The 57,671-nt window shown below is 57.0% G+C and carries 53 protein-coding genes and 1 tRNA gene (2 of these 54 only partly in view); 39 read left to right on the forward strand and 15 right to left on the reverse strand.

The genetic code is table 11. From position 1 onward, the window contains the following. On the forward strand, positions 1-1,113 hold the 3' portion of the coding sequence (locus BMZ67_RS07695; RefSeq protein WP_092021360.1) for a class I SAM-dependent methyltransferase. Its footprint begins 9 nt before the window's first position; 1,113 of the gene's 1,122 nt are visible here — the last part of the coding sequence; its start codon lies beyond the left edge, outside the window; the stop codon is at positions 1,111-1,113. Here BMZ67_RS07695 and BMZ67_RS07700 read toward each other — a convergent pair. Continuing rightward, entirely contained in the window at positions 1,107-1,721 is a 615-nt protein-coding gene (locus tag BMZ67_RS07700) for a riboflavin synthase subunit alpha (RefSeq protein WP_092021361.1), read from the reverse strand. The two genes, BMZ67_RS07695 and BMZ67_RS07700, sit on opposite strands and share 7 nt — an antisense overlap. Positions 1,722-1,999: 278 nt before the next feature. On the opposite strand from BMZ67_RS07700, the gene BMZ67_RS07705 reads away from it, so the two are divergent. The 5 genes from BMZ67_RS07705 (at position 2,000) to BMZ67_RS07725 (ending at position 6,118) form a co-directional block, all read left to right on the forward strand. Beyond that, entirely contained in the window at positions 2,000-2,863 is an 864-nt protein-coding gene (locus BMZ67_RS07705; protein WP_245749911.1) for a hypothetical protein, read from the forward strand. Positions 2,864-2,925: 62 nt separating this feature from the next. Beyond that, positions 2,926-3,597, forward strand: coding sequence for a TetR/AcrR family transcriptional regulator (locus BMZ67_RS07710; protein ID WP_092021362.1), 672 nt, complete (start codon positions 2,926-2,928; stop codon positions 3,595-3,597). A gap of 58 nt (positions 3,598-3,655) precedes the next feature. Next, a complete protein-coding gene (locus BMZ67_RS07715) occupies positions 3,656-4,156 on the forward strand; it encodes a L,D-transpeptidase (protein ID WP_092021363.1) in 501 nt (166 codons plus the stop codon). A gap of 43 nt (positions 4,157-4,199) precedes the next feature. After that, the gene (locus tag BMZ67_RS07720; protein WP_092021364.1) at positions 4,200-5,333 is read left to right on the forward strand and encodes a mechanosensitive ion channel family protein; all 1,134 of its coding nucleotides are present in this window, start codon (positions 4,200-4,202) and stop codon (positions 5,331-5,333) included. Continuing rightward, on the forward strand, positions 5,330-6,118 hold the full coding sequence (locus BMZ67_RS07725) for an S-methyl-5'-thioinosine phosphorylase (RefSeq protein WP_092021365.1): 789 nt from the start codon (positions 5,330-5,332) through the stop codon (positions 6,116-6,118). The genes BMZ67_RS07720 and BMZ67_RS07725 overlap by 4 nt, the downstream gene beginning before the upstream one ends. Here the strand turns inward: BMZ67_RS07725 and BMZ67_RS07730 are convergent. Together BMZ67_RS07730 and mfd are read right to left on the reverse strand one after the other, a co-directional pair. Continuing rightward, the gene (locus BMZ67_RS07730) at positions 6,099-6,956 is read right to left on the reverse strand and encodes a CsiV family protein (protein ID WP_092021366.1); all 858 of its coding nucleotides are present in this window, start codon (positions 6,954-6,956) and stop codon (positions 6,099-6,101) included. The two genes, BMZ67_RS07725 and BMZ67_RS07730, sit on opposite strands and share 20 nt — an antisense overlap. Next, on the reverse strand, positions 6,892-10,410 hold the full coding sequence (gene mfd, locus BMZ67_RS07735) for a transcription-repair coupling factor (RefSeq protein WP_092021367.1): 3,519 nt from the start codon (positions 10,408-10,410) through the stop codon (positions 6,892-6,894). Before mfd ends, BMZ67_RS07730 begins: the two co-directional genes overlap by 65 nt. Before the next feature lie 259 nt (positions 10,411-10,669). Between mfd and BMZ67_RS07740 the strand changes: the two genes are divergently transcribed. The 10 genes from BMZ67_RS07740 (at position 10,670) to sthA (ending at position 21,177) form a co-directional block, all read left to right on the forward strand. Beyond that, the gene (locus BMZ67_RS07740) at positions 10,670-12,142 is read left to right on the forward strand and encodes a glyceraldehyde-3-phosphate dehydrogenase (RefSeq protein WP_092021368.1); all 1,473 of its coding nucleotides are present in this window, start codon (positions 10,670-10,672) and stop codon (positions 12,140-12,142) included. A 359-nt stretch (positions 12,143-12,501) separates the two neighbouring features. Continuing rightward, complete coding sequence (locus tag BMZ67_RS07745) at positions 12,502-13,848, forward strand: Na(+)-translocating NADH-quinone reductase subunit A (RefSeq protein WP_092021369.1); 1,347 nt, start codon at positions 12,502-12,504, stop codon at positions 13,846-13,848. 6 nt (positions 13,849-13,854) lie between these two features. Beyond that, positions 13,855-15,060, forward strand: a complete 1,206-nt coding sequence (locus BMZ67_RS07750) for an NADH:ubiquinone reductase (Na(+)-transporting) subunit B (RefSeq protein ID WP_092021370.1) — start codon at positions 13,855-13,857, stop codon at positions 15,058-15,060. Next, a complete protein-coding gene (locus BMZ67_RS07755) occupies positions 15,053-15,853 on the forward strand; it encodes a Na(+)-translocating NADH-quinone reductase subunit C (RefSeq protein WP_092021371.1) in 801 nt (266 codons plus the stop codon). Before BMZ67_RS07750 ends, BMZ67_RS07755 begins: the two co-directional genes overlap by 8 nt. A 2-nt stretch (positions 15,854-15,855) precedes the next feature. Next, entirely contained in the window at positions 15,856-16,521 is a 666-nt protein-coding gene (locus tag BMZ67_RS07760) for an NADH:ubiquinone reductase (Na(+)-transporting) subunit D (protein ID WP_092021372.1), read from the forward strand. Further along, a complete protein-coding gene (gene nqrE, locus BMZ67_RS07765) occupies positions 16,521-17,129 on the forward strand; it encodes an NADH:ubiquinone reductase (Na(+)-transporting) subunit E (RefSeq protein ID WP_092021373.1) in 609 nt (202 codons plus the stop codon). The genes BMZ67_RS07760 and nqrE overlap by 1 nt, the downstream gene beginning before the upstream one ends. Before the next feature lie 37 nt (positions 17,130-17,166). Then, the gene (nqrF, locus tag BMZ67_RS07770; RefSeq protein ID WP_092021374.1) at positions 17,167-18,393 is read left to right on the forward strand and encodes an NADH:ubiquinone reductase (Na(+)-transporting) subunit F; all 1,227 of its coding nucleotides are present in this window, start codon (positions 17,167-17,169) and stop codon (positions 18,391-18,393) included. Between the two features lie 9 nt (positions 18,394-18,402). Further along, positions 18,403-19,452 (forward strand): FAD:protein FMN transferase, encoded by a 1,050-nt coding sequence (locus BMZ67_RS07775; RefSeq protein ID WP_092021375.1) that lies wholly within the window; start codon positions 18,403-18,405, stop codon positions 19,450-19,452. A 53-nt stretch (positions 19,453-19,505) separates the two neighbouring features. After that, positions 19,506-19,751: a (Na+)-NQR maturation NqrM gene (nqrM, locus tag BMZ67_RS07780; protein WP_092021376.1), complete on the forward strand. Its 246-nt coding sequence runs from the start codon at positions 19,506-19,508 to the stop codon at positions 19,749-19,751. A 34-nt stretch (positions 19,752-19,785) separates the two neighbouring features. Then, positions 19,786-21,177, forward strand: coding sequence for a Si-specific NAD(P)(+) transhydrogenase (gene sthA, locus BMZ67_RS07785; protein ID WP_092021377.1), 1,392 nt, complete (start codon positions 19,786-19,788; stop codon positions 21,175-21,177). 77 nt (positions 21,178-21,254) lie between these two features. On the opposite strand, the gene BMZ67_RS07790 is transcribed toward sthA, so the two are convergent. From BMZ67_RS07790 to BMZ67_RS07815, 6 genes are all read right to left on the reverse strand, one after another. Next, entirely contained in the window at positions 21,255-22,049 is a 795-nt protein-coding gene (locus BMZ67_RS07790) for a glycerophosphodiester phosphodiesterase (RefSeq protein ID WP_092021378.1), read from the reverse strand. 8 nt (positions 22,050-22,057) lie between these two features. Then, positions 22,058-23,188, reverse strand: a complete 1,131-nt coding sequence (locus BMZ67_RS07795; protein WP_092021379.1) for a 3-deoxy-7-phosphoheptulonate synthase — start codon at positions 23,186-23,188, stop codon at positions 22,058-22,060. 11 nt (positions 23,189-23,199) lie between these two features. After that, positions 23,200-23,667: a tellurite resistance TerB family protein gene (locus BMZ67_RS07800; RefSeq protein WP_092021380.1), complete on the reverse strand. Its 468-nt coding sequence runs from the start codon at positions 23,665-23,667 to the stop codon at positions 23,200-23,202. A 32-nt stretch (positions 23,668-23,699) separates the two neighbouring features. Beyond that, complete coding sequence (gene tal, locus BMZ67_RS07805; RefSeq protein WP_092021381.1) at positions 23,700-24,668, reverse strand: transaldolase; 969 nt, start codon at positions 24,666-24,668, stop codon at positions 23,700-23,702. Between the two features lie 104 nt (positions 24,669-24,772). After that, entirely contained in the window at positions 24,773-25,798 is a 1,026-nt protein-coding gene (dusA, locus tag BMZ67_RS07810; RefSeq protein WP_092021382.1) for a tRNA dihydrouridine(20/20a) synthase DusA, read from the reverse strand. A gap of 73 nt (positions 25,799-25,871) precedes the next feature. Then, the gene (locus BMZ67_RS07815) at positions 25,872-26,555 is read right to left on the reverse strand and encodes a GntR family transcriptional regulator (protein ID WP_092021383.1); all 684 of its coding nucleotides are present in this window, start codon (positions 26,553-26,555) and stop codon (positions 25,872-25,874) included. A gap of 359 nt (positions 26,556-26,914) precedes the next feature. On the opposite strand from BMZ67_RS07815, the gene BMZ67_RS07820 reads away from it, so the two are divergent. The 13 genes from BMZ67_RS07820 (at position 26,915) to BMZ67_RS07880 (ending at position 40,378) form a co-directional block, all read left to right on the forward strand. Beyond that, complete coding sequence (locus tag BMZ67_RS07820) at positions 26,915-27,913, forward strand: TRAP transporter substrate-binding protein (protein WP_092021384.1); 999 nt, start codon at positions 26,915-26,917, stop codon at positions 27,911-27,913. 9 nt (positions 27,914-27,922) lie between these two features. Further along, entirely contained in the window at positions 27,923-28,468 is a 546-nt protein-coding gene (locus BMZ67_RS07825; protein WP_092021385.1) for a TRAP transporter small permease, read from the forward strand. Continuing rightward, entirely contained in the window at positions 28,465-29,745 is a 1,281-nt protein-coding gene (locus BMZ67_RS07830; RefSeq protein WP_092021386.1) for a TRAP transporter large permease, read from the forward strand. The genes BMZ67_RS07825 and BMZ67_RS07830 overlap by 4 nt, the downstream gene beginning before the upstream one ends. Positions 29,746-29,763: 18 nt before the next feature. Next, positions 29,764-31,146: an amidohydrolase family protein gene (locus BMZ67_RS07835; RefSeq protein ID WP_092021387.1), complete on the forward strand. Its 1,383-nt coding sequence runs from the start codon at positions 29,764-29,766 to the stop codon at positions 31,144-31,146. Further along, positions 31,134-31,895: an aspartate/glutamate racemase family protein gene (locus BMZ67_RS07840; RefSeq protein WP_217642469.1), complete on the forward strand. Its 762-nt coding sequence runs from the start codon at positions 31,134-31,136 to the stop codon at positions 31,893-31,895. The genes BMZ67_RS07835 and BMZ67_RS07840 overlap by 13 nt, the downstream gene beginning before the upstream one ends. 49 nt (positions 31,896-31,944) lie before the next feature. Next, positions 31,945-32,679, forward strand: coding sequence for a maleate cis-trans isomerase family protein (locus BMZ67_RS07845; RefSeq protein ID WP_092021389.1), 735 nt, complete (start codon positions 31,945-31,947; stop codon positions 32,677-32,679). After that, on the forward strand, positions 32,672-34,114 hold the full coding sequence (gene hydA / locus BMZ67_RS07850) for a dihydropyrimidinase (RefSeq protein ID WP_092021391.1): 1,443 nt from the start codon (positions 32,672-32,674) through the stop codon (positions 34,112-34,114). The genes BMZ67_RS07845 and hydA overlap by 8 nt, the downstream gene beginning before the upstream one ends. Further along, positions 34,111-34,887, forward strand: coding sequence for a hypothetical protein (locus tag BMZ67_RS07855; RefSeq protein WP_092021393.1), 777 nt, complete (start codon positions 34,111-34,113; stop codon positions 34,885-34,887). Before hydA ends, BMZ67_RS07855 begins: the two co-directional genes overlap by 4 nt. Beyond that, positions 34,884-35,369, forward strand: a complete 486-nt coding sequence (locus BMZ67_RS07860) for a tripartite tricarboxylate transporter TctB family protein (RefSeq protein ID WP_092021395.1) — start codon at positions 34,884-34,886, stop codon at positions 35,367-35,369. Before BMZ67_RS07855 ends, BMZ67_RS07860 begins: the two co-directional genes overlap by 4 nt. Then, complete coding sequence (locus BMZ67_RS07865) at positions 35,366-36,895, forward strand: tripartite tricarboxylate transporter permease (protein ID WP_092021397.1); 1,530 nt, start codon at positions 35,366-35,368, stop codon at positions 36,893-36,895. The genes BMZ67_RS07860 and BMZ67_RS07865 overlap by 4 nt, the downstream gene beginning before the upstream one ends. Positions 36,896-36,915: 20 nt before the next feature. Continuing rightward, on the forward strand, positions 36,916-37,884 hold the full coding sequence (locus BMZ67_RS07870; RefSeq protein ID WP_175481868.1) for a tripartite tricarboxylate transporter substrate binding protein: 969 nt from the start codon (positions 36,916-36,918) through the stop codon (positions 37,882-37,884). A 55-nt stretch (positions 37,885-37,939) separates the two neighbouring features. Further along, positions 37,940-39,448 (forward strand): amidohydrolase family protein, encoded by a 1,509-nt coding sequence (locus tag BMZ67_RS07875; RefSeq protein ID WP_092021401.1) that lies wholly within the window; start codon positions 37,940-37,942, stop codon positions 39,446-39,448. A gap of 99 nt (positions 39,449-39,547) precedes the next feature. Further along, positions 39,548-40,378, forward strand: a complete 831-nt coding sequence (locus BMZ67_RS07880; RefSeq protein ID WP_092021403.1) for a methyltransferase, TIGR04325 family — start codon at positions 39,548-39,550, stop codon at positions 40,376-40,378. 77 nt (positions 40,379-40,455) lie between these two features. Here the strand turns inward: BMZ67_RS07880 and phaC are convergent, their stop codons facing one another. Both phaC and BMZ67_RS07890 read right to left on the reverse strand, forming a co-directional pair. Beyond that, the gene (gene phaC / locus BMZ67_RS07885; protein ID WP_092021405.1) at positions 40,456-42,231 is read right to left on the reverse strand and encodes a class I poly(R)-hydroxyalkanoic acid synthase; all 1,776 of its coding nucleotides are present in this window, start codon (positions 42,229-42,231) and stop codon (positions 40,456-40,458) included. Positions 42,232-42,313: 82 nt separating this feature from the next. Continuing rightward, positions 42,314-42,709, reverse strand: a complete 396-nt coding sequence (locus tag BMZ67_RS07890; RefSeq protein ID WP_092021407.1) for a phasin family protein — start codon at positions 42,707-42,709, stop codon at positions 42,314-42,316. 533 nt (positions 42,710-43,242) lie between these two features. On the opposite strand from BMZ67_RS07890, the gene BMZ67_RS07895 reads away from it, so the two are divergent. Further along, positions 43,243-44,208 carry an alpha/beta hydrolase gene (locus tag BMZ67_RS07895; protein ID WP_092021409.1) on the forward strand — a complete coding sequence of 322 codons (966 nt, stop codon included), beginning with the start codon at positions 43,243-43,245 and terminating at the stop codon, positions 44,206-44,208. 60 nt (positions 44,209-44,268) lie between these two features. After that, entirely contained in the window at positions 44,269-45,639 is a 1,371-nt protein-coding gene (locus BMZ67_RS07900) for an APC family permease (protein WP_217642470.1), read from the forward strand. A 35-nt stretch (positions 45,640-45,674) separates the two neighbouring features. Here the strand turns inward: BMZ67_RS07900 and BMZ67_RS07905 are convergent, their stop codons facing one another. Beyond that, positions 45,675-46,157 carry an HPP family protein gene (locus BMZ67_RS07905; RefSeq protein ID WP_175481869.1) on the reverse strand — a complete coding sequence of 161 codons (483 nt, stop codon included), beginning with the start codon at positions 46,155-46,157 and terminating at the stop codon, positions 45,675-45,677. A 92-nt stretch (positions 46,158-46,249) separates the two neighbouring features. Between BMZ67_RS07905 and BMZ67_RS07910 the strand changes: the two genes are divergently transcribed. The 4 genes from BMZ67_RS07910 (at position 46,250) to BMZ67_RS07925 (ending at position 50,220) form a co-directional block, all read left to right on the forward strand. Beyond that, a complete protein-coding gene (locus BMZ67_RS07910; protein ID WP_092022115.1) occupies positions 46,250-46,840 on the forward strand; it encodes a TetR/AcrR family transcriptional regulator in 591 nt (196 codons plus the stop codon). 350 nt (positions 46,841-47,190) lie between these two features. Further along, the gene (locus BMZ67_RS18765; protein WP_092021411.1) at positions 47,191-47,418 is read left to right on the forward strand and encodes a TM2 domain-containing protein; all 228 of its coding nucleotides are present in this window, start codon (positions 47,191-47,193) and stop codon (positions 47,416-47,418) included. A 138-nt stretch (positions 47,419-47,556) separates the two neighbouring features. Continuing rightward, a complete protein-coding gene (locus BMZ67_RS07920; RefSeq protein WP_175481870.1) occupies positions 47,557-49,056 on the forward strand; it encodes a YjgN family protein in 1,500 nt (499 codons plus the stop codon). A gap of 30 nt (positions 49,057-49,086) precedes the next feature. Then, a complete protein-coding gene (locus BMZ67_RS07925) occupies positions 49,087-50,220 on the forward strand; it encodes a M48 family metallopeptidase (protein ID WP_092021415.1) in 1,134 nt (377 codons plus the stop codon). A gap of 49 nt (positions 50,221-50,269) precedes the next feature. On the opposite strand, the gene rtcA is transcribed toward BMZ67_RS07925, so the two are convergent. The 3 genes from rtcA to rtcR all read right to left on the reverse strand — a co-directional run bounded on the left by rtcA (position 50,270) and on the right by rtcR (position 54,283). Beyond that, positions 50,270-51,304 (reverse strand): RNA 3'-terminal phosphate cyclase, encoded by a 1,035-nt coding sequence (gene rtcA, locus BMZ67_RS07930; protein WP_092021418.1) that lies wholly within the window; start codon positions 51,302-51,304, stop codon positions 50,270-50,272. A gap of 2 nt (positions 51,305-51,306) precedes the next feature. Next, positions 51,307-52,536 carry an RtcB family protein gene (locus BMZ67_RS07935; protein WP_342713324.1) on the reverse strand — a complete coding sequence of 410 codons (1,230 nt, stop codon included), beginning with the start codon at positions 52,534-52,536 and terminating at the stop codon, positions 51,307-51,309. Between the two features lie 145 nt (positions 52,537-52,681). After that, the gene (gene rtcR / locus BMZ67_RS07940) at positions 52,682-54,283 is read right to left on the reverse strand and encodes an RNA repair transcriptional activator RtcR (RefSeq protein ID WP_092021422.1); all 1,602 of its coding nucleotides are present in this window, start codon (positions 54,281-54,283) and stop codon (positions 52,682-52,684) included. A gap of 261 nt (positions 54,284-54,544) precedes the next feature. Here rtcR and BMZ67_RS07945 point away from each other — a divergent pair. The 4 genes from BMZ67_RS07945 to BMZ67_RS07960 form a co-directional block, all read left to right on the forward strand. Continuing rightward, positions 54,545-54,615 (forward strand) — tRNA-OTHER (locus BMZ67_RS07945). Between the two features lie 352 nt (positions 54,616-54,967). Beyond that, positions 54,968-56,122: a slipin family protein gene (locus BMZ67_RS07950; protein ID WP_092021424.1), complete on the forward strand. Its 1,155-nt coding sequence runs from the start codon at positions 54,968-54,970 to the stop codon at positions 56,120-56,122. A gap of 15 nt (positions 56,123-56,137) precedes the next feature. Continuing rightward, positions 56,138-56,899 (forward strand): nucleotidyltransferase domain-containing protein, encoded by a 762-nt coding sequence (locus BMZ67_RS07955; RefSeq protein WP_092021426.1) that lies wholly within the window; start codon positions 56,138-56,140, stop codon positions 56,897-56,899. A gap of 109 nt (positions 56,900-57,008) precedes the next feature. Beyond that, positions 57,009-57,671: the 5' portion of an AEC family transporter gene (locus tag BMZ67_RS07960; RefSeq protein WP_092021428.1), read on the forward strand. It continues 252 nt past the right edge of the window; only the first 663 of its 915 coding nucleotides appear in the window; its start codon is at positions 57,009-57,011; its stop codon lies beyond the right edge, outside the window.

Here is a 57,671-nt window from a genome sequence, read left to right on the forward strand (position 1 = left end):
AATGCGCTCACTCTGCAAGGAGTTTCGTTGGTACTGAACCGGCCTGGCAGCCGGGGGCTGCAGGCCTGGGATGCGGCTGATGAGCTGCTGATCGAAGCCGCACTGGATCGATTGCAGCCGGGACAGCGCGTGGCCGTAGTGGATGATGGCTTTGGGGCGTTGACGCTGGCGCTGAACGAGGCAACCCCGACGACGATTTCCGACAGCGCATCATTGGCTGCGGCCTTGGCCGACAATGCTCGGGCCAATGGGCTGGAGGTAAGTGCGCCGCTGAACTGGGGCCAGCCACCGTTGGGGCCGTTTGATGCGATTGTCATGAGGATACCCCGGCAGATCGATTATCTGGAGTACCTGTTACGCTGGGCCAATGAAGCCCTGGTTCCGGGAGGTTTACTGATTGCCGGGGGGATGATCAAGCATATTCCCGATCATGGGGTGGGGGTGTTCAACCGTCTGGTGAATACCGATCAAGTGTTGCCGGCCCGCAAGAAAGCCCGGGTAGTGGTTTGCAGTGCAGGGCAGGCCGGGTTGGCCGGGTGGGAGCGTCAGTGGCTGGGGTATAACTTGCCGGACATCGGGCTAGAGTTGAGGGCTCTACCAGCGGTGTTTGCCCGGGATCATCTGGATATCGGAGCGCGGATGCTCGTACCTCAGGTGCGTGACCTGGTCAGGAACCTGCCAGAAGGTGGTCGGGTGCTGGACCTGGCGTGTGGGAATGGGGTTCAGGGAATAACGGCTCTGGCCGAGAGGCCGGACCTGAAAGTGGTGTTCTCCGATGTGTCCAGTCAGGCTGTTGCCAGTGCAAAAGCCAATGTTCAGGCGGCCTTTCCTGAGGCCGATACCTGCTTTGAACATACCGATGGCATTTCGCCAAATGCTGGTGAGTTTGATCTGATCCTGTTGAACCCCCCCTTCCACGAAGGGGGCGTCGTTGGGGACCATATTGCCCTGAGGTTGTTCCGCCAGGCCAGCCAGCATCTCAAACGAAGCGGTTGCTTACTGGTTGTTGGCAACCGTCACCTGGGGTATCACAAGTCACTGCGAAGGGATTTTCCCCGTGTCAGCCAACTCGCCTCTGACCCCAAGTTTGTGGTGTTCGAAGCCGGCTATTGAGGCTGTTGGCGATAGCCGAGCCGATCCAGGGTTTCCACGATGGCCTGGGTCTGGCTATCGATTTCGATATTGACCTTCTCACTGACTGCCGTATCAGAGAAGGTCGTCGCGCGCAGTGTTTCTGGAATCAGGTGCACACTGAACCGGTTCTCTACCACCTCGCCCACAGTGAGGCTGGCACCGTTGATGGCAATAAACCCCTTGGGAAACACGTAGCGCATCCATTCTTCGGGCAATTCGAACTGTAGGGTGCGGTTATTCTCCGGTGCGTCGATGGCAACACAGGTCGCTGTGGTGTGGATATGACCAGAGAGCAGGTGGCCGCCAATTTCATCGCCAATCCGGGCGGCACGTTCAAAATTCACGCGGTCACCGGGCTTGAGCGCATCCAGTGTGGTGAGCCCGAGGGTTTCCTGCATGGCGTCGAAGGTCAGGCAGTGCCCTTGCTGCCTGGTTACGGTCAGGCAGGTTCCATTAATGGCTACCGAAGCCCCAATGCTGACGTTATGCAGATTTTCTTCAGGAAAGCGGATCGTAAATGTCTTGAGCCCCGGCTGACTGTTGATCGCGTCGACGGTGGCAATACCCTGGACAATGCCTGTGAACATGAATGCTCTCTCTTAGATAGACGTCCCGGCCCAGATTCATTGGCGGGCGGGGTTAGGTGAGACCGGTCAAGCATAGCGATCATGAATGTTGGTGCCAAGGGGCGGTGGATCGCTCCGGCCAGGTTCGTAGAAATCGGCTCAAGGTATCGGACGTTCTGCCGATAATGAAGTAAGGCGCTGGTGCTTTTCCGGACAACGGAAGTCGGAAGGCGCCGCCGGTTATGAACATCAACGGTGAATCAAGGTGCCGACTCCCTACCGGGGTTGGCAGTTAGCTTATGGTCGACATCACAGAACCAGAACAGGAATTGGCACCGCCGCTTGGCACGGCCGTGCTCCGGCCCGGGCGCCCCGCTGATCCTGTGGCCGGTGGCGAGGGCGCCGGGGTAGAGGAGCCCCCGCAGGTTGCAGGAACCGGTGGGGATGATGGCGAGTTGGCGGCCTCTCCGGAGTCCGATGAGCCTGCAGAGCCGGAAGTGTCGCGCCAGGCGCAGGAAGAGGAGGGGGCTGCCAAGCGTCAGCGCAAGCTTCGGCTGCTCCTGCGTCAGTGTGACCGGGTACTATTAATGGACTTTAACCTGTTGGCGATGTCCTCGTGGCCAGATAATTACGCAGTTGCGGCAGCCCGTCGCCGTCGGGATCTCTGGCTGTTCAGTGCGACCCTGACCTGCTTGTTGTTCCTCAGTGGCATGAGTGGCCTGGTGCCAGCGTGGGTAGCTGGTGGTGGCTTTGGTGCTTTTGTCATTATCCTGTTGGCAGGGGTTCCCTATATTCGCCGGCTGTACTCTGACCGTGCTTCGTACCTGGAGTTGATCCTGCGGAGGCAACGGCTGATGCGAGAAGCCCGTACTCATATTGCTCACCTGGAGGGTGGTTCCGGCCTGGTTTGGCAATGCGCCCAGATGAGAGAGTTCAATCCCAGACTGGGAGCATCCCGGTTCAAGAAGCTGGTCAGCTTGTCTGAAAGGCGCGTATTGTCTCGTTATTGTGTCCGTCGGGAACACGTGCGTTTGTACCTTATCTATATGCTTGAGGCGGAAAAAGCGTATCGGCGGCTTGAGCAGGCTTTCTTTGATGGGAATCAGGCGGCACTGGATGCAGGCTGGGCGAGTGCGGTCACTGTGCCGGAGCCGCGCGCTTGACAATGCGGTTGCTCAAACGTATGTTTTAAACAGACGTTTGGTAGAGGCAGCGGAAAATAATAATGGCGCAATCCGATACGGTTGATCGCATCCTTGATGCGGCAGAAGAGCTTTTTGCAGAGCGAGGCTTTTCTGAAACTTCCCTTAGAATGATCACCAGTAAGGCTAAAGTAAATCTGGCTGCCGTCAATTACCACTTTGGATCAAAGAATGCGTTGATTCAGGCAGTGTTTGCCCGTTTCCTCACGCCATTCACTGTAACCCTGGATACCGCCTTCGATGATCTCGAGGCTCGCTGCAAAGATGTTCCCCCAACCCTGGAACAGACCTTGTGGGCGCTGACGGAAAGCGCTGTGCGAATGCCGCAGCGGAACGAAAAGGGCATCTCCATTTTTATGCGCTTGCTAGGGCTGGCCTACACTCAGTCCCAAGGGCACCTGCGTAAGTTTCTGGAAGCAGAGTACAGTAATCCCTTTGGCCGCTTTATGAAGTTACTCAAGGATGCAACGCCAGACCTGTCAGCAGTGGATCGTTACTGGCGCATCCAGTTTATGTTGGGGGCAACGGCCTTCACCATGTCCAGCAGTGACGCATTGCGGGAAATCCTCGAAAACAAACTCGGCGTAGAGACCTCCGTTGAAGAGATTGCCGCCCGCCTGGTGCCGTTCCTGTCTGCCGGTCTGCAGGCGGAGATTGTTGTGCTCCCGCCGATGACCGATGAGACATTTGCCTGATCCCGATCCTGTCAGTTACGCTCAGGGGCCTTTCTGTTGAGAAGCCTGCGAGCAAAACGTGACCCCGGATTTACGTTCCAGCCCCTATATTGAGATTGACCTGCCCGGCCAGACCTTGAGTCTGTATCGTCCTGGCCACGCTGCGCCGAAGGTCTACGTCATTTCCTCCGCCCTCAACGGGCCTGGCGAGCAGCAGGATTCTGGCTGTACGCCCCGTGGTCGCCACTTTATCCGAGCCTGTATTGGCGGAGGGCAACCCGTCAATGCGGTATTTGTGGGGCGGCGCCCCACCGGCGAAGTCTATTCAGATCAATTGGCTACTCAATTCCCCGACAGAGACTGGATACTGACTCGCATCCTGTGGCTTTGTGGGCGGGAATGGGGGCGTAATCGCGGTCCTGGGGTCGATAGTTTTCGCCGCTTCATATACATTCACGGCACGCCGGACAGCGAGCCCATGGGGACTCCGCGTTCCCATGGTTGCGTCAGGATGAGAAACCGGGACCTCGTCGACCTTTTTGACTTGGTAGAGCCGGGAACGGAAGTCCTGATTCGCTGATGACGAAACGTTTTCTTAATTGACTGATTGGGTGAGGAACAACATGACCGAAGATGTGCCCAGCGCAATGGTGGGGTTTATGGACAGTTGGCAGGGCCTTTCAGGAACCTGGCGATTGACGTTGCTGGTGTTTGGCCTTCTTCTGGTGACCGCGCTGACCGCGTTTGTGGTGAGTCGCGTTATCCTCTGGCTCGAACGCAAGTTCACCGATACCAACAACCTTTGGGACGATGCCTTTCTCAGCGCCGTGAGAAAGCCTGCGATTGGCCTGGTGTGGCTGGTGGGGGTGTTCTGGGCAGCGGAGGCGGCTTATCAATACTCCAAAGCGGAGATTTTCCAGGCCAATGAACACTTGTTGCGGCTCGGGTTTATCTGGCTGCTGGTGTGGACATTGCTGGGCATGATCAAGCAGGGGGAAAAGTTGCTGTGTACCCCAGGCAAGGCACCTCGGACCATGGACTACACCACGGTGTCAGCGGTCAGTAAGCTGCTGCGGGCCGTGGTGATTATTACCGCTATCCTGATCTTTATGCAGTCGCTGGGATACAGCATCTCTGGTGTGCTGGCATTTGGTGGCGTAGGGGGGATTGCCATTGGTTTTGCCGCGAAGGATCTTCTGGCCAACTTTTTCGGGGGGCTGATTGTTCATCTTGACCGTCCCTTCAAAGTGGGCGACTGGATCCGTTCACCGGATCGCAATATCGAAGGCACTGTTGAACACATCGGCTGGCGGATGACGACCATCCGGACCTTTGATAAGCGCCCTTTGTACGTACCTAATGCGGCGTTTACCACCATTGCGGTGGAGAACCCGTCCCGGATGAGTAATCGGCGTATCTCCGAAACCATTGGTATCCGTTACTGCGACTCGTCCCAGATGGCCGCCGTGGTGTCGGATATCCGTACCATGCTGGAAAATCACGAAGCCATTGATACCAGGCAGACTCTGATCGTGAACTTCCTGGCATTCAATGCGTCTTCACTCGATATCATGGTGTATGTCTTCACCAAAACCACCGAATGGGTAAAATTCCACGAAATCAAACAGGATGTACTGCTGCGGATCAATGAGATTGTTGAGTCCCACGGTGCTGAGTTTGCCTTCCCGACAAGTACCTTGCATGTGCCCGATGGAATTGAATTGTCCGGGCTGGGCGTAGAGGAGTCTAAATCATGACCGAGCGGACAACAGAGGGTGGGGCGCCAATTGCCATCATTGGTGGCACCGGGCTCACCGAGCTTGCCGGCCTGGAGATACTGGGGGAAAGTTGCCCAGACACTCCGTGGGGTGCTATCTCAGCGCCTTTGGTTCACGGTCGTCTCAAGGGGCAGGACATCACCTTTCTGGCGCGCCATGGTAACCCCCACCGTATACCGCCCCATCAGGTGAATTATCGGGCCAACCTCTGGGCATTGCGCGAAAGCGGTGTCGAGACGGTTATCGCAGTCAATGCCGTTGGCGGTATTCACCCGGACATGGGGCCGGCGGAAGTGGTGATTCCTGACCAGTTGATTGATTACACCTGGGGACGGCCGAGCACCTTCTTTGAGGGGGAGCTGGAGGAGGTCACCCACATTGATTTCTCCTACCCCTATACCGATGCGGTGCGCCGTGTTCTGGTCGGCGCAGCCAGGGCGGCAGGTGTTTCCCACTGCGATTTCGGTACCTACGCGGCAACCCAGGGACCAAGGCTTGAGACGGCGGCGGAAATTACGCGTCTGGAGCGTGATGGCTGTCACCTGGTTGGGATGACAGGCATGCCTGAAGCGGTGTTGGCCGCGGAGCTCAAGTTGAACTACGCGTGTCTGGGGCTGGTGGTGAACTGGGCGGCCGGTAAGACCGATCACATCATCACGATGGAAGAGATCGAGGCCGCCATAGCGAAGGGGATGTCTGGCGTAAAAACGATTCTGGAGCGCTCAGTAAGCGATCTGGGCGCCCTTAGCCTCCAATCTTCTTGAAGAGCACCAGCACGCCGATGGTGGGGGAGTCCAGGAAATGGATTTCCTCACTGCGCATGCGGCGTGTTTCCCGTATCCAGGTCAGCAATTCAGCGTTAAGTTGGGGTTCGTCCATGATCTCAATTGAACCGGCGCCCTGAAGCTCACCACCAGACGCCATCGCGGCAACGGATTCTGGTTGCCCGGTTTGCAGTTCAGTCTGCTGTGGTTGGCTGGTTTGAGGCATGGGCTGCCAGTGGTTCAGTTCAACCCCAACGTGCAGGAAGCGCTGGCGATCAATGGTAATGGTACCCTCAACCTCTCTCATTCCGGCTTCGGGCAGCCAGTCACCCACGGCAACCTGCATGGGCTGGCCGTTGTAGTTCGGCGGAAAGGACTGGTACCAGCCGGCGGTCATCAAAACCTTATAGCGACCGCTGTTGACCAGCCGGTCCGCCGCCCGCGACAGTGTCATTTCGTGTTTGGGGACCAGCCTGAGGGTAGAGTGGCTATTGCCGTTGGCATCGGTCACCACCAGCTGGGATGGCAGCTCTGGTTGTGGCTGAACCCGACGGTTGGCCATCTGCTCCTCAACGTCTTCCGGGGCAACAATCCGCTCCAGCAGGACGATTTCTGCCCGGTAGGCATTGCCGGCTGACTGTGCCATGGCCTGTCCGGTTGCCAACCATACGGCAACGGCGGTAAACAGGAGTGGTTTCGATAACTTGAGTACGGACTGCTGCAAAGGAAGTCTCCACCGTCTTGGGAAGTTGGGCTCTGCGTCACTGGTCCTCTTACTGAGGGGTGAGTGCGCCGAGCATGTCCGAAATGCCAGAGAGTTTACCATCGGTTGTGGCATCCTTCAGCCGGAAAGCGAAGATGTTCGCACCTTCCAGCTTGTGTCGGTCGGGTGCCTTCTGCACCTTCTGGACCAGAACCAGTGGATCTACCGGCGTGTTGCTACCAAACTCCAGTCGTGTCCATTCCTTACCGGCGTCGATTTTGACGATGCCCAGGGCCTCTGCCTTCAGTCTCAGTTCGGTCTGGCGCATCAGGTTTTTGGCCTGAACCGGCAGCAGGCCGAAGCGGTCGATCATCTCGACCTGCAGCTCCTTCAAGGCTTCTCCCGACGCTACGCTGGCGATGCGCTTGTAGAGCATCAGGCGATTGTGGACGTCCGGAAGGTAGTCATCCGGAATCAGTGCCGGGATGCGCAGGTTAACTTCGGTGCCGTGGCTGAGCGGCAGCTCCGCATTCGGGGTCCGGCCCTCGCGGATGGCTTTCACAGCTTCGTCGAGAAGCTGCATGTACAGGGTAAAGCCGATGCTTTCAATTTGCCCGCTTTGTTCTTCGCCAAGCAATTCACCGGCCCCGCGAATTTCCAGGTCGTGAGTGGCCAGCATGAATCCGGCGCCAAGATCCTGTGCTTCTGAAATGGCTTCAAGCCGTTTTCGGGCGTCGCTGCTGATGGCTTTTGGCGGTGGCGTCAGCAGGTAGGCATAGGCCTGGTGGTGGGAACGGCCAACCCGGCCCCGCAGCTGATGCAGCTGGGCAAGACCAAATTTGTCTGCCCGTTCGATAATGATGGTGTTGGCACTGGGGATGTCGATGCCGGTTTCGATGATGGTGGTACAGACCAGCACATTGAAGCGCTTGTGGTAGAAGTCGGACATGATCTGCTCCAGCTCCCGTTCACGCATCTGTCCGTGGGCGACACCAACACGGGCTTCCGGGATCAGCTGACGCAGATCTTCCGCAACTTTCTGGATAGTGCTGACTTCGTTGTGTAGGAAATAGACCTGGCCACCACGGAGAATTTCACGCAACACCGCTTCCTTGACCATGGCATCGTCGCGCTGGCGGACGAAGGTTTTGACGGACAGGCGCCTGGAGGGCGGCGTGGCGATGATGGACAGGTCCCGCAGGTGTCCCATGGCCATGTTCAGCGTTCTGGGTATCGGTGTCGCGGTCAGATTGAGCATGTCTACTTCCGCGCGCAGGGACTTCAGCCTTTCTTTTTGCTGCACCCCGAAGCGGTGTTCTTCGTCGATGATCACCAGGCCCAGGTTTTTGAAGCGGATATCGCCCTGAAGCAGTTTGTGGGTGCCGATAACGATATCGGCACGACCGTTTTCAAGGGCCTCCAGCGCCTTGTTGGTCTGGCTGCCGCTGCGGAAGCGGCTGAGCAGCTCGACCTGCACCGGGGTGTCGGCAAAGCGGTCGCGGAAGGACTCATAATGCTGCTGCGCGAGCAGGGTCGTGGGTACCAGGACGGCCACCTGCTTACCGGAGTAAGTGGCGATAAAGGCGGCGCGCATGGCCACTTCGGTCTTGCCGAAGCCAACGTCGCCGCACACCAGACGGTCCATCGGACGTTCACTGGTCATGTCAGCGATAACGGCTTCAATCGCCGCCTGCTGATCGGGGGTCTCCTCAAACGGGAAACCGGCGGCAAAATTACGGTAGGCGTCACCGGGGCGGTCGAAATTGAAGCCTTTGCGGGCTTCCCGGCGGGCGTAGACGTCCAGCAGCTCGGCTGCGGTATCGCGGATTTTCTCCAGCGCCTTCTGTTTGGACTGGCTCCAGCGCTCATTGCCAAGTTTGTGTAGGGGAGCGTGGTCTGTGTCGGCACCGCTGTAGCGGGAGATCAGGTGGAGGCTGGAGACCGGGACGTAGAGTTTCGAGCCACCGGCGTACTCCAGGGTCAGGAACTCCGCCGCGTCGTTATCAACATTGATGGTCTGCAGGCCCTGGTATCGGCCTACGCCATGGTCGATATGCACCACTGGAGCGCCGATTCTCAGCTCAGAGAGGTCGCGGTAGCCGGCATCGTCCACTTCCGTGGGTTTTTCCCGCCGCCGCCGTTGCAACACTCGTTCGCCAAACAGGGCGGACTCGGTCACCAGGGCCAGGTTTTGCCCGGTCAGGATCAGGCCGTCTTCCATTGGCGCTATGGTAATGGCCAGGGTGCAGTTTTCATCGGTCAGAAACTGCCGCCAGTCACTGACAGTAACCGGTTTTACGCCGCTTTCGCCCAGACTTTCGATCAGGGCTTCCCTGCGGCCGGACGACTCGGCGCAAATCAATACCCGCCCAGGGAATTGCTGGAGGAATTGTTTCAGACGGGCCGCCGGTTGAGCGCTGCGGCCATCCATGGATACGTCAGGCAAGGCATCGGCCGCGCAGGTTATGGCTGCGCTGTCGTCGTCTTCCGGACGTGTCGGTTCCGGTGTGACCCGTGGGTAGGCCTTCAGGGCAGAAAACATCTCCTCGGTACGCAGGAACAGGTTTGCTGGTGGCAGGATCGGGCGCAGGCGATCGTGACGCCGTTCCTCGTAACGGGCGAGGATATCGGACTGGAAATGTTCAAGGGCGCTGTTCAGCTCTGGTGCGGTAAACACGCGGGTGTTTGCCGGCAGGTAGTCAAGCAGGGTGGCGGTCTGGTCGAAGAACAGGGGCAGGTAGTACTCAATGCCGGGCGGTGTTATCCCCTGGATGATGTCCTGGTAGATCGGTGCGTCTTTATCGGCGTGGGGGAACTGCTCGAACCAGCGACTCCGGAAGCCGGACCGGGCCTCTTTGTCCCAGGGAAACTCATTGGCGGGCAGCAGTTCAACACGCTCAATGCGATCAATCGATCGTTGTGTTTCCGGGTCAAAGGTGCGCAGGGTTTCAATTTCATTGTCGAACAGGTCTATGCGATAGGGGAGGGCGGATCCCATCGGGTAGATGTCCAGAATCGCTCCTCGAACGGCGTACTCACCGTGTTCGTAGACATTTTCGGCGTGACGGTAGCCTGCAGCTTCCAGTTGCAGGCGCCAGCTCTCAATATCCAGCGTCTGGCCGATTTCCAGCAGTAAGGTATTACCCTGTAGATAATTGACTGGCGCGAGCCGGTGCATCAGGGTCCGGGCGGGCACCACCAAGATGCCGCGCCGGGTGGACGGCAGGCGATGAAGGGTGCGAATACGCCGGGAGGTAATGTCCTGGTGTGGTGAAAACTGGTCGTAGGGGAGTGTTTCCCAATCCGGTAGAGAGAGTAGCTCAAGGCCTTCGCTGGTGATGGCAGGCTGATCTTCATCCGGCTCCAGACCAAGGAAAAAGCGAATGGCCTGTTCCAGCAGCAGGGCTTCGTTGGTGCTGCGGGTAATAACCAGGGTTAGGCCGTCATGTTCCCGTGCGCTCTCGCAAATGGCCAGCGCTGACCGGCTACCACTCAGGCCATGCCAGACCCGGTGATCGGCGGGCTTAATAGGGAAGTCTGGGGCCAGCAGCCGACTGCTGTGAGGGTTAAAGTGCGCGCCTTGGGTCATGGGTTCCCGGATGCTCCGTTCAGGGTGTGAGTCGAACCATGTGAGTCAAATCAATGGGACGCGTCATTCTACCGGCCGCCGGAGGCGCTGTCATGACACCCTCCCAAGGAGTTATTTGCTCTTGGTCCCAATCCATTGGATAATATGCGACCCATTTTCCAGGGAGTCTCACAGGTCTTTTGAACTGCTTCCGGCTTATTTGATGTTCCGGTGGACGTTTGGGAGGGAGATTTCCAAAGCTAACTGCAGAGGTTGAAGCGTGAGTCACGAACAGATTAACCAGCACCTGTCTAATTGGACGGAAAGGGAATCCACCGCTGAGGCGATGATCCCGTTGATTGGCCGCCTTTACCGTAAGAACAACGTGGTGACCTCCGTTTATGGTCGCTCCATCATCAACCAGTCTGTGATCGGTATTCTTCGTGCCCACCGTTATGTGCGCCAAGTTGAAGACAACGAGCTGTCTGTTCACGACACCCTGCCGCTGCTGGAGGCCATGGACAAGCTGGAGCTGGGCAGTGCCCACGTTGATATTGGCAAGCTGGCGGTCAAATACAAGTCCGAAGGTGGTTCTGTCTCTGTAGAAGAGTTTCTCAAGCAGGAAATTGGCCCCGTTGTCGGTCAGTACAGTGCCCAGTCTGAGGAAAACGCCGAGAACGGCACCAAGGACGTGGTCCTTTACGGTTTCGGCCGGATCGGCCGGCTGCTCGCCCGTATCCTGATCGAAAAAGCGGGTGGCGGTAACAACCTCCGTCTGCGGGCGATTGTGGTTCGTGAAGGCGGCGCTGAAAACGACCTGGAAAAGCGCGCCAGTCTGCTGCGTCGTGACTCCGTCCATGGCCCTTTCAATGGCACCATCAGCGTTGATGCAGAGAACTCTGCCATTGTGGCCAACGGTAACTTCATCAAGGTAATTTACTCCAACGGTCCGGATCAGGTGGATTACACCTCTTACGGTATCGATAACGCCATCGTGATCGATAACACTGGTAAATGGCGTGATGAAGCAGGCCTGGGTCTGCACCTGAAGTCCAAAGGTGTCAGTCGCGTTATCCTGACCGCGCCGGGTAAAGGCGATATCAAGAACATTGTATACGGTATCAACAACGACTGGATCACTGACGAAGACAAGATCCTGTCTGCCGCTTCCTGTACCACCAACGCCATCACGCCGGTTCTGAAGGCGATTAACGATGAGTACGGTATTGAGGACGGTCATGTTGAAACCGTTCATTCCTATACCAATGACCAGAACCTGATCGACAACTACCACAAGGGTAGCCGTCGTGGTCGTAGCGCCCCGCTAAATATGGTTATCACCGAGACTGGTGCTGCCAAGGCTGTTGCCAAGGCGCTGCCGGAGCTGAAGGGCAAGCTGAGCGGCAACGCTATCCGTGTGCCGACCCCGAACGTCTCTATGGCGATCCTCAACCTGAACCTGAAAAACGATGTGTCGGTTGAGTCCGTCAACGAGTACCTGCGCGAGATGGCTCTGCACTCTGAGCTGCAGAAGCAGATCGATTTCGTTAACTCGCCGGAAGTGGTATCCACCGACTTCGTAGGTTCCCGTCACGCTGGCATCGTTGATGCCCAGGCGACCATTGCCAATGGCAAGCGTCTGATCCTGTACGTGTGGTACGACAACGAGTTCGGTTACAGCGCCCAGGTTGTTCGTGTGGTCAACCAGATGGCCGGTGTGACCTACCCGATCTTCCCGAAGCGTGCTCGCTAAGGGCGATAGGGCCTGAATTGACAGCTTTTGGCTGTCGCTGAAGAACCCCCGGTAACCGATGGTTGCCGGGGGTTCTTCGTTTTGGGGTAGGGGGTTGGAGTTACGGGTAATTAGGTAGAAAGTCGGAGCGGTTGCGGTGGAAAAGCAGTTCCCGAGTCTCTATAATTGGCGCGATTTTGGGTACGTCTGACACAGAAAACTGTTCACATCCTGCTGGCGACGAGGTCTGGCATCGGTATGCCGCCGCTGCGCCTGTCCGTCTGGTTATTCCCAATGGCGCAAGTCATAGAATGGAGTCGGGACGCAGGAGTCAGGCGTGGCAAATCCATCGAAAAGTTTCTGATGATTGGACGAGGCTAATGATCAAGATCAAGAAAGGCCTGGATCTTCCCATCAGTGGCGCTCCCGAACAGACCATTACCGAAGGCAAGCCCGTTCGTCACGTGGCTTTGATTGGCTTCGACTACAACGGCATGAAGCCGACAATGGCTGTCAAAGAGGGAGACCGCGTCAAGCGCGGGTCGCTGCTGTTTACGGATAAGAAGACCGAGGGCGTGCGTTATACGTCACCCGCAGCAGGCGTGGTGAAAGAAGTTAACCGGGGTGAGCGCCGCGTATTCCAGTCTGTTGTCGTCGAAATCGATGGTGACGAGGCTGAGACCTTTGCTCGCTATAGTGACTCGGACATTGCCGGACTGGACCGTCAACAGGTCGTTGATAATCTGGTGGCGTCTGGCCTGTGGACCGCGTTCCGTACCCGCCCCTACAGCAAAGTCCCCGAAATTGACTCCACTCCGAACTCCATCTTTGTTTCTGCGATGGATACCAACCCGCTGGCGGCAGACCCTGCAGTCATCATTGGCGAAAACAGCGCAGCCTTCGAAAAAGGCCTGACCCTGCTCGCCAAGCTGACTAACGGAAAGGTCTTTGTTGCTGTTAAGCCGGGCGCTCAGGTCAGTGTGCCTCAGGGCGGCAGCGTGGAAGTCCACCACTTTGACGGCGTTCACCCTGCCGGCAACGTGGGTACCCATATCCATTACCTGGATCCCGTCAGCGTCGCCAAGACCGTCTGGTCTGTGGGCTACCAGGATGTGATTGCGATTGCCAAACTGTTCGAAACCGGCGAGTTGGCGGTGGAGCGCGTTGTGGCCCTGGGCGGCCCGAAAGCGACCAAGCCGCGTCTGGTTCGTACTCGTATCGGCGCTAGCCTGACCGAACTGACCGACGGTGAAACGGCCAGCGACTGCGAAGTTCGCCTGATTTCCGGTTCTGTCTTCGGTGGCCGTCGTGGCACCGGTCCTTGTGCCTATCTGGGGCGTCACGCCAATCAGGTGTCCATCCTTGAAGAGGGCAGCAAGCGTGAGTTCATGGGCTGGCTGTCTCCGGGTACCAACAAGTTCTCCGTTCTGAACATCTATCTGTCCAAGCTGTTTGGTGGCAAGAAGTTTGACTTCACAACCACCACTAATGGCAGCGAACGTGCGATGGTGCCGGTGGGAACCTACGAAGAGGTCATGCCTCTCGACATCCTGCCCACCCAGTTGCTGCGTTCACTGATCGTTGGCGACACTGAGTCGGCACAAAAGCTCGGCGCACTGGAACTGGATGAAGAAGATCTGGCTCTGTGTACCTTCGTGTGCCCGGGTAAATACGAATACGGTCCGATTCTCCGCGAGAACCTGACCCGAATCGAGATCGAGGGCTAATACGACATGGGTATCCGTACGTTTCTCGATGGCATCGAGCATCATTTTGAAAAAGGCGGCAAGTATGAGCGCTGGTATGCGCTCTATGAAGCCGTTGACACTATCTTCTATACCCCAGGCAAAGTAGCTTCCACTACGGCTCATGTTCGCGACGGCATTGACCTGAAGCGACTCATGATCACTGTGTGGATGTGTACTTTCCCGGCCATGTTCTTCGGCATGTGGAACATAGGTTTCCAGGCCAACAGCTTCCTGGCTGAGAACCCTGATGCCCTTATGGGCGATGGCGGCCTGCGTACTGCCTTTATCTCAGCCCTGGCGGGTAATGATGCGGGCAGCGTCTGGGACAACTTCGTCTATGGTGCAGCTTACTTCCTGCCGATCTACCTGGTCACCTTTGTGGTGGGTGGTTTCTGGGAAGTGCTGTTTGCCACTGTGCGTCGTCATGAAGTGAACGAAGGTTTCTTCGTCACGTCTGTCCTGTTCGCCCTGGTTTGCCCCCCCACCATCCCTCTGTGGCAGGTGGCTCTGGGTATCACCTTCGGTGTCGTCATCGGTAAGGAAGTATTCGGTGGTACCGGTAAAAACTTCCTCAACCCGGCGCTGACCGGTCGTGCGTTCCTGTACTTTGCCTACCCGGCACAGATTTCAGGCGACACGGTCTGGAACGCGGTTGACGGCTTTAGCGGTGCAACTGCGCTGAGCTGGGCTGCCAGCGGTGGCCTTGAGGCTCTGGAGCAGAACATTGGCTGGATGAACGCATTCCTGGGCACCATTCAGGGCTCCATGGGTGAAACGTCTACCCTGGCTATCCTGATTGGCGGTCTGATCCTGCTGGTGATGAAGATTGCGTCCTATCGCATCGTGGGTGGCGTGTTGATCGGTATGATCGGTATGTCTCTGCTGTTGAACGCCATCGGTTCCGACACCAACCCGATGTTCAACGTGCCGGCGCACTGGCACCTGGTTATTGGTGGTTTCGCATTCGGCATGATGTTCATGGCAACGGACCCGGTTTCTGCTGCGATGACCAACACTGGCCGCTGGTGCTTCGGCATCCTGGTGGGTGTAATGACTGTGCTGATTCGCGTTATCAACCCGGCGTTCCCGGAAGGCATCATGCTGGCCATCCTGTTCGCTAACCTGTTCGCACCGCTGATGGACCACTACGTGGTTCAGGCCAACATCAAACGGAGGCTTGCTCGTGTCTAACGCCAAGGAAACTGTCTCCAGAACCCTGATCGTTGCGCTGGCGCTGTGTATCGTCTGCTCGGTGGTGGTGTCGACCGCTGCCGTTATGCTCAAGCCGGCTCAGGTAACGAACCAGAACCTGGACATCAAATCTAACATTCTGGCGGCCGCTGGCATGCTGGAAGCGGGTGCTACACCTGCCGAGATCGAAGCGCAGTTTCAGCGCTTCGAAGTGCGTCTGGTTGACCTGGACACCGGCGAGTACGTGGATGCCTCCGCTGTTGGTTTCGACGATGCCATGAAGTACGACATGTACCGTGCGGCTTCTGACCCAGCCCAGGCAACTGTGCTCGGCTCTGAAGATCCTGCAGGCATCAAGCGTCGTCCGAACGTTGCCAAGATCTTCATGCTGATCGAAAACGGTGAGCTGCAGCGTGTGGTTCTGCCGGTACACGGCTATGGCCTGTGGTCAACACTGTATGGTTTTGTCTCACTGGAAGGCGATGCCAACACCATCGAAGGTCTGGGTTTCTATGCCCATGCTGAGACTCCGGGACTGGGTGGTGAAGTTGACAACCCACGCTGGAAGCAGCAGTGGATTGGCAAAACCGTGTATGGCACCGAGTTCACCCAACCAGAAATCCGTCTGGTGAAGGGTGGGGTTGATCCCAACGATCCGAACAAGGAACACAAAGTCGATGCGCTCTCCGGCGCAACCCTGACCAGTCGCGGTGTTGAAAACCTGCTCAACTACTGGATGGGTGAAAGTGGTTACGCGACGTTCCTGCAAAAACTGCGTCAAGGGGAGGTCTGATCATGGCTGATACTAACGCCAAGCAGGTCCTTTTTGGGCCGATTTTCAGCAACAACCCGATTGCACTGCAGATCCTTGGTATCTGTTCTGCGCTGGCGGTAACCACCAGCCTTAACGTTACCATCGTAATGTGTATTTCGGTGATTGCGGTTACTGCGTTCTCCAACCTTGCAGTATCTCTTGTTCGCACACAGATCCCGAACAGCATTCGGATCATCGTGCAGATGACCATCATTGCCTCCCTGGTAATTGTGGTGGACCAGGTTCTCAAGGCGTATGCCTATGAGATCAGCAAGCAGCTGTCGGTGTTTGTAGGTCTGATCATCACCAACTGTATCGTTATGGGCCGTGCTGAAGGTTTCGCCATGAAAAATGGCCCGGCACTGAGCTTCCTTGACGGTATCGGTAACGGCCTGGGCTACTCGGTGATGCTGTTGTTTATCGCTTTCTTCCGTGAACTGCTTGGCGCGGGCTCGCTGTTTGGCGTGACGCTGTTGCCGACGGTTAACGAAGGCGGCTGGTACATCCCGAACGGTCTGTTGCTGCTGCCACCGAGTGCGTTCTTCATCATTGGTCTGGCGATCTGGGGCCTGCGTGCCTGGAAACCGGAACAGGTGGAAGAGCCTGACTACAAACTGTCTCGCCATAAAGCCAAGGAGGCCTTCTGATGGAACACTATATCAGTCTGATTCTGAAGGCCGTTTTCGTTGAGAACATGGCTCTGGCGTTCTTCCTGGGGATGTGTACCTTCCTGGCGATCTCCAAGAAGATTGAGGCGGCTGTAGGTCTCGGTATCGCCGTAATTGTGGTACTGACCTTGACGGTTCCTGCCAACAACCTGATCTACAACAACCTGTTGCGTGAAGGTGCATTGGACTGGGCCGGCTATCCGAACGTTGACCTGAGCTTCCTCGGTCTGCTGACCTACATCGGTGTGATCGCGGCGATTGTTCAGATCATGGAAATGGTTCTGGACAAGTACATTCCTGCGCTGTACTCCGCGCTGGGGGTGTTCCTGCCTCTGATTACCGTTAACTGCGCCATTATGGGTGCCTCCCTGTTCATGGTGGAGCGGGACTACACCTTTGGCGAGAGTGTGGTGTACGGCTTTGGTGCGGGTCTTGGTTGGGCGCTGGCAATCGTAGCGCTTGCCGGTATCCGTGAAAAGCTCAAGTACAGCGATGTTCCGGAAGGTCTCCGGGGCCTGGGTATCACCTTCATTACTGTTGGTCTGATGTCCCTTGGCTTTATGTCGTTTTCAGGTATTTCACTGTAACCAACCCGGTGATTCGGTTTAACGAAAAGGCGAGACCATGAATACAGAAATTATTCTCGGCGTGGTCATGTTCACCGTTATCGTGCTGTCGCTTGTGGCGATTATCCTGGCGGCACGCTCGAAGCTGGTCAGCACCGGTGACGTGACCATTGAAATCAATGATGACCCAGAACATACCGTAAAAACCGAGGCCGGCGGCAAGCTGCTCGGTACCCTGGCGGGTAGCGGTATCTTCCTGTCCTCCGCCTGTGGCGGCGGCGGTACTTGCGCGCAGTGTAAGTGTAAGGTTCTGGACGGTGGCGGCGCGATGCTGCCGACGGAAAAGACCCACTTCACCAACCGTGAAGAAAAGGAAGGCTGGCGCCTGTCCTGTCAGGTTCCTGTTAAGCAGGACATGAAAATTGAAGTGCCTGAAGAGTTCTTCGGCGTGAAGAAGTGGGAATGCGAAGTGGTGTCCAACCACAACGTGGCCACCTTCATCAAAGAGCTGGTGCTGAAACTGCCAGAAGGCGAGGAAGTGGACTTCCGTGCCGGTGGTTACGTTCAGCTGGAGTGTCCTCCCTACGAGATCAACTTCAAGGATTTCGTTATTGAGGAAGAGTTCCACGAAGACTGGGACAAGCACGACATCTGGCGTTACAAGGCCATCAACAAGGAGGAGACCATCCGTGCTTACTCCATGGCCAACTACCCGGAAGAGAAGGGTGTTCTGAAGTTCAACATCCGGATTGCCACGCCGCCTCCCGGTAGCGACCACCCGCCGGGCATTATGTCCAGCTTCGTGTTCAACCTGAAGCCGGGTGACAAGGTTACCGTGATGGGACCGTTTGGTGAGTTCTTCGCCAAGAAGACCGATGCCGAAATGGTGTTCATTGGTGGTGGTGCCGGTATGGCTCCGATGCGTTCTCATATCTTCGACCAGCTCAAGCGCCTGAACTCGGATCGTAAGATCAGCTTCTGGTACGGTGCCCGGAGTGTCCGCGAGATGTTCTACGTGGAAGACTTTGACGGCCTGGCCGAGCAAAACGAGAACTTCCAGTGGCACGTGGCGCTGTCCGATGCGCTGCCGTCTGACAACTGGACAGGGTACACCGGCTTCATCCACAACGTGCTGTACGAGAACTACCTCAAGGACCATCCGGCACCTGAGGACTGTGAGTTCTACATGTGTGGACCCCCAATCATGAACGCATCTGTTATCAAGATGCTGAAAGATATGGGTGTTGAAGACGAAAATATCATGCTGGATGACTTCGGAGGTTAATTACGCCCCATGACATCCTGCATGTTCCGACCCGCCAGGGCTTCCGCCATCAGCATCATCGTGATGCTGATGGTTGCGACCCTGGCGGGTTGCTCGTTTAAGGAGGAGCCAAAAATCTGGGAGCTTTCCGGCCCGATCTTTGGCACCAGCTATCATATTAATGTCGTATTGAACGATGACCCTCAGCGTCTGGAGAATCTGGGACAGGGTATCGAGGAAGTGCTGCGGTCGGTCGATGCGTCGATGTCGACCTGGCGGGACGACTCGGAGCTGTCGCTGTTCAACTCAGCGGAGGATCAGTCGCAGTGGCATGAAGTTTCCCCCGAGTTGTTGGAAGTCTTGACCGCTGCCGACGGTATCTCCCGGTTCAGTGAAGGCGCCTTTGATATTACCGTTGGCCCTGTCGTCAATCTGTGGGGGTTTGGGCCTGAGGCCCGTCCAGAAGTTGTCCCCAGCGCCGACGAATTAGCGCGAAGACTGGAGCTGATCGGGTATCAGAATATCGAGTTACAGGAAACGCCGCCGGCGGTTCGTACCACGTCTCACCAGTACCTGGATCTCTCAGCCATTGCCAAGGGCTATGGCGTTGACGCGGTGGCCCGCTACCTGGATCGTGCCGGAATCGGCGCATTTCTTGTGGAGATTGGCGGAGAAATCCGCGTTAAGGGGCGTAAGCCCAACGGTGAGGCCTGGCGCCTGGCCATTGAGGAGCCGGTGAGCAATGATCGTCAGGTGAATCGTGTGGTGGTCCTGGACAATCATGGTTTGGCGACATCCGGAGATTACCGTAATTACTTCGAGGCTGACGGTCAGCGTTTTTCTCATACCATCGACCCGTTAACCGGAAAGCCCATCAGCCATAATCTGGCCTCTGTGACGGTGATTGCGGAAAACTGTATGCTGGCAGATGGCATTGCAACAGCATTCAATGTCATGGGTTATGAAAAGGCCAGGGCCTTGGCCATCCGTGACAACATCCCGGCGTATTTTATCGTGCGTACCGGGGAAGGCTTTGAATCACATTACACACCGGCGTTTTCATCGTACCTTGTTGAATAACAAGGGCATGTTCAGCGAACGGTGACAAGATACTGAAGTTGAGGTGAAACGATATGGGCACTTTCCTGTTGGTTTTTGTGATCGTTGCTTTTCTTCTCCTGGCCATGTCGATTGGCGTCATCATGGGGCGTAAGCCCATCAGTGGGACCTGTGGTGGTATCGGAGCGTTGGGTCTTGACGGCGCCTGTGATATCTGTGGCGGCAATACCAAGAAGTGCAAAGAAGAAAATGATCGTCTGGCTAACGAGGGCAAGACTGCAGATGCCCTGACCTACGATGCGAGCAAGCCAGCCAAATAACATCAAATGACGTAGAGAAGGAGTTACTGCGCGCATGCCAGAACATCATTACGACGTCGTCGTTATCGGTGCCGGCCCTTCCGGAGAAGGGGCGGCCATGAACGCGGCCAAAAACGGTAAGCGGGTTGCGATCATTGAAGACAAGCAGACCGTAGGCGGAAACTGCACTCACTTGGGAACTATCCCTTCCAAGGCACTTCGTCACTCCGTCAAGCAGATCATCACCTTCAACACCAACCAGATGTTCCGGGACATCGGTGAGCCTCGTTGGTTTTCATTCCCCCGGGTGCTGGCCAGCGCCCAGAAGGTGATTGGCAAGCAGGTCAAGCTGCGGACCCAGTTCTACTCTCGCAACCGGATAGATTTGTATAACGGCATGGCGCGCTTCCTGGATGCCAATCGCATTGAGGTGAGCAGCCGTCAGGCGTCGGAAGTTCTTCATGCCAAGACCGTTGTCGTGGCTACCGGCTCACGGCCTTACCTGCCGCCTGATGTCAACTTCCGTCATCACCGTATCTACAACAGCGATACCATCCTCAACCTTTCCCATACGCCGCGTACCCTGATTATCTATGGTGCGGGGGTGATCGGTTCTGAGTACGCCTCGATCTTTGCCGGTCTGGGGGTAAAGGTGGATTTGATCAATCCGGGCAGCCGCTTGCTGTCGTTCCTCGACGATGAAATCTCCGACGCCCTGAGCTACCACCTGCGTAACAACGGCGTACTGGTTCGCCATAACGAGCAGTACGAGTCGGTTGATGGGGATGAGCATGGCGTGGTGCTGTCCCTGCAGTCAGGCAAGAAAATTCGTGCCGATGCGTTTCTCTGGTGTAATGGCCGTACCGGAAACACGGACAAGCTGGCGTTGGAGAATGTTGGGCTTGAAGCCAACAGCCGCGGCCAGCTGACGGTTGACGAGCACTACCGCACCGAGGTGCCTCATGTCTATGCGGTCGGGGATGTGATTGGTTGGCCGAGCTTGGCCAGTGCCGCCTATGACCAGGGTCGGGCTGCAGCGTCGGATATCGTTCACGACGACTACTTCCGGTATGTCTCTGACGTCCCGACGGGCATCTACACGATTCCGGAAATCAGTTCGGTAGGTCAGACCGAGCGGGAGCTGACGGAGGCGAAAGTGCCTTATGAGGTCGGCCAGGCGTTCTTCAAGGATCTGGCGAGAGCTCAGATCACCGGTGAAGCCGTTGGCATGCTGAAGATCCTGTTCCACCGAGAAACCCGTCAAATCCTCGGGATTCACTGTTTCGGGGACCAGGCGGCGGAGATCGTACACATCGGTCAGGCGATCATGAATCAGGAAGGCGAAGCCAATTCGCTGAACTATTTCATCAATACGACCTTCAACTATCCCACCATGGCGGAAGCCTACCGGGTTGCGGCTCTGAATGGGCTGAACCGGATCTTCTGATTCGATTCCGGCCCCCTTGAGGGCCGGACTCTCGACGTTCCAGATTAGATTTCAGGTAATCACTTCAGGTAACGGCTTCAGGCGCTGGTGGACAACGACGGTTCCTGGTCGTCGTCTTCCCGCTCTGGCGTCAGGTGGGGCAGGGCGGAGCGCCGGTTGTCGAAGAAGATTTTTGCGCTGGTTGGGTAGTCGGTGATGATGCTATCCACGCCGTGTTCTTCCAGCGTTAACATGTCGTGAATGCTGTTGACCGTCCAGGTTGAGACCTTGATATCCCGCCGGTGGGCGTCGTCCACCAAAGCCTTTGAGCACAACTTCCAGTTAAGAATGAGGTACTCGCAGCCCAGACGCGCAGCCACACTGGTGGGCTTCGGGAAACGGCTGTCCACCACCACGCCGATGGCAATACGCCGGTTCCGGCGGCGGATTTCCTGCAGAAACCAGGTGTCTGAAGATGTGACCACCACACGCTCGTAAAGGTCACGCTGCTGGATCAGTTCGGTTAACCGGTTACAAAGGATGTTCAGGCGGTTGCGCTTGTCGCTCTTCACTTCCAGTTGTAGATGCTCAAACTCGGGAATAACCGCCAGTACCGCTTCCAGGCTCGGTATCGGGGCCGGCGTTGGCCAGGACACGACATTCCGGCGGGCATCCATCTTGGCGAGGTCCGCAGCGGTGTAGTCGGCGACTTTTCCGCTCTGGCCTGTGGTACGTTCCAGCGTCAGGTCGTGGATAACCACGGGCAGGCCATCTTTGGCCAACACCAGATCAAACTCGAACCGGCGAATGCCATGCCTGTAGGCCAGCTCAAAACCGGATAGGGTATTTTCGGGGGCCTCACCTTTGGCCCCCCTGTGTCCGTAAATAATCATTCGGTCAGTTAGCCGCTCAGTGTGTCGATACGAATTTTGCTATAAAGCGCCTGACGTTTTTGCCAGGTTTCATGGCATAGCTTGATGTCTTCAAGATAGGCTGGCAATTCTTCCATGAGAAGGGCCTGAGGGCCATCTACAAGGGCCAGTTCCGGTTTGGGGTGGAAGTCTACCAGGACCATGTTGGCCCCGGCGATGACGCCCTGTGCTGTCGCGTGCATCACATCAAGGATGCCATCCGGGGCATGTTCCCGGCTACCGACGGAATGCGACGGGTCAATGCATACAGGCATCCGGGTCAGGCGTTTAACTGCCGGCACATGGGCGAAGTCCACCATATTGCGATGAGGCTGACCCGCTTCGGTTTTCATGCCGCGCAAGCAGAAAACGACATTGGCGTTGCCCTCACTGGCCAGGTATTCGGCGGCGTTCAGCGATTCGTTCAGGGTAATGCCGAAGCCCCGCTTCAGGAGCACCGGATAGGTACTCTGACGACCAATGGCCTTCAGCAGTTCAAAGTTCTGGGTGTTCCGGGTGCCTACTTGCAGCATGACGCCGGTGGGGCGTCCGAGCTTTTCCAGGCACTCATCGATTTCTTCGATGTGGCTCTCATGGGTGATCTCCATGGCAATCACTTTGATACCGTGTTTGCCGGCTTTCTCGAACACCCATGGCAGGCAGCCTTTGCCATGGCCCTGGAACGAGTAGGGGTTGGTCCGTGGCTTATAGGCGCCCATACGGGTACAGACCTGCCCGTGCTCTTCCAACGCCTTCAGGATCAGCTCAACATGGTCGGGGACATCCACCGCGCACAGGCCGGCGAAGACGTTGAGGTTGTCCTGATTGAAGGTGACGCCGTTGTACTCAAACCCGCTGACCCGGCGGTCATCCCGGTGGCGCCCGAGAATCCGGTAGTCGTCGGAGATTCGAATCACCCGTTCGACCGCAGGCAGCGCTGCAATTTCATCCTTGTCGAGGGTCTTGGTATCCCCCAGCAGGTAAATTTCGGTGAGGCGCTGGCTGGTTCCCTGAATCTCATGTACCCGTAGCGAAACACCGGGCAGGTTCTCCAGGAAGTGCAGGGTATGACGGTACTCTTCGCTGTTCAGTTCGGTGTCCGGGTGCAGTATGGCGAGCATGTTGCTACTCCTTATCCCTGGGCTTGCTGGTGTGCTCGTTCGGCACGATGGCGCGCCAGCATGTATTCGCTATGGTGTAGGTACAGCAGATCGGCCATGCGGCGAATCAGCTGCTCTTCGTACTGGTCGATGCGGCCATCGGCGTAAGCGACCCGCCAGATGCTTTCGAGCAACACCAGTTTGTGGTCCTGGTCGAGCTGGTCGTTAAGCAGGCCGGTAAACTCATACAGGGACGTCGCCGAGTTTGCCTGGTGAAGCGCATCCTCAAGGATCTGTTCGGCTTCCTCGCGGGTAATGCTCAGCGACGTCATGGCGCAGTCGACAATGGTTTTGAGCTCTCGCTCATCCTGATGCTGGTCGACCCGGGCAAGCTGGACCATCAGGGCGGTGGCAGCCACCGCCATCTGGTGCCGGCTGGATGGTGCATCGGCAGCGCCAGATGACGCTGTCAGCAGAAGTTGTTTTAGCCGCGCAATCATTGGTTATGGCGGGCTCCTATGCAGATAATGGGTCAGGCCGCGGCTGTTGCCAGCCGGCGAACCCGGTTCTCAAGTTCAACCTGGTCCAGCGCAAAGCGTCGGATGCCATCGGCCAGTTTCTCGGTTGCCATTGCATCTTCATTGGACTCCCAGCGGAACAGGGACTCGGTCATGGCAATGGGCCGGTCAGGGCTGTGGGCACCGGTGGCCGACAGCTTCTGCTCCAGGGTGCCCGGGTCATCCTGGAGATCTTGCAACAAGGCCGGGCTGATGGTGAGGCGGTCGCAACCAGCCAGCATTTCAATCTCGCCAGTATTGCGGAAACTTGCTCCCATCACCACTGTATTGTAGCCGTGGGTTTTGTAGTAATTATAGATTCGGGTAACGGACTGCACGCCTGGGTCTTCATGGGGTGCGTAGGCGTCTCGGCCACTGCTGGCGAGGTGCCAATCGAGGATCCGGCCGACGAACGGAGAAATGAGGAAGGCGCCGGCATCGGCGCAAGCCATGGCCTGGGCAAATGAAAACAACAGGGTCAGGTTGCAGCGGATGCCTTCTTTTTCCAGTTGTTCTGCGGCACGAATGCCTTCCCAGGTGGAGGCAATCTTGATCAGCACCCGGTCAGTGTCCACGCCCCGCTGGTCATACAATTCCACCATCCGCCGTGCGCGGGTCAGGGTGGCTTCGGTGTCGAAGGACAAGCGTGCATCCACTTCGGTAGAGACCACACCGGGAATCAGTTTCAGGATTTCTTCCCCGGCTCGAACGGCCAGCATATCGGTGGCATAGGTCAGCTGCTCGCCCTCGGTTCCGCCAACCCGGCGCGCGTCATCAATGGCCGCATCCAGCATCGGACGATAGCGGTCGGATGCTGCGGCTTTCAGTAACAGGGAGGGGTTGGTGGTGGCGTCCTGAGGCCGCCACTGGGCGATGGCGTCCAGATCACCGGTATCCGCGACAACGGTGGTCATGGTCTTGAGCTGATCGAGCTTGCTGGTCATTCGTCTGGTCGTCCTGAGCATTATTCTGGTTCGGGTACCCGTTCGGTACCTGTCGTATGCCTACAATAACCGGCACGTTTGACAGGGACAAGACGACGATCCGCTCAGGTGCTTAGGGCCGCCGAATCCAGGGATTCCGGGACCAGTGCCAAGGCCTGTTCCAGCACTTCCAGGCCGGCTCCGCGACGGTGGGCGTTCTCGCTGATGTAACGACGGAACTGGCGGCCCCCGGTGCAGCCATGGAACAGCCCCAGCAGGTGCCGGGTGATGTACCCAAGGTGAACGCCCCGGGCCAGTTCTGACTCAATGTAAGGCAGCATCTGCCGGAGAGCGTCGTGGCGGGTGGCAATAGGCTTTTGTGCGCCGAACAGTTGAGGGTCAACGTCGGCAAGGAGCCAGGGGTTATGGTAGGCCTCACGACCCACCATCACGCCATCGGTGTGCTCAAGGTGCGCCTGGCACTCGTCCAGCGTCTTTATGCCACCGTTGATGATGATCTCCAGGTGTGGGTAGCGTTCCTTCAGGCGGTACACCCAGTCGTATTTGAGCGGTGGGATTTCCCGGTTTTCCTTCGGGCTCAGGCCCTCCAGAATGGCAATGCGAGCGTGGACGATAAACGTCCGACAGCCGGTGGCAGACACTGTATCGATAAATTCGCACAGCTCGTCCCAAGACTCCCGGCCATTGATGCCAATCCGGTGTTTAACGGTTACAGGCAGGTGAGTGGCTGTCATCATCTCGTTGACACACTCAGCCACCAGGGCAGGATGCCCCATCAGGCAGGCACCAATCATATTGTTCTGCACCCGGTCACTGGGGCAGCCCACGTTCAGGTTGACCTCATCAAACCCGCGTTCTTCCGCCAATCGGGCACACTGGGCCAGCTCCCCGGGATTGCTGCCCCCCAGTTGCAGCGCCAGTGGATACTCCTCCGGGTCATGGTGCAGGAACCGGTCGGAGTCACCGTGAATCAGTGCGCCGGTCGTCACCATTTCTGTATAGAGCAGGGTGTGGCGGCTGATCAAACGCGCCAGATAGCGGTAGTGGGGCGTGGTCCAATCCATCATTGGAGCCACACAGAAGCGGCGGGAGAAAGCTGTCTGTTGCTGGGGAAGTGCTGGCCGGATCATGAAATACCTGGAATCACGAAGGATTTATTCAGGCGCCATTGTATCAAACCAGTCTCCATGCGTTGCAACGGGATTACCCATACAGTGTTTCCCACTGAATGTCGCGAGCGGCCGGGCGGTCAAGGTGGAGTTCTTTTTCGATGTGCTCCAAGTGGTTGAGCATCAGCTGAATGGCTCTGTCTGTGTCTTTCCGGGTAATGGCTTCGATAATCTGGCTGTGCTCGTCCTCCGGGCAAGCAGGGGTTTGGGGTTCGTCATACAGGGCGATGATCAGGCAGGTGAGCGGGCACAGTTCGGACATCATTTTCTCGATGAACTTGTTCCCACTGGCCTGCGCCAGCAGCATGTGGAACTGGCCAGACAAGCGGATAATGCGGCGCCTGTTTCCCTGTTGGCGGGCGTCAGCCTCCTCAGTGAGGTGGGCTTGGAGGCGTTTCAGGTCCTCATCACTGGCCCGTTCAATAACGTTGCGAACAATCTCCGGCTCGATCAGTCGGCGCGTTGCAAAGAGATCGCGCGCTTCAGCGGCTGTCGGCCGCGTCACAAAAGCGCCCCGGTTAGCGTGCAAAGTCACCAGTCCTTCTTTGGCCAATAGGCTCAATGCCTGCCGAATTTTTGCCCGGCTGACTCCGAAGGCGGTTGCCAGCTTTTCTTCGACCAGCTTGATGCCGGGAGGCAAGCGATGCTCCATCACAGCATCGGTAATACGTTCGGCGATTTGGGCAACGTCCGGTTTCTGGGGCTGGCTAAAGTCCATGTGGCGTCCTGTTCTAACTAATTCTATGGGAAGTATGCCTGACGCAGGCGTTGGTCAGAAGCCATTGGTGTACTCGGTCCCATTTGCGGGTTTTCTTTCACCGATTTGGTGCGCTTTTTCTGGATTCTGCACTATATTGGAATTTAAATGTTTAATAAATTGTAGACAATTTGTTGAACAGTTTTTGTTTAAATAAATATAAAAATAAAAAAGTATCTATTAATCAATTTGATACATGGTTTTCTAGACCTGTTTTGCAGCCGTGCTGATCGCTGGCACGGTGTTTGCGATAACAGATTTGACGTCATCACCTCGCGATCGGCGTCAATTCAACGTGATCAACCACGGAGGTTCATTTCATGTTCAAACTGAAATCAGTTGCCTTGGCAGGGCTCGCATTCTCCGCACTCCTGGCGTCTTCATCCGCACTTTCTACAGAGAGGCTAAGAGTTGCAGGCAACTTCCCTGTCGACCATTCCGTTTCTCGGGCGATGGAGGTGTTCAAGGAAAAGGTGGAAGCGGACTCCCAGGGGGAAATTCGCGTTGACCTGTTCCCGGCCATGCAGCTTGGTGGGGCCACAGAGAATGTTGACCAGGTCCGTTCCGGCAGTATTTTTGCCGTGTTCACTTCAATTGCCTACTTCAGCCGCTCAATCCCCGAGTACGAAGCTGTAAGCCTTCCTTTCCTTTTTGACTCCCGAGAACAGGCTTTTGCCGTCATGGATGGTCCGGTAGGGGAACAGCTCGACGCAAGAATGGGTGAACTCGGTTTTGCCAACCTCGGGTATGGAGAGCTGGGCTTCAGGCACGTAACCAATAACCTGAGGCCGATTGACTCCATTGAGGACTTCGAAGGAATGCGGATTCGGCTCCAGCCCAACGAAGTCCACCTGCAGACATTCCGGGCACTGGGTGCAAACCCGATCTCGATGGATGTTTCCGAACTCTATTCGGCGCTCCAGCAGGGAGTGCTCGATGGCCAGGAAAATCCGTACAACATCATCGCCAGCCGCCGCTTTAACGAAGTTCAGACGTATCTCTCTGACAGCGGCCACTTCTATGACTTCATCAATGCGGTTGCCAATAAGCGTCAATACGATGCGTTGTCCGATGAGCACCGGGCAATCGTTGACGAAGCGATGACCGTTGCAATGACGTGGCAGCGCCAGGCGGCTGCTGAAGAGGAAGCGCAGTGGCGGGAAAAGCTCATCGAATCAGGTCAGGTCTTTACTCCGATATCCACCGAGTTACGTGCGCAGTTAAGGGAAGCAACAAAGAGTGTGGCGGATTCGTTGGCAGAGAGGGTTGAGCCCGAGTTCATCGAGCTGGTGTTTCAGGAAGCCCACGCGGCAATGTAAGGCACGCTCATGACTTTTTCCTCTGAAACAGTGAACGAAGGGGTGGCAGTGCGCAAACCATCAAGAACCCATGGGGCGCTCCAGCGCCTTGTGGGTTCGGTGGACGCGGCGACCTACTGGGTGATTGTTGTTGTTATGGCGCTGATGGTGCTGGTGGTCTCCCTTCAGGTTTTTTGGCGCTATGTGTTGGGGTCGTCTATTGATTCTGCAGACGAGCTTTCTCGCTTGCTGTTTGTGTGGGCGATATTCCTGGCTATTCCCCATGGCATCAAGCAGGGAGTCCACATGGGCATCGACTTGTTTGTCTCTCTGATGCCTGCGGCAGTCAAAGCCGTGCTGTTTCGGGTTATGGCGGCGTTTTCCGCGGTACTGATGCTCGCCGTTGTTGTTGGCGCCTGGGTGGCGACCGTCGACCGCTGGCCCGAACTCATGCCGACACTGCCGGTAACCTCCGCCGTCTATTACATCGCTTTGCTGATCTGTGGTGTGCACTCATTTCTACACCTGGTGCTGCTGACCTGGAATGGCGAAAACGTCGGGGAGGAAGCGTCATGACCGGGGTGTCGATTATCCTGTTTCTGCTGCTTGCAATTGTGGGCATGCCACTGGCTTTTGCGCTGGGTATAGGGTCCCTGGTGGGCCTGTGGATGCTGGACTTTGATCTGGTGGTTATGCCTCAGCGCATGATGCATGCGGTCAATAGCTTTCCCTTGATGGCAATACCATTATTTATGCTCGCCGGAGAGCTGATGGTTAGGGCCGGCATCATGGACCGGTTAATCGCCTTCGCCAATAGCCTGGTAGGGCGGATGCACGGTGGGCTTGCTCACGTCACGATTGGCTCCGGTACGCTGTTTGCGTCAGTGAGCGGAGCGGCGGTGGCCAGTGCCAGTGCGATGGGTAGCACCATGGTGCCCTCTTTAAGGCGCTACTACCCCGATGCCTATTCTGGCGCGGTGATCGCATCGGCCGCCAATCTTGGGCCAGTGATTCCTCCCAGCAATGCCATGATCGTCTATGCACTGATGGCCGGTTCGTCAGTCTCTGTTGGGGGGTTGTTTCTGGCTGGCATCGTGCCAGGCATTCTTCTCGCCGTGGGATTTATGGCAATCGCAAGCTATATCTCCTGGCGCCGGGGCTACGCGCTGACCGGAGAACGCTTCAATCTGCGTAATGTGCTCATACAGACTCGCCGTGCGCTGGTGATTATCTTGATGCCGGTGATCGTGGTTGGCGGCATTGTCGGCGGGGTCTTCACAGCGACGGAGGGGGCTGCAATTGCGGTGGTCTACTCCGCGTTCATCGGCTTCGTGGTCACTCGCAAGCTACGCCTGGCTGATCTGCCTTCCTGTCTTTATAGGGCCGCAGTGACATCGGCCATGGTGGGCGCACTCATCGCATTCGCTTCAGCGCTGACCTTCGTTTTTACCATCGAGATGGTTCCGATGGCGCTTTCGGCCTTTATCCAGTCATTGACCACTGATCCGCTGATTTTCATCCTGCTGACGATGGCTCTGCTGGTACTGATCGGCATGCTCATTGAGTCCAACGCAGCGTACATCATGCTGGTCCCGCTATTCGCCCCAGTGGCTTTGACCTATGGCATTGACCCCCTCTATTTCGGGTTTCTGTTCATGTACAACCTGGTGATCGGGATGATGACGCCACCGGTTGGGGTTCTCTACTTTGTAATGAGCGGCATTACCCGGGTTCCGATGACCAGGCTGGTTTCCGAATCGCTGCCGTTTGTTGCCTTCCAGTTTGCCATTCTCGGGCTTTGTATCGCCTTTCCTTCGGTTGTCACGGCCTTGCCGCGGGCACTGGGATTCTAAGTATCAAGGGGCAGATCTATGTTTGATTCAGAAAACCCGGCTGACCTGGTTATTCATGGCGCCCACCTGCTAACGGTGGACCCGCATTTGGGGGAAATTCCCCTCGGTCGCCTGGTGATTCACAAAGGCCGGTTTGTGGAGGTGGGACCCGATGATGAGAGCCGGGCGTTGCCTCCGGCCAGACGGGTGATTGATCTGTCGGGTCATGTGGTGACGCCAGGGTTTATCAATGTCCACACCCACACAATTCTGACCATGGTTCGTGGTGTCGCGGAGGATATGGGATTCGCTCCGGCCTACACCGCCGGTGTGCCCCATGGCCATGATGTGACCGAGGAAGAAGCCGTAGCCCTGGCCCGCCTGGGGGCTGCTGAGGCGCTGCTGTTTGGTTCAACCTTGATCAACGACAGCTTTGTGCATGCCAACCAGGCATTGCCTGCGATGGGGGAGCTGGGGCTGAGGGTCATCGCCTGTGGTCGAATTCACGATGTGGATTTCACCCGGGTGCATGAGGGCATCTGGAATCATCGTTCGGCCATTGGAGAGAAAACCCTGGGGCAGGCGATAGCTCTTCATGAACGCTGGCAGGGACAGATGGACGGGCGGCTTGGTGTGGAGCTGGCGGCACACGCCCCGGACACCTGTTCTCGCCAGCTATTGGCACAGGTTGCCGAGGTTCGTGACGCACTGGGTATTCAGGTCAATGGGCATCTGTCTCAAAGCCGTACTGAAAACCAGAGGGTTTTCGAGCGGGACGGCATGTCACCAACGGAACTGTTGGAAGATGTCGGGTTGCTGGGGCCACGCTTTACTGCCGCTCACTGTATGTACGTTAGCGATAGCGATATTGCGCGGCTGGGGGCGAGTCGTACCAATGTGGCCCACGTTCCACGAGGAAATGCCACGGGGGGACGCATTGCACCTACACAGCACCTGCGGACGGCAGGGGCCAACCTGGCACTTGCAACTGACAATATGCATGCCGACATGGTTGAGGTGATGCGCTGGGCGCTGATTGTCGGCAGGCTGCAGGCGGGTGAAATTAATGACAGCTGGCAGCCTCACCATGTGCTGGAAATGGCAACCATGGGTGGGGCCAGGGCGTTGGGGTTGCAGGATGACCTGGGTTCGCTTAGTCCCGGAAAGCGGGCAGACCTGGTGGCGTTTAATTTCCGCCGGCCCCACTTGGTGCCTGTGACCAAGGCTCTTGGCAACCTCGTTCACACCGCGCAGGGGCGTGATGTGGAGCTGGTTGTTTGTAATGGCGACGTCGTCGTGGAACAGGGCGTACTTTGCCGGGCAGACAGTGAGGTGTTGCTGGCAGATGCTCAGCAGGCCGCAGATGCACTGTGGCGTCGAGCCAGGGCGCAAGGGACCGGAAATAGGGCATGCCAGCTATGAGACTCCTGATCGTCAATCCCAATATTTCGTCAAGCGTAACCGACCTGATTGAGGCTGAGGCCAGGCTAAGTGTCTCGTCTGAAACGGAGATAACCATGCGCACGGCAGCGTTTGGTGTTGCCTACATCGAGACCCGCGCAGAGGCGGTAGTCGGAGCCTACGCCACCCTTGCTGAGCTGGCAGAGCATCACCCCGGGCATGATGCTGCGGTGATTGCGGCGTTCGGGGATCCGGGGCTTGAAGCCGCTCGTGAAATTTTGCCAATACCAGTGGTTGGCCTCACCGAAAGCGCGCTTATGACCGCTGCCATGCTGGGCGGCCGGATCGGGATTATTGCGATATCACGGCGAATAGGGGCCTGGTACCGGGAAACAGTGGATCGGTATGGCCTGCTTCCGCGGCTTAGCGGGATCCGCTTCCTCGATGAACCTTTCAACGACATCTCCTCAGTACAGCAGGATAGGGCACAGCAGCTGCTGGCCCTGAGTGAGGCTGCCATTGTTGAGGATGGTGCAGATGTCCTGATCATGGCCGGCGCGCCATTAGCGGGCTTGGCCCGGCAAGTCGGGAACCGCATACCGGTACCGGTTGTGGACGGTGTGAGTTGTGCCGTTCGTCAAGCCGCACTGCTTGCGGGGTTGGCACCCGTGAAGGCCCGGGCGGGCAGTTATGCGCTCCCTCCCCGCAAGGCGTGCCGTGGCCTGCCAACCGCCATGGCCGCACTGGTTGGTGGTGAGGGTGGGGTGTGAATGGCCTCAACTACGATTATGAAATGCACGTGACCATAGGAACTCTTCCATGATTCGAAGTCGCTTTGGGGTACTTACGCCTTCATCCAACACCGCCCTGGAACCACTGACCTCAGCAATGGTCGCTCAGGTACCCGGTGTTAGCGCCCATTTCTCACGGTTTACCGTGACGGAAATCGCACTGAACGAACAGGCACTGGGGCAGTTCGACAATAGCAATGTTCTGGCGGCAGCTCGGCTCCTGGTTGATGCGCGGGTGAATGTCATTGGATGGAGCGGCACTTCCGCTGGCTGGCTGGGGTTTGCTCACGATGAACGCCTTTGCCAGGCCATTGAGAGCGAAACGGGTATCGTCGCCACAACCTCGATGCTTGCGCTCAACGAGATTCTGGATCGCTGCGGGCTTCGGAACTTTGGCTTGGTGACACCCTATACCAGTGACGTTCAGGCCCGGATTTTGGACAACTACCGGAGTGCGGGGTTTGCCATTGCGGCTGAGGATCACCTCGGTATCAGTGAAAACTTTGCCTATGCCGAAGTCTCTGAAGCCACGTTAACCGAACAGGTTCGCCGGGTCGCTAAGGCTGGTCCCCCGGCTATTGTTGTGGCTTGTACCAACCTGTGTTCCGCAGGCCTGGTTGCGCGCTGGGAGGCGGAGTTCGGGATCCCGGTTCTGGACACCACCGCCACAGTGGTCTGGAAAATGCTCCAGCTGTGTGGGCATGGCGCTACAGGGCTGAGTGGGTGGGGGAGTTTAATGGCTGGGGGATTGATCAGTGAATGATTTTGACCTGGTAATTCGAAACGCCCGCTGCGCCACCGCCGCCGACGTTTTTGAGGCTGATATCGGTGTCTGTGACGGAAGAATTGTGGCCCTTGGAACGGGTTTGGGAACCGGACGGGAGGAAATTGATGCCGATGGTCGCTGGGTTACTCCCGGTGGCGTCGACGGCCACTGTCACCTGGACCAGCCCACGACCGACGGCTCCCGGATGGCCGATGATTTTCTGACCGGAACCCGCTCAGCGGCGTGTGGTGGTACGACCACCATTCTGCCGTTTGCCTGCCAGATGAAAGGGCAGAGCCTGCGTGCCGCCGTCGAAGACTACCATCGCCGGGCCGAAGGTAAGGCGGCGGTGGATTATGCCTTCCACCTGATTGTCTCGGACCCCACACCAGAGGTTCTGGGTGTTGAACTGCCGGAGTTGATCCGGGAAGGCTATACCTCTTTCAAGATTTATATGACCTATGACGATCTGAAGCTCTCAGATCGCGAAATCATCGATGTGCTGGCCGTTGCCCGAGAGCACGGCGCGATGGTTATGGTGCATGCCGAAAATGCTGACTGCATTGCCTGGTTGACTGAGCGTTTGTTGGCGAAGGGGCACACTGCCCCGCGTTATCACGCACAGTCGCGCCCAATGCTGGTAGAGCGTGAAGCCACGCACCGGGCCATTGCTTATGCCGAATTGGTGGATGTGCCGATATTGATCGTGCATGTGTCCGGTCGTGAGGCGGTTGAACAGCTGCATTGGGCTCATGGGCATGGTTTGCGTGTCTATGCGGAAACCTGCCCCCAGTACCTGTTCCTGACCGCCGAGGACTTGGGCATTTCAGACGACGACGGGCATGGTGCCAAGTGTATTTGTAGCCCGCCACCCCGTGATCAGGCGAACCAGCAAGTAGTGTGGGATGGCCTGGAGAGTGGCGTGTTCCAGGTGTTTTCCTCGGATCACGCGCCGTTCAACTTTGACGGCCCAGAGGGAAAGTTCACCGCGGGCTCGGGCGCCAGCTTTGAAAAAATCCCGAATGGGATTCCCGGCCTGGAAACCCGGCTGGCTTTACTCTTCAGTCATGGCGTTGAAACCGGCCGGCTGTCCGTTCAGCAGTTCGTCGCACTGACCGCAACCAATGTCGCCAAGATGTATGGGCTCTACCCGCAAAAAGGCTCCATTGCCATTGGGGCGGATGCGGACCTGGTGATTTGGGAGACCGGTTTGTCACGGACGATTGCCAACGCCAACCTGCATCACGCGGTGGACTATACCCCATATGAGGGAATGCCTGTCAGTGCCTGGCCAGGTATGACGCTGTCCCGGGGTGAGGTTGTGTGGCGAAACGGAACCTACCTTGGGGCCCCGGGAAGAGGGCGGTTCCTGCCCTGTGGGCTTCCAGAACCCGCCAGGCCCAAGACACGGCCAAATGGAGGAGGCGCATGACTGGTCTGAATGGGGACGTGTGCGGGAGCCTGGTTGACGCCTTGGCCGAAGCATGGACTTCAGGGATGCCAATGTCGGCTGATGATGCCTCGCGTCTTGCTCCTGCGGACTGTGATGCTGCATACCTTGTTCACAAAGTGTTGGGTGAGCGTTTGGAATGGTGGCCGACAGGGCGCCCCAGAGCATGGAAGCTGGCGATGGGAAAACCGCCGTTGGCGGCCCCGGTCCCGGATTTCCTTCTGGAGCTGTCTCCCGGGGTGGAACGCTCCCCCCACAGTGTAAACGGCATTGAAGTTGAACTCGTCGTCCGACTTTCGGCCCCCATCGGGCCGCAGGCCAGCCGGGATGAGGTCGAAGCGGCCATTGGCCAGACCTTTGCTGCGATTGAGCGGTTCGACGTTCGAGCCAAAAACTGGGAACGTCTTCCTGAAACGTTTCTGCTGGCGGATTTGCAGATGCATGGCGGCCTCGTCGTTGGCGATGGAGTGTCCGGCTGGGTGAGTCCTACGTGCCTGCAAATAAAGGCAACCGGACAGAACTTCAGCGGGCGGGTTTGGCAGCACCCAATGAATGACCCGCTGGCAGCCATTCCCTGGCTGGCAGGACATGCCAGTAAACAGCGGTGGCCTCTGCAGGCAGGGGACCTGATTGCGACCGGAAGCTGGTGCGGGATGATCAGGCTCCCCAGTGGCGGGCAAATATCCGCTCATTTTCAAGGTGTCGGTGGTGTTGGCCTGGCCCCCAGCGAGACCGGCAAAGGAGTATCCTCATGAGTCAAATGAAACAGTGGCCAGCTATACACAGTGCCTGTGTCGTTGAGCTGCTTATGGGCCTTGGGGTCATGGTGATTGGGGCTGTTTTCCTGTTCGAGGTCCACAGTGAACCTCGGCCCTATGGCGACCCTGGAGATCTTGGTTCGGCAGCATTTTTTCCGGGCCTGGTTGCTCTGGCCGTGACCATCCTGGGCGGGTTGATGGCATTGCTGTCCTGGAGGCCGGGTAATCGAGACAGTTTGCTCAACGGTCATCTCGGGCGGGTTTTGTTGGGCTACGCGTTAATGACGTTACTGGCCGTTTCACTGCCCTGGCTTGGGATCTGGCTCGTGGCCATGACCTGTGTGCCACTCATGGCCCTGCTGTTCGGTGAACGACGGTGGTCTGTCCTTCTGGCTCTTGCCCTGATCCCGCCATTTATGGTGGTTCAGCTGTTCGAAGGGGCAATGGGTATCTACTTTCCCAGAGGCATCATCCTGTGATTGATCTTTCCATTCTTCAGCAGGGCTTGGCGATGCTGGCCTCACCCTGGACGTTTTTGGCCCTTTCAGGAGGGCTTGCTGGCGGAGTCTTGATCGGTGCCTTGCCTGGTCTGACTGCAACGATGGCTGTGGCCGTGCTCGCGCCGTTCACTTTTTTCATGGATGCCACTATCGGTATTCCTTTCCTGCTGGGTATCTACAAAGGTGCCATTTACGGTGGTTCTATCCCGGCAATCCTGATTAATACGCCGGGTACCGCTGCGGCCGCGGCAACGGCTCGCGACGGCTATGCGCTGACTTGCCAGGGGAAATCCCGCAAAGCACTGGAGCTCAGTCTGTACAGCTCGGTTGTCGCGGACCTGATAGCAACGCTGGTCTTAATTGCGGTGGCGATACCGCTAGCGAAAGTGGCCATGAAGTTCGGTTCTCCGGAGTTCACCCTGTTGTACCTGATTGCCCTGACCATGATCGCTACGGTCAGTGGCAACAGCTTCCTGAAAGGGCTTATCGCCGCCGGCCTCGGTTTGTTGGTGGCCTGTATCGGGTTAGACCCGATGTCCGGCTACCAACGTTTTACCTTTGGCAGTACTGATTTGCTGGCGGGTGTGTCGTTAATACCGCTATTGATAGGGATGTTTGCGCTGAGCGAAATACTGATGCAATTGGGGAGACCCCGGGCCACGTCCGGATCTGCCGGGACATCGGTGACTCAGGATTGCGAGCGTTTGCGGTGGGCTGAGTTCTGGGCATTGAGGCCCACCATACTCAGGGCGACATCGCTCGGTACATTTCTGGGCTCGCTGCCGGGGCTGGGTGCTGAAATAGCATGCTGGATTGCTTACGGAGTGGAGCGGGGGCGTTCAAAGGAGCCTGAACGGTTTGGGGAGGGCTCCACTGAAGGGCTGGCTGCTGCTGAAGCAGGTAATAATGCTGTGGTACCCGCGGCGCTGATTCCAATGACCGTCTTTGGGATTCCAGGCGACACCGTCACTGCCGTGCTAATCGGAGCGCTTATGGCGCAGGGGATGATGCCTGGGCCCCTGTTGGTTCAGCAGAACCCGGGGTTTCTGTTTGGTCTCTTCCTGGTGCTACTGGCCACCAATGTTCTGCTGCTGGTGTTTGGTCTGGCGGCCATTCGCTGGTTGAAACAGGTATCGAGTATCCCCCCCGCTGTCATGTATCCCTGTGTGTTGCTGCTGTGTCTCTGTGGCACCTATTCCGTGAACTCGAGTTCGTTCGACCTGCTGATACTGGCGTTCGGGGGCGGCCTGGGTTACCTGATGCGATGCACCGGTTTCCCTGTAGCCCCTCTGATCATAGGTCTGTTGCTCGGGCCTGGGTTTGAGAGTGCCTTACGCCAGTCCCTGGTTTTCTCAAACGGCAGCCTGGAAATTTTCTGGTCGCGCCCTGGAAGCCTGATTTTGTTATCCATTCTTGCCCTGGTCGTCGCCGTTATGGCATGGCGTGGGCTAAAGCGTACGGGAGCCAGATCCTGGCTCTCAGAAAACCGTCGAGCCACGACATAAACTGCCTGAGGAGGCTATCCATGATCCGAAAATACCTTTCACTCAGTCTTGCATGCAGCGCTATGGTTGGAAGCATGATGGCTTCTTTCAGTACCGCGCATGCTAACGAGAGCGCTTTGCCTGATGAGCCGATCCGATTTGTGACCCCTTACCCAGCGGGCGGTTCGCATTCGCTGCATGCCGGCATCATTACTGCCGTCGGGGAACAGTTTATGGGTCAGCCGCTGGTTTCGGTCATCCGCGGTGGTGGTGGCGGAGCCGTCGCAGCGGCGGAAGTCGCCCGTAGTACGCCAAACGGGACGATGCTGTTGTTTGGTGACCCAACCATCAACTCCCTGCGCCCCCAGGTAGAGCAGCTACCGTATAAAGCGGAGGATTTTGTTGCGGTCGCGCGTATCAATTACAGCCCGGCTATTTTCGTAACGTCGCCAGATCAACCATTTGAAAGCATCGGCGAATTTGTGGACTACGCGAAGGCTAATCCAGACGACGTTGTTTACAGCTCTGACAACCGTAATGGTTTTACCTACACCGTCTTTGAAATGCTTAAAGCCACGGCAGACGTGAACATGCGGGGTGTGGAACTGGGTGGCGGTGGCCCGGCGGTTACGCAGCTGCTGGGTGGGAATACCATGGCCTACGCCGGCGACCCGAGTGTTGTTGGGGAGCACCTGGAGGCAGGTACTCTGGTGGGACTTTGTGTCACTGATACAGTGCGTTTCCCTCAGTATGAGGATATTCCTACCTGTCAGGAAGAAGGCTACGATGTGGTATTCCAATTCTGGCGCGGGGTGATGGCCCCAGCTGGCACGCCAGATGCCGTTGTTGCCGAGTTAAGTGACGGGTTCCGGCGTATGACTGAGGATGAAGGGTTCCTGAGGCTGATCGGCAAGATTGGGTCTGGCATCCAGTTCCTTGGGCATGAAGAGTTTGCCGAGGCCTTGAACAAAGAGCAGGCCGCCATGCGAGCAGCATACTTGGGCGAGTAATCCATTGTCTCACAAGGAGTATGCTGGCGGCCGGAGGCCGTCAGCCAACTTGACGATGAACACGTTTATATTGAGGGGACCTCGGGCGCTGACAGACGACGGCGCCCGGGTTACACCTGACCCCGTGGATCTGGTGATTGAGAACGGCGTGATCATGGCGATAGGTCCGGTGGGAAGTCAATCCGCTGACTGCACCGTTATCGAGGCGCCAGACACGCTGGCCATACCAGGCTTTATCAATAGTCACCACCACTCTCACGAAAACTTCCACAAAGGGCGCTATGACCGCCTGCCGTTGGAGTTGTGGATGAACTACGTACGGCCTGCAAAGCCACTACCGCTGACGCCTGAGGATGTGTACCTGCGGACATTGATCGGGGCAAGTCAGGCATTGCTGTCCGGAACAACCTGTATCGTTGACGATTTCAATGCGTCACCAATACTCCATCCGGAACATATTGAGGCAGCCCTGGCGGCCTATCAGGACCTGGGGATTCGGGCCCTGCTGGGCCCAACCCTGTTTGACGTGCCGTTTCATCAAAGTGTGCCGTTCATACATGAAGAATGTTGTTCGGAAACGCTTGCCCGCATGGCCCCGGCACGTTCAACCCCGCCCGATGAGTACCTCAAACTGGTCGAGAAGCTTGCGCGTTCCCACCACCCCAAAGACAACCGGGTAGGGGTGCTGTTGGCGCCATCGGCTCCCCAGCGTTGTACTGAGGGGCTTTTGCGTGAAGTGAGGGCGATGGCCGATGACACCGGGTTGCCCGTAATTATTCATGTCCAGGAAACCCGTGTTCAGGCAGCGTCCGCCTGGCACGACCGGGGCATGACCCTATTTCGTTATCTGGACGAACTGGGCTTCCTGGCGCCTGCGACTTCGTTGATCCATGCGGTTTGGCTGACGCCAGATGATCTGGAAAGAGTGGCCGCCAGCGGGGCCAGTATCCAGCACAACCCGAACAGCAACCTGAAACTGGGGTCCGGGTTAATGCCGCTTCGTGCGGTCCTTGATGCCGGTATCAATGTCAGTTTGGGTACGGATGGTTGCGGCTCGCTTGAATCAACCGACATGTTAAGGGTCGTTGCCAATACCGCCCTGATACATAAACTTCGCGGAGGTGACTACCGTCGCTGGATCGGCGCTGAGGAAGCATTGAAAGCGGCCACGGTGGGCGGTGCCAAGGCGCTGGGGCTGGACAACCATATCGGACGGTTGGCGCCGGGTCTGCGAGCGGACCTGGTTCTCTATAACCTGAATGGGCCCGCTTTTACTCCGCTCAATGACCCATTGCGCCAACTGGTCTTCAGCGAGAGCGGGACAGGGATCCACTCGGTTTACGTAGATGGTGAAAAGGTCGTGTCAGATGGCCGTTTAACCAAGCTTGACCAAGGGGACATTTCTCGCCGCATCGAGAAAACAATGACGTCGTTGAGACCAGCCATCGAAGCATCCGAGGCATTAACCGAAACGCTCCGTCCGGCTTATGAGCGAATCTGGTCCCGCTGCCAGTCGTTGCCCCTGGCTCCAGGAACCTTGCCAGCCCGATTGCCGGAAAGTTGAAGGCCATCGTCTGCGGTCAATGGGGCATGGCTTGCCCGGAAGACAAATCACCAGCCTGTGCTATGTTTCATGAGTATGGCCTAGTACGGAGTGACCGGTATGTACGAAAGGGCGAAAGAGTTTGTGCATCACATCGAGCATCTTCCTGTTATCAATGAGATGCTTACCCGGCGATACGCCAGGAAATTTGCGGTCGCGAACAACGTAAACCTGTTCCTGGGGGTTTATCCGGACTTCGCATCGGCTACGGCGGACGCTCCCACGAGTAAACCCCTGGGCTATGACAATGAGGCGCCAGCCTCCGCCGAGATGTACCGCTTCCGGATGCAGGCCATTGCGCCCTGTGATTATCCGGTAGCGTTCTGGTTGGCTCGGCTGATGCAGCCCGGTCAGACCCTTCTGGATTTTGGCGGTCATGTTGGCGTTCTCTACTACGCGTTAACGCGATACCTGAACTTCCCGGAGTCCTTTGGCTGGGAAATCTACGATGTACCGGCGGTGATCCGGGAGGCACGGCAGTTCGCCGCATCGAACCACGGATCAGAGCGTTTGAGTTTCTACGATGATCTGTCTCAGGCCGACCCTTGTGAGCTGATGCTGTTCTCCGGGTCATTGCAGTACGTTGAGGAGCCGTTGAGCTCCATCGTTGGCAGGCTGAAGTCCCGGCCAAACTATCTTCTGATCAACATGCTGCCGGTCCACCCAACGCAGGCCTACGTGACTCTCCAGAACATCGGCACCGCCATCTGTCCCTACCGGATCTACAGTGCATCGGAAATCGTGGAGGAAGTTCAGAAACTTGGCGGCGAAGTGATTGACGAGTGGAAGAACACAGATAAAGCGTGCCCGATTCCATACCACGAAGCGCAGTCGCTGGATTATTACCGTGGCATGCTGGTACGTCTGAACCCGGAAGCACGGGCTGCCTGATCAGACTGCCGGGCGCCAGCGTCGGTGCTGGGCCCGGCGAGGGCGCCTTAAATCAGGTCAAAAAGGTAGGCAAAGGCTCAGGCCAGGCGCTTCTTCACATAGCGACCCGGGGCGTCCTCAATAACTTCCAGTTTCTGGTCCCCTGGAACACGTGGTTCCACCTCTTCACCCTGGAAACGGCTTACCCAGCCCTGCCAGTTTGGCCACCAGGAGCCTTCATGGAAGGCTGCGTCTTCAAACCAGTTTTCCGGAGTGTCCGCTTCGGTGTCGTTACTGTAATAGCCATACTTGCCGGGCTCTGGCGGGTTGATGATTCCGGCAATGTGACCGGATTGCCCCAGCACAAAGCGCTTTTCACCCGAGAACAACCGGTAACCGGCATAAGTCGACTTCCACAACGCAATATGGTCCTGCTGGGCGGAGATGAACATGGCCGGGGTGTCGATACTGGACAGGTCGATGGGCGTGCCAGCGATTGTCAGGGCGTTCGGCTCTCGTAGCTTGTTGTTCACGTACATCTCACGGAGATAGTACTTGTACATCGTTGCGGGCAGGTTGGTGGAGTCGGAATTCCAGTACAGCAGGTCAAAAGGCAGTGGTGGCTCGCCCTTGAGGTAGTTATTGACGAAGTACGACCAGATCAGGTTGTTCTCCTTCAGGGACGAGAAGCTCAGTGCAATGAAGCGGCCATCGTAGTAGCCAATCTTGTCAATGTAATTCTCAAGTGCCTTGATCACCTTTTCGTTGAGGTAGACCCCGATTTCACCTGGGTCGGTGAAGTCCAGTAGGGTGGCAAAGAAGGTGGAAGATTTGACCCGGTTGTCGCCGGCTTTCTTGAGGTGGGCCAGGGTGGTGGCGAGCAGGGTGCCGCCTACGCAATAGCCAATCGTGTTCAGCTCGTGTTCCCCGGTGGCGGCTTCGACCGCGTCCATGGCCGCCAATACGCCATCGCTGACGTAATCCTCAAAGGTGGTGTCACGGTAGGACTCGTCCGGGTTGACCCAGGAGATCATGAATACGGTATGGCCCTGTCCAACCAGCCACCGTACCAGCGAGTTTCGTTCGGCCAGGTCCAGGATGTAGTACTTGTTGATGAATGGCGGAACGATCAGCAGCGGGGTCTTGTGAACGGTGTCGGTGGTGGGCTGGTATTGGATCAGCTGGAACATGTGGTTCTCGAACACCACTTTGCCTGGCGTGGTAGCGATGTTTCCGCCGACCTCAAAGGCTTTGTCATCGGTCATCGACACATTCAGCAGCTGCCGACTTCTCATGATGTCGCGGTAGAAATTTTCCAGCCCCTGAACCACGCTCAAGCCCCAGGTCTGGCGGCATTTTCGAACGGCTTCGGGGTTGGTGATGAAGAAGTTGGTGGGCGCCAGAGCATTTACAAACTGGCGGGTCAGGAAGGTCAGCTGACGACGGTTTTCGTCAGTCAGGCCGTCCAGGTCCTGGGCCATTTTGTCGAGGTACTCGGCGTTGATCAGATAAAGCTGGGCGATGGCGTAATAAAACGGATTCTGATTCCAGGCCTCATCATCGAAGCGGTGGTCGCTGCGCTCCGGAGCAACCACTGGGTCGGTCGGCTGTCGAAGGGTGGTGAGGGCGACATTCTGGATCAGTTGCCAGTATTTTTGTGCCAGCTCGGTGTTGTCCTGCATGACTTTGGACGGGTCGATGATGGCCTCGCGGAAGGCCGCCGTCAGGCTGGTGGTTACATCGAGGATGAACGAGTTATCCGGTGTGGCCAGTTTTCCGGGAGTCAAACCTTTGACAACCGTGTCTTGGGACAGTTTCACGAGAGCCGCGGCGTGGCTCAGGTAGTCTTTCGCGAATTTGGTCAGGAATTCCATCTTAGACCTCAAAATCACAGGGCAGGAAGCAAGGCGATTGCCACCGGGTCAGCCCGGCGGCAATCTCTTTCACAAAGCGCGCTTAGCTGTTGGACGCAGCGGCCTTTTTCTGGGTGGCGGTGGCCGGTTTGGCTGAGGCGGCAGGCTGGTCAGCTGCTTCAGCCGATTCGGCAACAGTGCTTTGGAACAGCTGGCTGGCTTCGTTGCGGAAGTCCTCGGCAACCTTGGCAAACTGCTGCAGGTCTTCAGACATACGCTCAACCAACTGGTTGAACCGCTCCGGCTGAGCTTCCACAAAGCCCTTGACGCCGTCGAAGTCACGGATGGTGGCCGCGGCCTTGGCCTGGTCTTCGACGAGCCCCATGTAGCCACGCAGGCTGCTCATCTGGGCATCGACGATGCCTGAGTAGGTTTCCATCATCAGCTTGTTCAGGCGGTTGACGGGTTCTGACGAGATTTTGAAAGAGTCAGTAAACATAGTTCAATTCCTTCTGTTTTTGAGGTTGTTGCATAGGTGAGCCTGTTTTGGGCAGGGCTCGGGCTTTTAGGCGGCATGCCACTCAGTGCATGAACATTCCGCCGTTAATCGGAAAGTTGGCAGTGTGGGTCAGCGCAACATGTGAACGCCCTTGGTTCGTCATCACACAGTCTCTTTATTGTTATTGAGGCTTAATTGAACGCTAATTCGGTTGATCAAATATTGTCCTATGTCATGTTGGGCCCATTGAGCGGGCTGTCATGGTGATCAGAGGCGAACGGGCTGGTGCAGGTCGCCGGTGAGAGTGGCCGTTCGTGTCTATACGCCATCTGTTGCTCCACTTTGGCCTAAAATGAACGAGTCGTATGACCGAGATGTGAACAATTTGTGACCGAAGGCAATGTGTGATGTCGCCAATGGTCGCAGGAGATTTCGTAACTGGTGCCGGGCATGGTATTACGGTAGCTTGCTACCATCTGAGTTCGGACATCCCTGGTTTTTAACGGCGGTTAAGTCGGTCAATAAGGAGTTCTATGAACAAGCAAGTACAGTTTCGCCGCCATGAAACGGTCCTGAGTCGACGAAGTCGTTGGGTGTTACGGCTGATTCGTTTGATCATACGTCCGATGATCCGTTTCATGGTGTCTGGCAGCATGCGGCGTATGGCGGCGGGTCAGGCTCGCGTCGCCGGTGCGAAATTTACCAGCAAGCATGCCCAGGAGCAGGATTATCGGATGATCGGCGCGCCGGGAAAAAGCGTACCCTCCTACATACTGGGGAACCTCGACAATTCGCGGCCGGTGATTTTATGGCTGCATGGTGGAGCCTTTGTGCTGCCACTGATGCCTGATGCGCACTTGCGATTTCTCAATCGGCTCTGTCAGGACCTGGGGGCTGCGGCGGTCGCGCCAGACTACCGGATTGCACCTTTGTGCCCATATCCTCAGGGGTTGGACGATTGTGAACGGGCCTACGGTGCCTTGCTGGATTTGGGGGTGCCTGCATCCCGGATTGTGCTTGGGGGCGAGTCTGCCGGCGGTAACCTGGTGCTGGGGCTGCTACAGCGCATTCGGCGCAAAGGCTGGCCGATGCCTTGCTGTGCGGTACCGGTAGCAGCGGTTACCGACATGGGACGTATTCACAACCCACCATCACGCACCGAAAACCTGAAGCGGGACGCCATGTTGCCCATGCTGGCGTTAACCCGCATCGTCGAGTGGTATGTGGGGGCGCAGGATCATTCCGACCCGGAACTCTCGCCGATCCATGCCGACTGCTCAGGCTTTCCGCCACTGTTGTTGGTGGCCAGCCAGCACGAAGTGCTGAGGGATGACAGTGTCATGTTCGCCCGAGTGGCCGCCGAGCAAGGCGTGAAGACCCGCCTGGAAATGTGGACACATATGCCTCACGCATTCCCATTGCTGGAGCACTGGTTTCCAGAGGCCACGCCAGCCCGGGTAATGATTACTGAATTCATGAAAGAGCATATCGCCGACTGAGTCGACGTTTGTTCATTGGTGGCCTGACCCTGCTATATCGGCCACGGAGGTAACTTGCCTTTGACGTTGCTACCGAAACAGCTGAATGGCCAGAACGGCTCCGTTCACCGGAAGCGCGAGAAGAACCTCGGTGTACCGGAGCTGATTGCCATTGCCCTGGGCGGCATGGTCGGTGGCGGAATCTTTACCATTCTGGGCATATCGGTGGCGATGGTGGGGGTCTACACCCCGGTTGCCATCGCCATCGGTGGTTTTATTGCGGCCATGGCGGCCTACTCCTACATAAAGCTGGGCGTCTATTACCAGGATGAAGGGGCGACATACTCGTTCTACAAGAAGACTTTTGCCGGTTCCGACCGGGCGGCGTCACTCATCGGCTGGTGGGTAATCTTCGGCTATATCAGTACCCTTGCCCTTTACGCCTACACCTTTGCCTCTTACGCAATCAGTGGCTTCGCCATGGCAGAGAGTGACTGGTTGAGAAAGGCAATCGCGGGTGCGGTTATTCTTGTCTTTACCCTGATCAATGTGTGGAGCGTGAAAGGGATGGGCAAGATCGAAGACCTGATGGTGTATACCAAGCTGGTCATCCTGATCGTGATTTCTTTTGTCCTGATCAACAACAGCAATACAAGCCTGCCGATGCTGATAGAGCAGGGGCGTGATTTCAGTTTGTTGAACATTCTGATCGTCGCTTCGCTGACGTTTGTCGCCTACGAAGGCTTCCAGCTCGTTATCAATGCCGTTAATGAAATGGAGCAACCTGCGCGTAACATCCCAACGGCGGTATACGTCGCCATAGCCCTGGCGACGGCCATCTATGTGGTCATTGCACTCGGAGCCATCCTGGCGATTCCCTTCGCCGATATCATCGCCAACCAGGAATACGCGCTGGCTGCCGGTGCCAATGGTGTCCTGGGCCACTGGGGTACTGATCTCGTGGTGCTGGGAGCGCTTCTGGCTACCAGCAGTGCCATCAGTGGCACCGTCTTTGGGGCTTCCCGCCAGATGGCGATTATTGCCCGCGATGGATACTTTCCCCCGATACTTGCCAAACGGAAGGAGCGGGTTCCCGTATACTCGATCATTACCATGTCGGCTCTCGCGTTCGTGTTGATCCTGGCCGGCAGCCTCCAGGTCATTCTGGAGTTCGGTAGCGTGACGTTCCTGATTGTTTCCTTTCTGATGGCCTATGCCAATTTCCGGATAAGAAAACAGACCGATTCATCCACTCTCGTTACCCTGATTGCCATGGCAGGACTGGCCATGGGAACCCTCTTCATCATTTACTACGAAGCCGTGCATCAGCCGGAGCAGTTGCTCTTCATTTTCGGTCTCTATGGCATTCTTTCCCTGATGTCCTGGTTGTACGCCAGGATTGGCCGGAAACGACGTTTACCTGGCGCAGGCCCGACTGACCGAGCTGCCTGACGGCTGTGCCGTCAGGTCAGATGGACCAGCGGTTTTTACAGCCACCGGGTGGGGTACCGGTGCCCTGAAATCAAACGATGGTAAAGCACGCCAAAGGCCACAATCAGGAGCGCACCTGCCGCTACCGGCATCACCAGAAAATCCCAATGTTCACCCGCCAACATCACCACCAGTGGATTGGCACCCGCTGGCGGGTGAGTGGTGTTGGTTAACAGCATTAAGCCCACCGCAAGACCCACTGCCAGCCCCATCGACCAGGGGCTGACACCCACCAGCGTTGCTACGGCCAGGCCGATTGTGGTGGTCAGCAGGTGGCCCAGAACGATGTTTCGGGGCTGGGCCAACGGACTTTCCGGTAACCCGAACAGGATGACCATGGTCGCGCCAAAAGGCGCCATGAGCCAGATGCTCCTCTGTGTGGTCATTCCCAAGGCGCTCAGAACCGTAATGCACACCATGGCCCCTAATCCGGCGATGAGTGGGGCGAAGTAGCGCGAATTGCTCAGGCGTTGATACATGGTTTTCTCCAGGTAGACAGATTGGTCTACTAAGGTAGACAGTATTGTCTACTGGTGTCAAGATGTACCATCTTTTGTGGAGTGACATCATCATGGATAAGCGGGATTTGCTGGTACGTACGGCGTTTAAGCTGTTCTATACCCAAGGTATTCACGCCGTGGGCATAAACTTGGTATTGCAGGAATCCGGCGTGGCCAAGAAAACCCTTTATCACCATTTCCCCAGCAAAGATCACCTGGTAGAAGCGACGGTTAGATTCCGGGATGAAGCCTATCATCACTGGCTAACTGGCCGACTGGGAGCGGTCGCCGCCGGCAGGCCTGCATTACTGGAGCTGTTTAGTGCTCTCGACGACTGGTTCCACGGGCGAGCTGGGGAGATTGATGTATTCCGCGGTTGTTTCTTTATTAACGCCAGTGCTGAATTTGGAGACAGGGACAACGCAATCCATGAGGCCTGTGCCGAGCACAAAGCCAAAATTGTAGCGCTGATCCAGAGCCATGTGGCGCTATTGGCGCTGCCAGCAGGGCAAGCCAGGGAGCTGACAGACCTGGTTACGCTGTTGAAGGAAGGCGCAATCTCGATGGCTCATGTCCAGGGGAATCTTGACGCGGCGCTTCAGGCTAAGGCCGTGTTTGAGCATGTGACGGCTGGCTTCCATAAAACACAGAGCCCATCATGACCAAAGACACCCGAGACAGTATGTTCCTGGTGCTGTGACGCACGAAACTACATAGTGTTACGAAAAATAAAGTTTCTCCACCGAACGCCCTATGCTGATTTCGGGGGCTGTCGAAAAATCCACGAGCCCAGTCAGGGCAAGGGTTTTAGACTATCAGGGTGGAAGCTGGCGCGTTCGTCAGGAGGCTGGTGACGGACGGTGTGCCAGGAAAGTGTGATGCCCATCAAGTTGCCCGATTCATTAACTGGGATTAATCTCCGCTTACTGGGTTCGATGGCGTCATGTGAGGACGTAATCCGAACTTTTTGAAGAAGTTACAACCAACTTGTGTTGAATTCATGGAGAGCTACATGACTGAAGAAACCATTTCCGATAAGAAAATTCTGCCGGCCTTCCTGATGTGCTTTTTCCTGGGCTGTTTTGGTGTTCACCGTTTTTACGTCGGCAAGATCGGGACTGGTCTTTTGCAGATTCTGACCCTGGGTGGCCTGGGTATCTGGGCCTTGATCGACTGGATCATGATCATTGCCGGCGCGTTTTCCGACAAGCAGGGCAACAAGCTGAAAGAGTGGACCTGAGCCCTCGCCACTCAATGTAAAGCCGGGCCAATCCTCTTTGCCCGGCTGTCATCCGCCGGCAACTTGCCGGCGGATGCCGTTATCGCCATTTAGCTTACTGGAATGAGCTACCTTTCAACCCACACAAGAATCGTGACAATGACGACAGACACCCCCGAGGCCAGTGTGGCCCAACCGGCCCAGTCCATCCCGGTTCCCGAACATTTTCCCCGTAATGAACCCGTCAAGTTTTCCGGCCAGGCCGGGGAGTTTTTTGGCATCTGGTTCGTAAACAATATTCTCACCTGGATGACTCTCGGGATTTATTCTGCCTGGGCCAAAGTCCGTACCCTCCAGTATTTTTACGGCAATACCGAAGTGGCCGGAGGTTCGTTCAATTTCACAGCAAGCCCGCTGAAAATTCTTCGCAGCCGTATCATCGCATTCGCTTTGTTGGTGCTGTTTATCGTTGCTGACAACAGTCCGGCGGACTGGGCGCTTTATGTCTACGTGGGCTTTGTGGTGGTGTATCTCGCGCTGGCGCCGGTGTTGACGGTGCTGGTGATGTCGTTCCAGTTGCGTTATTCGGCCTGGCGAGGCATCAATTTCCGCTTCAACCAGGATTACCGGGGCGCCTACCGGGTTTACCTGCCTCCATTTACGGTGTTGCTGTTACTGGCCGGAAGCCTGATGCTGCCGGTGTACAGTGAGGAGGTCGAGCAGTTCTTTGGTCAGGACACTATGGCGTCTGAGCAGGCGGAGGAACAGCCGGAGGAACAGCCGGCACCGCAGGCGGAGCCTACGGACGACCCGCTGGCCCCACCCGCCAGCGACAGTTCGGCCATGCCGAGTGGTAAGTCCTCTGAACCGACAAGTGCCAAGCTTTCCGCGACGGGTGGCCCCCAGGCGCCAACGACAGGCACGGAGGAACGTTCGAAGAGTAAGGTCCTGGGTGGGCCGCAGAAGCAAGGCACTAACGGGGCACCCGATAAGGAAGTCGTCCTGGCGGATGGCGGGAAAGAAAGCCTGTCTCTGGAAGAAGAGCTGGAGGAGGTGAATCCTTACCTGTTTATTCCGGCGCTGGTTCTGCTGCTGGTCTTTCTGGGGCTGTTGCCGTACTTCGATTTCATCAGTCAGCGTTTCCTGGCCCGCAATGTGCGGTTTGGAACGGCGGAGGTCAGCTATACCGGTGAAGCCAAGGATTACTACGTGATTTACTGGCGCTGGATGCTGGCGACAGCGTTGCTGGTGACTCTGTGGGTGTGGTTCGCAGCGTCTGACTTCGATATTGGCGGCTTACTGGTACCGTTGATTATCGCAACGGTGCTGTACATGCCGTTGTCACGGGCTTATCTGAAAAGTCGCCGATACAACCTGTTGTTTGGCAAGTGCTCCATTGACCAGGGTAAGTTCCACCTGAACGCCAATGTGCCTTTCCTGAAGCTGGCTTATGTGCTTATCACCAATACCCTCATGGTGACCATCACCTTCGGCCTGATGACAGCCTGGGCGCAGGTGCGTACTGCACGGACCATCCTGGAAAGTATGTCGCTTGATGTAAATGCGCCGTTGAATCAGTTCGTGGCGGCTCAGGACAAGGAGCAGTCTGCCTTTGCGGAAGAGGTGGCGGACGTGTTTGATATTGATGTGGCCTTCTAAGGCCGCATCAACCAGTAAGGAATCAGCAGGATGCGAAAATCCCTCAGCGGTTTTTACTACGATGGCCAGAGCTCCCATCGCCAGGCTTGCCGAATGTATCTGGTGGATGGCGGAGCTGTGCTCTTTGAGGGTATTTCCCTGCCGCCCATGAGCTTCTCCGAACTCAAGGTGCCGCCCCGTATAGGCAACACCCCACGCACGCTTGGGTTGCCGAACGGTGGCTTCTTTGAAACCGGTGACAATCGCCAGCTGGATGAGATGGTCCGTGACGGTGGCGGTGGCGGGTTCACTATCCACGGCATGGAGCACAAGCTGCGCTATATCCTGCCGTTGCTGGTGTTGTGTGTGGCTGTGGTTTACCTGACGGTGACCCAGGGTATTCCATACCTGAGTGAACGGGTGGCCTATCAGCTGTCGGCAGACTGGTCTGAGGAGCTGGGCGAGTCGGTGCTCGACCAGTTGGACGGCATCTACTTCGGGCCCTCCGAGACGCCAAAAAGTGTCCAGGCCGACTACCGGGCTCTGCTGGCCTCAGCGGTACCTGACGACAGTGATTTTAGCTATACACTCTACTTCCGCGATGGCGGGCTGATTGGGGCTAACGCCTTTGCTTTGCCGGATGGTTCCATTGTGGTCACGGATCAATTGTTGGAGATGGGCGCGAGCCAGGACGAAGTGCTGGCGGTTATGCTCCATGAAATTGGCCATGTGGAGCACCGTCATTCGTTGCGTGCGCTGCTGGAAAGTAGTGGCGTTGCCATTCTGTTTACGCTGATGACCGGAGATGCCGAGTTCGTTCAGGACTTTGTCGTCGCTTTGCCGCCGTTACTGTTGCAAGCAAAATTCTCACGTACCCATGAGTGGGAAGCCGATACCTATGCCCTTGAGCGGATGCAAGCGGAAGGGATGGACCCCATTCACTTTGCCACGGTCATGGAAAAGCTTTCTGGTGAGGAACCGGATCAACAGCAAGAACGGGAACAAGAATCGCAACAGGAAGGCTCCCAACCTGAAGAGGTGGCAGGCAAAGGCGGTAAGGAAGATGCGGGGCGGGACGATGAGGGCTCAACCGGCGCCCGGATGCTGGAATACCTGTCTACCCATCCGCCCAGTCGAGACCGGATTGATCGGTTTCGCCAGGCCTCTGAGGCCGCGGCAGGTTAGCTTGGAACGGTTCTGGAGACCGCCACCCTGGTGTCAGCGTGGCGGTTTTTTATGGTTGGGGATTGACCGCCAGGGCGAGCTCTATTCCCTCGGGCGTCCCGGTGGCCATGATCCGCTGGCCAGTGACCTGCTCAATCAGTTGGCGGTTGGTGTCGGCATGCAGCGACAGTTTGCCGGTGGAGAATCGCCCGCCTCCGGCAACCAGCATTGGCAGCATGACCTGGTCGGCCAGGTGTTCGCATAGCACCGCAGGTGCGGCAAGGTAACCGGAGACGCGCTTCGCCAGCCGCTCCGCGATGGTTTCCGCCTTGATCCGATGCTCGCCAAGCTCCGAGAAGTGGGCACGGACGCCCCCAAAATCCAGGGCATGGCTGAGCAGATTGCCGGCGCACAGGGCCTCTGGGAATTCCCGCTGGAACTGGCTGCCGCTGGCCGGGTCCAGCTCCTGGTAGCGGGCCAGCTCCCGGTCTGCCACGCCCCTGCGGATGTTGCTGGCATAGGCGGTCACCGTACTTCCCGACAACGCCGGGCGCGTCACCAGTTCCAGCGGCTTTAGGGTGGACGGGCTGATATGGGCCACCCACTCGCCACCACCAGCCGGATGGTATCCCCATCGCCCTGTTTTGATGGTGACCTGAGCCCCCATCTGGCGCATCAGCGGCAGGAACGCTTCTTCCAGAAACGTCAGCGGGGGCGCCCAGGGGTTATGGGTGCCGCCGGTAAAGCGCACGGTGGACGGTGCGTCGGCCTGAAGCAGCGGCAACAGGACGGTCTGGAACACCAGGGTTGTGCTGCCGGCATTGCCCACGTCGAAGTGGTAGTCACCACCCCGGACGGCCCCCGGCTTGAAGGTCAGGGACTCCGAACGCAGCTCGGCGCCGGTGGCTTGTCCACCGCTGATGGCCTGCGCGGCTTTCACGCAGGTCAGATGTTGCCGCAGCAAGCCGGGCTTGGGGCGTTTATTGCGGATGCGGGTGATGGATACTGGTAATCCATACAGCAGTGCCAGGGTAAGGCTGGTGCGGAGGATTTGTCCTCCGCCTTCGCCCATTCGGCCGTCAATTTCAACGCTCTGCTTTGTCATGTTCATCCTTTTACGCAGACCACCTGCTTCAGGGTATGGATAACTTCCACCAGGTCATCCTGAGCTGCCATCACCGACTCAATGTTCTTGTAGGCGGACGGGGTTTCGTCTACAACCGCGGCGTCCTTTCGGCACTCGACATCCCGTGTCGCCTCGGCATGCTCTGCGACAGAGACCCGCTTCTTGGCTTCGGTCCGGGACATTACCCGTCCGGCGCCGTGGCTACAGGTGCAGAAACTCTCGGCATTGCCCAGTCCGCGAACAATGAAGGAGCGCGCTCCCATGCTTCCCGGAATGATGCCCAGTTCACCTTCCTTGGCAGACACTGCGCCTTTGCGAGTCAGCAGTACATCTTCGCCATAATGGTGCTCGCGGCTCACGTAGTTGTGGTGACAGTTCACCGCCTGCAGCTGCCCAAGCACGGGCCGGCCCAGTACGCCGGCCACGGCTGCGAGCGTCTTTTCCATCATGAGCTGACGGTTGATGCGTGCATAGTCCTGAGCCCAGCCGACGGCTTCGATGTAGTCGTTGAAATTGTCTGAGCCTTCCGCCAGGTAGGCCAGGTCCTTGTCCGGCAGGTTGATAAACCAGCGCTGCATGTCCTTCTTGGCCAGCTCAATGAAGTGGCTGCCAATACGATTTCCCACGCCCCGGGAGCCGGAATGCAGCATGATCCACACTGCCTGGTTCTCATCCAGACACACCTCAATGAAGTGGTTGCCGGTCCCCAGGGTTCCCAGGTGGTTCACATTATTGGTGTTTTTCAGCACCCCATGCTTGTCGGTGAGGCGGTTGAAGCGCTCGGCCAGCTCCCGGTTCCAAGCGTTGGCGACCGTGTCAGGAAGCTCACCCCACGCGCCTTTGTCCCGCTTGCTGCGTGTTGCAGAGCGACCATGAGGCACCGCTGCCTCAATGGCGGAACGCATGGGTGCGAGGTTGTCTGGGAGGTCGCGTGCCGTCAGGTCGGTCTTCACAGCCATCATGCCGCAGCCGATGTCGACGCCAACCGCCGCCGGAATGACTGCGCCCAGGGTGGGGATGACAGAGCCGATGGTGGCGCCTTTGCCCAGATGAACGTCGGGCATAGCTGCCACCCATTTGTGAATAAAGGGCAGGGACGCGATGTTTCGCAGCTGCTGACGAGCCTGGTCCTCAAAGGGAACCCCCAGGGTCCAGCTTTTGATGGGGACGCCTTTGTCGACGTTCGTGACTTCGTAAGCCATGGTGTAAATCCTTATTGGTTTGGTGTCACCGTGACAATTCCAAATAAGGTGCCAACTTTTCCTATTCTTTTAATATATTGATAATAAAGGAATTGTGTTTTATTTCTTGTTTTTGTTTACATAAAAAATTATCGAAAAAGATCACTGTGGATCGTTAACGATTTGTGATGTCCTCGAAAGTCAGGTCGAACTTGGCGAGCATCTGCCGCAGGCGATGAGAATCGTTGGTGGAACGTTTTTTGAGTCGTGATCGGTCGAACAGCTTGCGCCCCGCTTCTGACAGGGAGCGGCTTTCATGGCAGATTTCGATGATTTTCTGGAGCTGCCACTGGTCGAGCAGGTCAATATCCTCCAGTTGGCTGTTGTCCAGGTACTCGGTCAGGTCAATTGCGGTCTGGCGGACTTCGGGGTTTGCCATTGCTTGCCACTGATGGCTGAGGCGGGCGATCTCGCTGTCAACATTGGTTTCAGTAATGCGTCCGCCATCCGCCAGGGTGGTCATGCGCTGTATCGCTGCATTAAGGTCGCGGAAGTTGCCGCGCCAGGTGGCGTCAGGCCGGTGGGCGAACGCGAGGAACTGTTGCCGGGCCGCTTTGTTGAAGCTGACTTTATGGCCTTGCTGGGCTTCTGCCTGTCGCAGTTCGTAGTCCAGGTTGGGCTCGATGTCTTCACGGCGATCTTTCAGGCCCGGGAGTTGGTAGCTCCACAGGTTGATACGAGCCAGTAAATCCTCCCGGAAGCTGCCTTGCTCCACCTGTGCGTGGAGGTCTCGGTTGGTGCCGGCGATCAGTTGGAAGTCGCTTTCCTGAGGGGTGTCGGAGCCTACGGCGTAGTAGCGTTTTTCTTCAATGGCGTGGAGCAGCATGGCCTGTTCATCCAGGCCCAGTTCGCCAATCTCATCCAGAAACAGCAGTCCGTTGTTGGCTTTTGAGAGCAGGCCTTTACGGGCTTGCTGTGCGCCCGTAAAGGCTCCCCGGGTGTGGCCAAACAAGGCGGACATGGCGCTGTCCCCGCGAAGGGTGGCGCAGTTCACCGCGACAAAGTCACCCCGCACCAGGCCTCGTTTGTGTTTGAGTTCATAGATCCGCTTTGCCAGGTGCGATTTACCTGCCCCGGTGGGGCCGGTGATCAGCAGTGGGGCAGACGAGCGGATGGCCACCATCTCGATCTGCTGGATCATCTGGTTGAACGCCGGGTTGCGGGTGGCGATGCCGGACTTGAGGAACTCCGTGCCTTCCAGGTGCTGGCCGCGGAATCGGGAGCTGATCACATCGTACTTTGAGAGATCCAGGTCGATCAGTTGGTATCGGCCGGCAGCCTTCTGTTCGCCTCGTGCTGGTGATGTTTGCAGCAGTTCAGCGGGAATGTAGTTGGCTTCGCACAGCAGGAACCAGCAGATCTGGGCGACATGGGAGCCGGTGGTGATGTGGAGTAGATAGCGCTCTTCCTCAGGCTTGAAGGGGTAGTGCTCGGCAAAGTCCAGCAGGGTGCTGTAGACGTGCTCGAAATCCCAGGCATCTTCGAAGTTGAGTTCAGACAGTCGCACTTGGGTATTAGGGGATACCGTTTCGATGTCCGCGCCCACGTTGTTGGCAAGGCGGCTGTCGCGGTGATCGTGGAGTATCTCGAAGCGGTCTACCAGCAGGTCGTCCTGCATGCAGATGCCGACGGAGGGGCGCCAGGTATCCCATCGCTTGATGCCCTTTCCCTTGTGGTCCATCACTGAGCCGAGTAACCCGATCACAACGGTTTTCATACGATCCTTTTCGATAAATATGGATTTAATACGATCATTATTGTTGTTCGTTGATTCAAAAGCAATTTTTGATTGGTTTCCGTTTTAAATAATAAAGTTCTTATAAAACAACTGGATAAATTTTATTTTCCCGGTCTTAAGATGATTTGGCACAGAGGTTGATAAAGCCAGGGGGAATGCAGCGATGGCCTCGGGCTCTGGTTCATTCACCAGACCGGCATTGGGCTAGTAAGTCTGGATGTACCGCCGATGTATTCACCTGGTTTGTTAGCTCAGTGGTAGAGCAACCAGCCAAGGCTGGTGTGTCGCAGGTTCGACTCCTGTGCAAGCCTCCTGGTAAAGCCTTCGGGCTGGGGTTCGACTCCCCCTAATTGACAGAGAGAGGAGCAAAGCTCCAAAACGGCGTGAATTCCGGCCACATCGGTGGTCGGCCAGTAACGTCAACGCTGATGGGCTGAGAGCCTGGCCACGTCCCTGGTGGCAGGGCTGAGCGCTGGAAGCTGGCGAAGCCGGTTTCCAGCGTGTCCAGACCGGTCGGCCAACCCCTGAGTATCCGGGCCTGTTATAGCTGGATGGTGCTTGGGTTGCCCGCTGGAGACGGCAGACGGGTTCGCCCGGGAATGAGCCAGGCTCCCCCCATCGGTCCTTATGAATGGATAGATGAGTAGTTAAAGGAGAATCGAGATGTTGGGTGTTGTGAAAACAGTACTGGTTGCAGACGACGAGCGGGTTTTGCTGTTCCGGGATCGTCAATTCGAGCGGGTGTTGCAGCCTGGCCGCTATCGCTTCCTGAAGCCGGGGAGCCGGTTCTCCTTTGAGGTACTCAAGCTTAATCAGGTTTACCTGGCTCATGACCAGCTGGAATTGCTGCTTAAGAAACCGGAGTTCGCCCGTCATGTCGAGGTGCGCCGTATGCAGGAAAACGAGGTGGGTGTGGTGTACGTGGAAGGTGAATTGCACCGTGTGCTGGAACCGGGGGAACGGCTGGTGACGTGGAAGGACGTATCCAATGTGGACCTCAGGGTGTTCAGTCTGGACAAGCTCGCTCCGATTGCAGAGCCGCTGCTGTCGCACCTCCTGCGGGCCGGATTCGAGCGCACAGCCCGTGCCTCCCGGATCGTTCATGCGGTGGTTCCTGATGGTCAGGCAGGTCTGTTGTTCGAGAACGGAAGGCTGGTACAGACGTTGGCGCCGGGGCGCTATGGCTACTGGGCGTACAACCGGGATCTTCAGGTTCAGTTGTATGACCTGCGGTTGCAGATGGTGGACGTGGCGGGGCAGGAAATCCTGACCCGGGACCGGGTCAGCCTGCGCATCAACCTGAATGCCGTGTACCGCCTGGTGGACGTTGAGATGGTGGCGGCCCGGCTGAAGGACGCAGCAGATTTCATCTACAAGCGTCTGCAGTTGGCGCTGCGAGAGGTGGTGGGTACCCGCACTCTGGATGAATTGCTGGCGGACAAGAACCTGGTGTCAGAGGTGATTTACAACGATAGCTACGAGACGCTGAAAGGGTATGGCATTGAGCTGGATCGGGTCGGTGTGAAGGATATTATTCTTCCCGGCGAGATGAAGGAAATCTTGAATCAGGTGGTCCAGGCCCAGAAAGCGGCGGAAGCAAACCTGATCAAGCGGCGTGAGGAGACAGCGGCCACCCGTTCTTTAAGCAACACCGCCAAGATGATGGAGAAAAACGCTGTGCTGATGCGGCTCAAGGAGCTGGAAACCCTGGAGCGGGTGGTTGAGCGAATTGATCGCATCAGTGTTTACGGTGGTCTGGATTCGGTGATGAACGACCTGGTCCGTCTGACCGACGACCGGCCGGATCGGGCATCGTAGCAAGGAGAAGTCGACATGATGGAAAAGCGCATTCTGGAAACCCTGGAGCGGATTGAGTGGGAGCACGATGTTGAGATTCTCTTCGCCTGCGAATCCGGCAGTCGGGCCTGGGGGTTCGCTTCCCCGGACAGCGATTACGATGTTCGCTTCATCTACGCTGGAGGCCTGGGCCGTTACCTGAGTGTGGAGAAGCAGCGTGATGTCATAGAACTGCCCATTGTGGATGAGCTGGACGTTAATGGGTGGGATGTAACAAAGGCGTTGGCGCTGCTGAGGTCAAGCAACCCGACATTGCTGGAGTGGCTGCATTCACCGGTCGTCTACCGGTGCAATGAGCAATTTCTGGCCGATATGCGGCGGCTGTCGGAGCGGGCGGTGCGGCCAAGGGCCCTGTGCCACCACTACCTGTCGATGGCGGGTAACGAATGGCGCAACAAGCTTCAGCGTGGAACGGTCACGGCCAAGCGCTACCTGTACGCCCTGCGCACTCTGTTGTGTGCCAGATGGGTGGTAGAGCGTAGCACCATTCCGCCAGTAGCATTCGAGTCGCTGTTGGCGAAAATGGTGGACAACGAGTCACTGTGGCATGCCGTCAATAGCCTGCTGACGGCGAAAGCGGGCAGTGAGGAAAAGGCACGGATGCTACGCCATCCGGTACTGGATACGTTCATTGCAGAGACGCTGGCTGAGCTTGAGGGCCGGATTCCTGACTCCAGTGACAGACTGGAGGCGGCACCGTTCGACTCGCTGCTAATCAAAACGTTAGGGGCCCTTTGAGGCCCCTTTTTCCTGATTTTCTCCAGTTTATCAATTATAGAGCAACCTACGTATCCCCTTGGTCGTGCTTTGCTGCTAGCCTAATGGGCTTCTGTCAGTGGAGTTGTCGATGCCGGTTTTGGTCCAGGCCCTGGTGCCCGTGTTTGCCCTGATCATGATGGGGTACCTGCTCCGTCGCTGGAACTTTCCAGGGGAAGGCTTCTGGCTGCAGGCCGAGCGATTTACCTACTACGTTCTGTTTCCGCCCATGCTGGTGTACAAGTTGGGGCAGGCCCGCATACCGCCATCCGCCTATGGCGACGTTTTTGCCCTGGTGGTGGGGATGCTGTTGGCGATGACCGTTGTGCTGGTGGTTGTTCGTTTTGTTTGGCGATGGCCCGGCCCTGTCTATTCTTCGGTGTTCCAGGGCGCGTTGCGCTTCAATTCCTATGTGGCGCTGGCGACAGCCGGCATCCTGCTCGGGGATGACGGACTGTCGATGATGGCGATTGTGGTGGCGGTAAAGGTGCCGCTCATCAATCTTCTATGCATCCTGATGTTTTCCCTCGTGGCCAGGCAGGAACCGGTTCGCTTCAAGCCGGTATTCAAGGCCATTGTGACCAATCCGCTGATCATTGGCTCTGTGCTGGGGGTTTTCTGGAGCTACTTTGAGATTGGCTTCCATCCGCTTCTGGCTGGTGTCCTGGCTCCGCTCAGTAATGTTGCCTTGCCGCTGGGGCTGATGACCGTTGGAGCAGGATTGCAGCTTAAAGCCCTGCGTGGCGCCTCGACA

The organism is Marinobacter zhejiangensis (assembly GCF_900114775.1).
In the GTDB taxonomy this organism is placed as follows: Bacteria; Pseudomonadota; Gammaproteobacteria; order Pseudomonadales; family Oleiphilaceae; genus Marinobacter; species Marinobacter zhejiangensis.

Coding starts and splice junctions, on each gene's coding strand:
- BMZ67_RS07700 (WP_092021361.1), bottom strand. CDS start 1,721: ATGTTCACAGGCATTGTCCAGGGTATTGCCACCGTCGACGCGATCAAC.
- BMZ67_RS07705 (WP_245749911.1), top strand. CDS start 2,000: ATGGTCGACATCACAGAACCAGAACAGGAATTGGCACCGCCGCTTGGC.
- BMZ67_RS07710 (WP_092021362.1), top strand. CDS start 2,926: ATGGCGCAATCCGATACGGTTGATCGCATCCTTGATGCGGCAGAAGAG.
- BMZ67_RS07720 (WP_092021364.1), top strand. CDS start 4,200: ATGACCGAAGATGTGCCCAGCGCAATGGTGGGGTTTATGGACAGTTGG.
- BMZ67_RS07725 (WP_092021365.1), top strand. CDS start 5,330: ATGACCGAGCGGACAACAGAGGGTGGGGCGCCAATTGCCATCATTGGT.
- BMZ67_RS07730 (WP_092021366.1), bottom strand. CDS start 6,956: ATGCCACAACCGATGGTAAACTCTCTGGCATTTCGGACATGCTCGGCG.
- mfd (WP_092021367.1), bottom strand. CDS start 10,410: ATGACCCAAGGCGCGCACTTTAACCCTCACAGCAGTCGGCTGCTGGCC.
- BMZ67_RS07745 (WP_092021369.1), top strand. CDS start 12,502: ATGATCAAGATCAAGAAAGGCCTGGATCTTCCCATCAGTGGCGCTCCC.
- BMZ67_RS07750 (WP_092021370.1), top strand. CDS start 13,855: ATGGGTATCCGTACGTTTCTCGATGGCATCGAGCATCATTTTGAAAAA.
- BMZ67_RS07760 (WP_092021372.1), top strand. CDS start 15,856: ATGGCTGATACTAACGCCAAGCAGGTCCTTTTTGGGCCGATTTTCAGC.
- nqrE (WP_092021373.1), top strand. CDS start 16,521: ATGGAACACTATATCAGTCTGATTCTGAAGGCCGTTTTCGTTGAGAAC.
- nqrF (WP_092021374.1), top strand. CDS start 17,167: ATGAATACAGAAATTATTCTCGGCGTGGTCATGTTCACCGTTATCGTG.
- BMZ67_RS07775 (WP_092021375.1), top strand. CDS start 18,403: ATGACATCCTGCATGTTCCGACCCGCCAGGGCTTCCGCCATCAGCATC.
- nqrM (WP_092021376.1), top strand. CDS start 19,506: ATGGGCACTTTCCTGTTGGTTTTTGTGATCGTTGCTTTTCTTCTCCTG.
- sthA (WP_092021377.1), top strand. CDS start 19,786: ATGCCAGAACATCATTACGACGTCGTCGTTATCGGTGCCGGCCCTTCC.
- BMZ67_RS07790 (WP_092021378.1), bottom strand. CDS start 22,049: ATGATTATTTACGGACACAGGGGGGCCAAAGGTGAGGCCCCCGAAAAT.
- BMZ67_RS07795 (WP_092021379.1), bottom strand. CDS start 23,188: ATGCTCGCCATACTGCACCCGGACACCGAACTGAACAGCGAAGAGTAC.
- BMZ67_RS07800 (WP_092021380.1), bottom strand. CDS start 23,667: ATGATTGCGCGGCTAAAACAACTTCTGCTGACAGCGTCATCTGGCGCT.
- tal (WP_092021381.1), bottom strand. CDS start 24,668: ATGACCAGCAAGCTCGATCAGCTCAAGACCATGACCACCGTTGTCGCG.
- dusA (WP_092021382.1), bottom strand. CDS start 25,798: ATGATCCGGCCAGCACTTCCCCAGCAACAGACAGCTTTCTCCCGCCGC.
- BMZ67_RS07815 (WP_092021383.1), bottom strand. CDS start 26,555: ATGGACTTTAGCCAGCCCCAGAAACCGGACGTTGCCCAAATCGCCGAA.
- BMZ67_RS07820 (WP_092021384.1), top strand. CDS start 26,915: ATGTTCAAACTGAAATCAGTTGCCTTGGCAGGGCTCGCATTCTCCGCA.
- BMZ67_RS07825 (WP_092021385.1), top strand. CDS start 27,923: ATGACTTTTTCCTCTGAAACAGTGAACGAAGGGGTGGCAGTGCGCAAA.
- BMZ67_RS07830 (WP_092021386.1), top strand. CDS start 28,465: ATGACCGGGGTGTCGATTATCCTGTTTCTGCTGCTTGCAATTGTGGGC.
- BMZ67_RS07835 (WP_092021387.1), top strand. CDS start 29,764: ATGTTTGATTCAGAAAACCCGGCTGACCTGGTTATTCATGGCGCCCAC.
- BMZ67_RS07840 (WP_217642469.1), top strand. CDS start 31,134: ATGCCAGCTATGAGACTCCTGATCGTCAATCCCAATATTTCGTCAAGC.
- BMZ67_RS07845 (WP_092021389.1), top strand. CDS start 31,945: ATGATTCGAAGTCGCTTTGGGGTACTTACGCCTTCATCCAACACCGCC.
- BMZ67_RS07855 (WP_092021393.1), top strand. CDS start 34,111: ATGACTGGTCTGAATGGGGACGTGTGCGGGAGCCTGGTTGACGCCTTG.
- BMZ67_RS07860 (WP_092021395.1), top strand. CDS start 34,884: ATGAGTCAAATGAAACAGTGGCCAGCTATACACAGTGCCTGTGTCGTT.
- BMZ67_RS07870 (WP_175481868.1), top strand. CDS start 36,916: ATGATCCGAAAATACCTTTCACTCAGTCTTGCATGCAGCGCTATGGTT.
- BMZ67_RS07875 (WP_092021401.1), top strand. CDS start 37,940: ATGAACACGTTTATATTGAGGGGACCTCGGGCGCTGACAGACGACGGC.
- BMZ67_RS07880 (WP_092021403.1), top strand. CDS start 39,548: ATGTACGAAAGGGCGAAAGAGTTTGTGCATCACATCGAGCATCTTCCT.
- phaC (WP_092021405.1), bottom strand. CDS start 42,231: ATGGAATTCCTGACCAAATTCGCGAAAGACTACCTGAGCCACGCCGCG.
- BMZ67_RS07890 (WP_092021407.1), bottom strand. CDS start 42,709: ATGTTTACTGACTCTTTCAAAATCTCGTCAGAACCCGTCAACCGCCTG.
- BMZ67_RS07895 (WP_092021409.1), top strand. CDS start 43,243: ATGAACAAGCAAGTACAGTTTCGCCGCCATGAAACGGTCCTGAGTCGA.
- BMZ67_RS07905 (WP_175481869.1), bottom strand. CDS start 46,157: ATGTATCAACGCCTGAGCAATTCGCGCTACTTCGCCCCACTCATCGCC.
- BMZ67_RS07910 (WP_092022115.1), top strand. CDS start 46,250: ATGGATAAGCGGGATTTGCTGGTACGTACGGCGTTTAAGCTGTTCTAT.
- BMZ67_RS18765 (WP_092021411.1), top strand. CDS start 47,191: ATGACTGAAGAAACCATTTCCGATAAGAAAATTCTGCCGGCCTTCCTG.
- BMZ67_RS07920 (WP_175481870.1), top strand. CDS start 47,557: ATGACGACAGACACCCCCGAGGCCAGTGTGGCCCAACCGGCCCAGTCC.
- BMZ67_RS07925 (WP_092021415.1), top strand. CDS start 49,087: ATGCGAAAATCCCTCAGCGGTTTTTACTACGATGGCCAGAGCTCCCAT.
- rtcA (WP_092021418.1), bottom strand. CDS start 51,304: ATGACAAAGCAGAGCGTTGAAATTGACGGCCGAATGGGCGAAGGCGGA.
- rtcR (WP_092021422.1), bottom strand. CDS start 54,283: ATGAAAACCGTTGTGATCGGGTTACTCGGCTCAGTGATGGACCACAAG.
- BMZ67_RS07950 (WP_092021424.1), top strand. CDS start 54,968: ATGTTGGGTGTTGTGAAAACAGTACTGGTTGCAGACGACGAGCGGGTT.
- BMZ67_RS07955 (WP_092021426.1), top strand. CDS start 56,138: ATGATGGAAAAGCGCATTCTGGAAACCCTGGAGCGGATTGAGTGGGAG.